Raw genomic sequence first — 55,442 nt, 5'->3', positions numbered from 1 at the left:
CCAGCGGCGCGCTGGCGGTGTGGATGGTGGTGGCCTTCGTCATGGGCTGGGGATTCCGCTTCCGGCTGGTGGGTGTCACGAGCTTCACAGCCCTGCTCTCGCTCTCCTGTCTGGCCTTCGCCATCAGCTACTCGCCACGTACCCAGGTGGAGGGGGCCGTGAGCGTGCCAGTGGTGTTCGACAACGGCACCAATCTGGTGATCGCCGCCGCCAGCGCTGAACTCCCGCCTGAGGCCTTTGCCCCCACGGTGGAGCAGCTGGCCCTCAACCTGCGCGGCAGCGGCCGCAGCAGCGCCGATGGCCTGGTGCATGTGCGCCTGCGGCGGGTGGAGACAGCCGGCGCTGGCGTCAGTCGGCCGGTGGTGCTGGGGGAGGCCACCCGCAGCCTCGACGACGGTGCGGTGCAGGTGCTGCGCTGAGCGATGCTGCGGCTTCCCTCCCACTTCAGCGCTGAGCAGAGCCAGCTCAGCCAGGCGGGTCTCAATGACTGGCCTGCCCTGGCTGCCCAGAGCGATCTGGAGCTGCGCCGCCTGGCCCGCTGCGGCGCTTCGGAGCAGCGCCTGATCAAACTGCGCGCTCAGGCTCGCCTGATCAGTGAACTGGGGCTGGCGCCCGAGCAGGCAGCACTGCTGTTGTATGCGGGCATCGCCAGCTCAGCGGGGTTGGCCGAGGCGTCACCCCAGCAGCTCCTGCGCCAGCTGGGCCGGCTGCAGCGCTCCCTCACCCGATCAGCGGTCGCCCCACCCGACTCCAGCCAGGTGCGCGCCTGGATCGCCGCGGCGCGGCGGGCCACCGGTCGCCCACCAAACTGACCAGGACTGCTCCAACCGGTCTCGCTGAGACCCTCAAATGGATGAATCCCCCCTGTGGTGGACGCTCCTTGCCTGTTCTCTCCTGTCCTGCTCAGCCGCGCCCGCGGCTGCCTTTGCTGAGCCGGTTCGTCCTGGCGGCCGTGGTAGCGCTCATGGGTGCAGGGTTGCCCATCACCTCCCTTCAGGCGGCTTCACCGCTGCTGGAGTCGGTCAAACAGAACCCGCAGCTGGCCAAGCGGATCTGCAACGACCTGCGCCAGCTCAACAGCCGCAGTGTCAGCTCCAATTCCCCTGAGGCGATCGCCATGGTCTCCCAGAGCCAGGGGCTGGCCCCCACCGACGCCGAGATTCTCACCACCTATGTGGTGGGGCTTCACTGTCCTGACGTGCGCTGAGTCGCCCCGCTGGATACCGAGGTCGTTGAGGAATGGATGCCCTGCCCCGATGGGGTACGGCTGGCTACCAGGGTCTGGAAACCCACTGGGCCGGGGCGCTGGCCGCTGCTGCTGATGCGCCAGCCCTACGGGCGGGCCATCGCCTCCACCGTCACCTATGCCCATCCGCGTTGGTACGCCAGTGCGGGCTATGCGGTGGCCGTGCAGGACGTCCGTGGCCGGGGCGACTCCACGGGGGAGTTCAGTGGCTTTGCCCAGGAGGCCGCCGATGGTGCCGTGGCGATGGCCTGGGCGCGCAGCCTGGCCTACGCCAACGGCCGGGTGGGCACCTATGGCTTCTCCTATCAGGGGCTCACTCAGCTGCTGCTGAGCCCGGGCAGCCCCTTGCCCGATGCCCTGGCGCCGGCTATGGCGGGCCTCGATGAGCGGCTGCATTGGGCCAGCGAAGGGGGCGCCCACTGGTGGGCCTTGGGCCTGGGCTGGGCGCTGCAGCTGGCGGCTGAAACGCGGCGCCGCGCCGGCGATGAGCGCGGCTGGCACAGCCTGCGCCAGAGCCTGGAGGGGGGCACCTTCCTGCGCGATGGCCTGGCGCTGCTGCAGCAGCACGATCCCGGCGGGATGGGGCTGGGCTGGTTGACGCTGGACCCCGCCAGCCCTGCTGGCTGGCGGCGCCATGAGCCTCCGGAGGGCCTGCTGCGCCAGCCGATGCTGCTGCTGGGCGGCTGGCACGACCCCCACCTGGGCGGAGTGCTGGATCTGCGCGCCCGCGCCCGGGCCGCCGGCACTGAGCCCTGGCTGCGCATCGAGGCCTGGAGCCACCTGAACTGGGCCGGCGGTCTTGATCGCCTGCAGCTGGCCTTCTTTGATCGGCACCTGCGCGACCGGGATGGCCTCGAAGCCCATCCCCGCGAAGCCCTGGCCGACCTGGGCTCTGGCATCTGGCGCGGGTGGCACGCTGAGCAGGCTGAACCGTGCCGCTGGGCCCTGCGCAGCAACGGACTGGCGGCGATCGATGCCGCCGAAGGCCGCCTGTTGCCCGATGGCGAGGGTGGCGGCGTGGTCTGGCTGGTGCACGACCCCTGGCGGCCCGCCCCTGGCCGCGGCGGCCATCTGGGCCTGGATGCAGGCCCGGTGGCCCGCACCGATCTCGATGCCCGCGCCGATGTGGCCTGCTTCACCAGCGCGCCCCTGAGCGAGCCGCTGCTGCTGGCGGGACGACCGGAACTGGAGCTGGAGCTCAGCTGTGACCAGGACGGCTTCGATCTCTGCGGTGCCCTCTCCGTGATCCGCCAGGGCAGGGCCTGGCAGCTGAGCACCGGGGTGATCCGTACCCTGGGCCCCCACTGCCGTCGCTCCCAGCGGCGGCAGCTGAGCCTGCAGCCCCTGGTGGCGACCCTGGCGGCCGGGGAGCAGCTGCGCCTGTCGCTGGCGGCCTCGGCCTGGCCCCAGGTGAGCGTCAACCCCGGAACCGGCGACTGTCCCCTGGGTCCCCTGGGCCCGGGCCACCGGGTGATCACGCTGGAGTTGCAGCTGAGCGAGGCCTGCCTGAGCCTGCTACCGCTTGATTCTCGGGCAGACTGACGCCAGCTCAACACCCGCACCTCCGTGAATCTGCGCGTTCCTTTGCTGGCGATGGCCCTGGCCTGTGGACTGCATGGAGGTCAGGCCCTGGCCACTTCCGCGCTGCAGCCAGCCGAGGCCAGAGCCGCCGGGCAGGTGTTGCTCGATGCCCTGAAGCGCCAGGACAGTCAGGCCGTGTTTGACCGTCTGGCCCCTGATCTGCAGAAACTGACCACGGTGGAGCGGGTGCGTCAACGCTTGCAGAAGCAGGGGCCCATCCTCAGCAGCCGCATCACCGACGTGTCGACCGGAGTGGATGACAGCACGGTGGAGGCGGTGCTGAGGGGCCCTGTCGGCAACCGGCCGCTGGTGCTGGTGCTCGATGGCCGCGGACGCGTGCTCGGCTGGGAGCTGGATCAGAAAGACACGCCGATCAAGCAGATCGCCACCGCCTTCATCACCGCCATCAGCGAGGGCCGGGTGTTGGATGCCCGCAGCCTGCTCTATCGAGATCTCCAGGCTGAGATCAGTCCCCAGGATCTGCTCAACCGCTGGAAGGATCTGGAGAAATACACCGGTTCCTTCCAGCGCCTGCGCGGCACCGTGGTGGCCAGTGAAGGTGGCCCCCAGCAGCTGGTGCTCGTCACCACCCAGTTCCAGAAGGTCACCGACAATCTGTTCGTGATCTTTGATCCCGAGGGTCACATCATCGGCGTTGATTTTCCCGAGGATCCGGCCCGGCCCGGCGCCCCCCTGCCCTGAGGGAACCGCAGGGGGGCGCAGGATCGGCGGGCCTAAGCTCCCGTTCCGCGCGCCGATGCTCGATGCCCTCCACCAGCCTCGAATGGATGGTCCAAGACGGCCAGAGGCTTCAGGACTGCCGGCATGATCATCCGTTCGCCGTGCTGGGCCCTCAGCCCCACGGTGATGGCTGGGTGGTGCGGGCCTGGATGCCCGAAGCGAGCCAGGTGGACCTGCTTCTCGATGGCCGTGCCCTGCCGATGGCCACACCCCACCATCCCTGGGTGTTTGAAGTCGAGCTGAGCGAGGATCCCGGCCGCCGCTACGAATACCGGGTGCAGCGGGGGGGGCTCGAGCACCAGCAGCACGACCCCTGGGCCTTCCGGGAGGAGTGGATGGGCGAGCTCGATCGCCATCTCTTCGCCGAGGGCAATCACCATCACATCTGGCGACGCCTGGGCGCCCACCCCTGCGAGCGCGACGGCATCGCCGGGGTGCAGTTCGCCCTCTGGGCCCCTAACGCCCGCAGCGTGGCTCTGCTGGGTGAATGCAACAACTGGGATGGCCGCCACCACCCGATGCAGCTGCGCATCGGTGGCATCTGGGAGCTGTTCGTGCCCGGCCTCAGGCCCGGAGCTCTCTACAAATACGAAGTGCGCTCCCCCGAGGGCCACTGCTATCAGAAGGCCGATCCCTACGGCTTCCAGCACGAGGTGCGCCCCCAGCAGGGCTCGGTGGTCTCCCAGCTGGGCCAGTACCGCTGGAGCGATCAGGGCTGGCTGGCCGAGCGTGACAGCCGTAATCCCCTCGATCAGCCGATTTCGGTGTACGAGTTGCACCTGGGCAGCTGGATGCATGGCCCGGCCGACCAGCCCTACATCGAGGCCGATGGCAGCCCACGCCCGCCGGTGGCGGCCGCCGATCTCAAGCCCGGCGCCCGTCTGCTCACCTACCCCGAGCTGGCCGATCGGCTGATCCCCTACGTGAAAGAGCGGGGCTTCACGCACCTGGAGCTGATGCCGATCGCGGAGCATCCCTTCGATGGCTCCTGGGGGTATCAGGTGACGGGCTTCTACGCCCCCACCAGTCGCTTCGGCCCGCCGGATGAATTCCGGGCCTTCGTGGATCGCTGCCACGCCGAAGGCCTGGGGGTGATCCTCGACTGGGTGCCTGGCCACTTCCCCAAGGACAGCCACGGCCTGGCCTTCTTCGATGGCTGCCACCTCTATGAGCACGCCGATCCGCGCATCGGTGAGCACAAGGAGTGGGGCACACTTATTTTCAATTACAGCCGCAATGAGGTGCGCAACTTCCTCGTGGCCAATCTGGTGTTCTGGTTCGAGGAGTTCCACATCGACGGCATCCGGGTGGATGCGGTGGCCTCGATGCTCTACCGCGACTACCTGCGCCCCACGGGCGAATGGCTGCCCAACGAGGAGGGCGGCCGCGAGAACCTTGAGGCGGTGCGCTTCCTGCAGCAGGCCAATTCGGTCCTGTTCCATCACTTCCCCGGTGCCCTCTCGATCGCTGAGGAATCCACCACCTGGCCGATGGTGACCAAGCCCACCGAGATGGGTGGCCTCGGCTTCAACCTCAAGTGGAACATGGGCTGGATGCACGACATGCTCGATTACTTCGAGCTGGATCCCTGGTTCCGCCAGTTCCATCAGAACAATGTCAGCTTCTCGATCATGTATCACTACACCGAGAACTTCATGCTGGCCCTCAGCCACGATGAGGTGGTGCATGGCAAGAGCCATCTGCTGCACAAGATGCCTGGCGACGACTGGCAGAAGTTCGCCAATGTGCGCGCTCTGCTGGCCTACATGTGGACCCACCCGGGCAAGAAGACCATCTTCATGGGCATGGAGTTCGGTCAGCGCAGCGAATGGAATGTCTGGGGTGATCTGCAGTGGGACCTGCTGGAGTTCGAGGCCCATCAGGGTCTGCTCAACCTGGTGGACGACCTCAACCGCTACTACCGCGAGGAGCCGGCCCTGTGGAGAGATGATTTCGACCACTACGGCTTCCAGTGGATCGACTGCAGTGACAACCGCCAGTCGGTGATCAGCTTCATGCGCCGCGAGAGCCAAGGCGGCTCCTGGGTGGTGGTGGTGGCCAACTTCACCCCCCAGAGCCACCCCCACTACCGGGTGGGGGTGCCGATGGAGGGCTTCTACGCCGAAACCTTCAATACCGACAGCAGCCGCTACGGCGGCAGCAACCTCGGCAACATGGGCGGCAAGTTCAGCGACGAGCAGGCGCTCCATGGCTACGGCCAGTCGCTCGACCTCTGCCTGCCTCCCTTGAGCGTGCTGGTGCTGCGGCGTGACCCGGAGCGCAGCCAGACCCTCTGTGACGAAGCCGCCGGATCAGGTGGTGCCGTCGGGTAGGTTCGCCCCTGGCATTCCCTAACCCCATGGCCGAACCGCTCCCCCTGCTGCTGCGCGCCGCCCGAGGTGAGCAGGTGGAGCGGCCACCGGTGTGGATGATGCGCCAGGCCGGGCGTTACATGAAGGTCTACCGCGACCTGCGCGATCGTCACCCCGGCTTCCGCGAGCGCTCCGAGCAGCCCGACCTCTCCTACGAGATTTCGATGCAGCCCTACCGGGCCTTCCAGCCCGATGGCGTGATTCTCTTCTCCGACATCCTCACGCCGCTGCCGGGCATGGGGATCGATTTCGACATCATCGAGAGCAAGGGTCCGATCATTGACCCGCCGATCCGCAGCCTGGCGCAGGTGGAGGCGCTGAGGCCCCTGGATCCGGCCGCCTCGCTGCCCTTCGTGGGTGAGGTGCTGGGCCGGCTGCGTCAGAGCGTGGGCAACGACGCGGCGGTGCTCGGTTTTGTGGGCGCCCCCTGGACCCTGGCCGCCTACGCGGTGGAGGGCAAGAGCAGCAAGAACTACGCCGTGATCAAGGCGATGGCCTTCCAGGAGCCGGCGCTGCTGCATCAGCTGCTGGGGCTGTTGGCGGATTCAATCGCCGCCTATGTCTGTTATCAGATCGAGAGCGGCGCCCAGGTGGTGCAGCTGTTTGATTCCTGGGCCGGTCAGCTCAGCCCGATCGATTACGACGTATTCGCGGCTCCGTATCAGAAACGGGTGGTGGATCAGGTCAAGGCAAAGCACCCCGACACCCCCCTGATTCTCTACATCTCCGGGAGCGCCGGTGTGCTTGAGCGGATGGCCACCACCGGAGTCGATTTCATCTCGCTCGACTGGACCGTGGACATGGCCGATGGCTGTGCCCGCCTGCCCGAGCACCTGGGGGTGCAGGGCAATGTGGATCCCGGTCTGCTGTTCGGCACGCCCGAGGCCATCCGCGCCCGCATCGTTGACACCGTGCGCAAGGCCCGCGGCCGCCGCCACATCCTCAACCTCGGCCACGGCATCCTGCCGGGCACGCCTGAGGAAAACGCCCGAGTGTTCTTCGAGGCCGGCAAGTCGGTGAATGAGCTGCTGGGGGCAGCCGTTTGAGCGGCGCCAACGGGCCCGCCCGAATTCTGATCACAGGGGCCAGTGGCTGTGTGGGCCAGGCCATTGCCGAGCAGCTGCTGGCCAACTCCGACGCCGAGCTGCTGCTCTGGCTGCGGGATCCCTCCAAGCTCACGGCTGTACCCAGGCAGCATCCGCGCATCACCCTGCTGGTGGGCGATCTGCGTGATCAGGCGCCCCACGCCGCCGAGATCGCCACGGCCACGCGGGTGATCCACACCGCCACCGCCTGGGGAGATCCCGAGCGGGCCCAGCAGGTGAATGTGGTGGCTGTGAAGGAGCTGCTGGGTCGACTCGACCCCGGGCAGCTGGAGCAGATCATCTACTTCTCCACCGCCAGCATTCTCGATCGCCAGCTGCAGCTGCTGCCGGAAGCGGAGGCCTACGGCACCGAGTACATCCAGACCAAGGCCCTCTGCCTGCAGCAGCTGGAGCGCCATGAGCTGGCCGGGCGCATCGTGGCCGTTTTCCCCACGCTGGTGTTCGGTGGCTCGGTGGGCCCAGGCGACCCCCACCCCACCAGCTACCTCACCGCCGGCCTCAAGGAGGGGGTGCGTTGGCTGTGGCTGGCGAAATGGTTGCGGGCCGAGGCCAGCTTCCACTTCATCCACGCTGCCGACATCGCCCTGGTCTGCGCCCACCTGGCCCTGAACCCCCACCAGCCCAATCCGGAGCCGAACCAGGGACCTCTGCGCCGGCTGGTGCTGGGGCAGCCCGCCGTCACCGTGGATGACACCGTGACCCGGCTCTGCCGCTGGCGCCGCAGCTGGCGGCCGCCGCTGGGCCTGGCCCTCAACGGCTGGTGGATCGAAGCCCTGATCCGGGTGCTGCCGATCGAGGTCAACGCCTGGGATCGCTTCAGCATCCGCCAGCGCCACTTCATCCACGACCCGGTGAGCCCGCCGGAGCGCTTCGATCTGGTCAGCCACGCGCCAACGCTGGAGGCGGTGTTCGAGCAGGCGGGGCTGCCCCACCGCGGAGTTATCTGAGAACGTCATACACTGCCGTCAGTGTTAGGAAAACCAGATGGTTCAAGCTCTGATTGCTTCCGCCGCGCGCCTGCTGCGGGTTGTGGCCGCCTCCGCCCTGCTGGGGGCGCTCCTGGTGCTGGTGAGCGTCAGCGCGGTGCAGCCTGCCGAGGCCGCCACCGTTGAGGTGAAGCTCGGCACCGACGCCGGCATGCTGGCCTTCGAGCCCAGCGTGATCACCATCAGCAAGGGCGATACCGTCCACTTCGTGAACAACAAGCTGGCCCCCCACAACGCCGTCTTTGATGGCCATGAGGAGCTCAGCCACACCAGCCTGGCCTTCGCTCCCGGCGAAAGCTGGGATGAAACCTTCGAGCAGGCTGGCAGCTACGACTTCTGGTGCGAGCCCCACCGTGGCGCAGGCATGGTCGGCAAGGTGATCGTCGAGTGACGCCCGCCTGGCCTCAGTAACGACATTGTTTCGATCCGCTCCTGCCGCCGGCTCCCTTCTGGCGGCGGGATTCTAGTTTTGGTGGGTTGCCTTTCCATTGCTCGCTTCCCTGATGCGTCGCTTGCTTTCGTTTTTTGCAGTTTGCCTGGCCCTGCTGCTGGGTGCCGCCCCCAGCTTTGCCGCCGACGCCGCCCATGGCGCGCAGATTTTCTCCGCCAACTGCGCGGCCTGCCACATGGGTGGTGGCAATGTGGTGAACGCAGACCGCACGCTCAAGGCTGAGGCCCTCGAGGCCTACCTGGCCAACTACAGCTCTGACCACGAGTCGGCCATCGCCTATCAGGTCAGCAATGGCAAGAACGCCATGCCAGCCTTCGCCGGCAAGCTCACCGAAGCTGATATTGCCGATGTGTCCGCCTACATCGAGGAAATGGCCTCCAAGGGCTGGGCCTGATCAGCCGAGACTGATCAGCATCTGATCAGATGCTGAGTTGTTCTTCACTCACCACCCCTGAGAGGGGTGGTTTTTTTGTGCTTTGTGTGCGGTCCCTGGCCAGGCCCGGGCGGCAACGCGATGGTGACCATGACCGACGAAGCAGTGGGATGTCCCTCGAACACCTGCGGCGGCTGGTGGCCGACGCCGAGCGACAACCGAGGCTCAGGGCCCTGTTGCGGCTGGGTGATCATGATCGGCCCTGGCAGTGGCTGATCGAGAGGGCCAGGGCTCTGGGCTACCCGATCGAGTGGGCCGATCTGGAACAGGCCAGTGCCGCGGAGGCTGCCTCCAGGTTTTTGGACCGGTCCCGAATCACCCCCGTGGCTGATCTGCTGAGCTCGGTGACCGGACGGAAGCCTCAGCTGAGCTCGCGGCGCCTGGCGAGCACCTCGAGGTAAAGGTCTTCGGGCACGTCGCGGATGTCGTATTCGCTGGGAAGCACCCCATGGGCATGGCGGTGCACCACCAGCCAGCAGTTGCGCTCCGGATCCTTGCTGGTGCCCTCGAAATCGCGGGACTCCTGCGCCAGGCGCAGCACCAGGGCTTCCCTCACCTCGTTGTTCATCCCTACCCTGAGCCCGTGGCCTGACGCGGCGTCATCATGGCAACTCCAGTCTTGAACGGTCCGCTCGCCGACTGTCTGACCCTGGCGAGCCTTCTGGCGGCGTTGCCCCTCATGCTCGGCGCCCCCGTTCCTGCCCTGGCTCACCAGCTTGGCGGCCGCAGCAACGGGGCCCAGCTCCGCTGACAGCAGGGAGAGGGCGGCCAGTGCGGCGAAGGGGCGGGCCCTGGGCAGCCGTTCGGTTGATTCGCCATTTGTTTCGGCCTGCCCATCCTGTGCGGCACCGGGGGGCGTTCATAGCCTTCGTTCAACGACGACCAGAGAGGAGACCTCCATGCACCCCACCGCTGAAGTGTTCACGGAGAAGGCCTGGGCCGCGATCGTGGCCGCCCAGCAACTGGCTCAGCAACGCCGGCAGCAGCAGCTGGAGAGCGAGCACCTGTTCGCCAGCCTGATCAGCCAGCCCGGGCTGGCCACCCGCATCCTCGAGAAGGCGGGCGTCGATGTGCCGGCCCTGATCCAGGCGGTGGAGGCCTTCCTCTCGCGCCAACCCAGCCTGGGTGCGGCTCCGGAGAACGTGTTCCTGGGCAAAGGTCTCAATGAGGTGCTCGATCAGGCCGAACAGCTCAAGGGCACCTACGGCGACAGCTTCATCTCGATCGAGCACCTGCTGCTGGCCCTGGCGATCGACGACCGCTGCGGCAAGCGGCTGCTGTCGGCGGCCGGCACCAGCGCTGACAAACTCAAAGATGCCGTCCAGGCCGTGCGCGGCAACCAGAGCGTGACTGACCAGAACCCCGAAGGCACCTACGAATCCCTGGAGAAGTACGGCCGCGATCTCACCCAGGCCGCCCGCGACGGCAAGCTGGATCCGGTGATCGGCCGTGATGAGGAAATCCGCCGCACGATCCAGATCCTGTCTCGCCGCACCAAGAACAACCCGGTGCTGATCGGTGAACCCGGTGTGGGCAAGACCGCAATCGTTGAAGGGTTGGCCCAGCGGATCGTGAACGGGGATGTGCCCCAGGCGCTGCAGAACCGCCAGCTGATCGCCCTCGACATGGGCGCCCTGATTGCCGGCGCGAAGTATCGCGGTGAGTTCGAGGAGCGGCTCAAGGCCGTGCTCAAGGAGGTGACCGAAAGCGAAGGTCAGATCGTGCTGTTCATCGATGAGATCCACACCGTTGTGGGGGCCGGCGCCGCCGGCGGCTCGATGGATGCCAGCAACCTGCTCAAGCCGATGCTGGCCCGCGGCGAACTGCGCTGCATCGGTGCCACCACCCTCGATGAGCATCGCCAGCACATTGAGAAGGATCCCGCCCTGGAGCGCCGCTTCCAGCAGGTGTTCGTGGATCAGCCCACGGTGGAAGACACGATCTCGATCCTGCGCGGCCTCAAGGAGCGCTACGAGGTGCACCACGGCGTGCGCATCGCCGACAACGCCCTGGTGGCGGCGGCGGTGCTCTCCAGCCGCTACATCGCCGATCGCTTCCTGCCGGATAAGGCGATCGACCTGATGGATGAATCAGCCGCGCGCCTGAAGATGGTGATCACCTCCAAGCCGGAGGCGATCGATGAACTCGACCGCCGCATCCTGCAGCTGGAGATGGAGAAACTCTCGCTGGGCCGCGAATCCGATCCCGCCAGCAAGGACCGCCTGGAGCGGCTCCAGAAGGAGTTGGCTGATCTGAGCGAGCAGCAGAGCGCCCTCAATGCCCAGTGGCAGCAGGAGAAGGGTGCGATCGATCAGCTCAGCGCCATCAAGGAGGAGATCGAGCAGGTGCAGCTGCAGGTGGAGCAGGCCAAACGCCTCTACGACCTCAACAAGGCCGCTGAGCTGGAATACGGCACCCTGGCCGACCTGCACAAGAAGCTGGCGGCCAAGGAGGCCGAGCTCAACGCCGGCGATGGCGAGAAAACGCTGCTGCGCGAGGAGGTCACCGAAGACGACATCGCCGAGGTGATCGCCAAATGGACGGGGATTCCCGTGTCACGGCTGGTGCAGAGCGAAATGGAGAAACTCCTGCATCTCGAGGATGAGCTGCATACCCGCGTGATCGGCCAGAGCCAGGCCGTCACGGCCGTGGCGGATGCGATCCAACGATCGAGGGCCGGCCTCTCTGATCCCAACCGCCCGATCGCCAGCTTCCTGTTCCTGGGCCCCACCGGTGTGGGCAAAACGGAGCTCTCCAAGGCCCTGGCCTCCCAGCTGTTCGACAGCGACAACGCCATGGTGCGCATCGACATGAGCGAATACATGGAGAAGCACGCCGTGAGCCGCCTGATCGGAGCGCCTCCGGGCTACGTGGGCTACGAGGAGGGCGGCCAGCTCACCGAATCTGTGCGGCGGCGTCCCTATGCCGTGATCCTGTTCGATGAGGTGGAGAAGGCCCACCCCGATGTGTTCAACGTGATGCTGCAGATCCTCGATGACGGCCGCGTCACCGATGGGCAGGGGCGCACGGTGGATTTCACCAACACGGTGCTGATTCTCACCAGCAACATCGGCAGCAGCTCGATCCTTGATCTGGCCGGTGACCCCGCCCGCCACGGCGAGATGGAGAAGCGGGTGAACGAGGCCCTGCGCGCCCACTTCCGCCCCGAGTTCCTCAACCGCCTCGATGAAACGATCATCTTCCACAGCCTGCGCGCTGAGGAGCTGCGTCAGATCGTCGACCTGCAGGTGCAGCGGCTGCGCCAGCGCCTGGAGGACCGCAAGCTCGGCCTTGAGCTTGACGGCGCCGCCCTAGACTGGCTGGCCGGCGAGGGCTACGACCCTGCGTACGGGGCCCGGCCGCTGAAGCGGGCGATCCAGAGGCAGCTGGAAACCCCGATCGCTAAGGCGATCCTGGCCGGTCAGTTCCCCGAGGGCAGCACGATCGCTGTTGATGTGGAGACCGGAGCGGAGCCGCCAAGGTTGCGCTTCCAGCTGGCACCCAGCCGGGAGTTGGCGCTGGTGTAACTCTGGGGCGGAGCCCGATCGGCCACAATCCTCCTGTCCGGTTCCTGTTGCCATGCCTCAAATTCCTGAGGGGTCACCCAATCGCCGCGGAATCATTCTCGCCGGTGGTTCAGGAACACGGCTTCACCCGATCACACAGGCAGTCAGCAAGCAATTGTTGCCTGTTTACGACAAGCCCATGATCTATTACCCGCTCAGCACACTGATGCTGGCGGGTATAAGGGAAATTCTTCTCATTTCGACGCCACGGGATCTTCCTCTATTTCGGGATCTACTTGGTGACGGCTCCGCTTGGGGACTGTCCCTGTCCTACGCCGAGCAGCCGCGTCCCGATGGTCTGGTCCAGGCGTTTCTAATCGGTGCCGACTTTCTCTGTGGCGATTCTGCCGCTCTGATACTTGGCGATAACTTGTTCTACGGCGGCGATCTGTCGCGCAATCTGCAAGCAGCCAATGCTCGAGTCAGCGGCGCTTCGGTGTTCGCTTACCGGGTGGTGGATCCCCAGCGCTATGGGGTAGTGGGCTTTGATCAAGAGCGGCGGGTGGTCTCGCTGGCAGAGAAACCGGAGAAACCTGCTTCCAACTATGCCGTCACTGGTTTGTACTTTTACGCCGCCGGGGTTGTGGAACTCGCCAGGAGGGTTAAGCCTTCAGCGCGCGGGGAATTGGAAATCACTACCCTCAATCAGCTCTATCTTGAGCGTGGTGAACTTTGCGTTGAAGTCCTGGGACGGGGAATGGCCTGGCTCGACACCGGCACCTGCGATTCCCTTCACGAGGCTGGCAGCTATATCCGTACGCTCGAACATCGCCAGGGTCTCAAGATTGGCTGCCCGGAAGAAGTAGCCTGGCGGCAGGGTTGGATCAGCTCATCCCAACTCGAAGCCCTGGCGGCCCCCCTGCGCAAATCCGGCTACGGCACCTACCTCGAAGGACTGCTGCAGGAGGGGTTCTGATGTCTTCTCACTCCCCCTTACTCGTGATCGGCCGCTCCGGCCAGGTGGCCTCTGCACTGCGCCGCTTGGCCCCACAGCTGCTGCCGGATCGGCCCCTGGTGGTGGTCACCAGGCCCGAACTGGATCTGGCGGCTTCCACAGGTGAGCTCAGCCTCACCCTCGAGCAGTTGTTGTGTCAGCACCAACCGGCCTTGGTGCTGAATGCAGCTGCTTATACGGCCGTCGACAAGGCCGAAATCGAACCGGAGCTGGCGTCTGCCATTAACGCTACCGCGGTGGGTGTCCTCGCCCATGCCTGCGCCGAGCGCTCCTTGCCCCTCTTTCATCTCTCTACCGACTACGTCTTCGCCGGCAGTGGCGAGCGCCCCTGGTGGGAAGACGATCCCACCGGCCCCCTGGGTGTCTATGGAGCCAGCAAGCTGGCCGGTGAGCAGGCCCTCCAGGCCGCCGGAGGACAACACCTTCTGCTGCGCGTGAGCTGGGTGTTCGGGCTGGAGGGCGCCAACTTCGTGCGCACCATGCTGCGGCTGGGCGCCGAGCGGCCCGCCCTCTCGGTGGTGGCCGATCAGGTCGGCGGCCCCACCAGCGCCGAGGCCATCGCCAGCACTTGGCTGAGCCTCGCCGATGCGGCCATGTCCAACAGCTCACCTCTGGATCCAGCCCAGCCATTCCCTTGGGGCATCTACCACTACGCCGGCCAGCCCGCCGTGAGCTGGCATGGCTTTGCCGAGGCGATCTTCAGCGAAGCCGTTGCACTGGGGCTGCTGCCGCATGCCCCCCAGCTCACGGCCATTCCCAGCAGCGCCTACCCCAACCCAGCGCGGCGGCCAGCCAATTCCCGCCTCGACACCAGCCGATTCCGTGCCGCCTTTGGCCTTCCCCTGCCCCAGTGGCGCGAGGATCTACGCCGTTGCCTCCACTCATGGGCCTGAACACTCCTCTTTTCTTGGCCAGATGACCCGCCATCTTCTGATCACCGGCGGTGCCGGTTTCATCGCCGGGAACCTCGTCCATCACTGGGCGGCCGCCCACCCCAACGACACCCTCTTGGTGCTCGATGCCCTCACCTATGCTGGCAACCTGGTCACGATCGAGCCGCTGATCGCCGCCGGACGTCTCAGCTTCGTGCACGGCGACATCAACGACCGCCCGCTGCTGGACCGGCTGCTGGCTGAGCACGCCATCACCCATGTGGCTCATCTGGCGGCCGAATCCCACGTGGATCGCTCGATCACAGGGCCTGGGGCGTTTCTGGCCACCAACGTCAACGGCACCTTCACCCTGCTGGAGGCCTTCCGCGCCCACTGGCAATCGGCTGATTCCCCCGGGCACTGGCGTTTCCTGCACGTGAGCACCGACGAGGTGTTCGGCAGCCTTGAGCCCAGTGATCCGCCCTTCAACGAAACCACCGCCTACAGCCCCCGCTCCCCCTACGCCGCCAGCAAGGCCGCCAGTGACCACCTCGCCCGCGCCTGGCAGCACACCTATGGCCTGCCGGTGCTGGTGAGTAACTGCTCCAACAACTACGGCCCCTATCACTTCCCCGAGAAGCTGATCCCGCTCACCTTGATCAACATCCTGCTGGGGAGGCCGATTCCCGTCTACGGCGACGGCTCCAATGTGCGCGACTGGCTCTACGTGGAAGACCACTGCCGCGCCCTGGAAACCGTGCTTCTGCGCGGTGAGCCCGGGCGCACCTACTGCATCGGCGGTTGCAATGAAGTGGCCAACCTTGATCTGGTGCGCATGCTCTGTGCCCTAATGGATGAACTGGCCCCCGAGCTGCCGATCCGCCCCAGCGAAGAACTGATCCGCTTCGTCGCCGATCGCCCCGGCCACGACCGCCGCTACGCCATCGATGCCTCCCGCATCCAGAACGAGCTGGGCTGGCAGCCCCAGGTGACGGTGGAGCAGGGTCTGCGCCGCACTGTGCAGTGGTACCTCGACCATCTCCCCTGGTGGCAGCCGTTGCTCTCCGACCAATACGCCAGCTACATGGAGCAGCAGTACGCCTCCAGGCTGGCCTGAACCCAGGCTCAGGCTGTCCTGAACCATCACCTCCCGAGTTCATTCATCAGTCATTCACCACTCATCTACCTCACACACCTCTGATGCAAGTCATTCCCCAGTGTATCCCTGAGGTGTTGCTGCTGCAGCCGAAGGTGTTCGGCGATGAGCGTGGCTTCTTTGTGGAAACCGCCCGCCAGAGCGTCCTCAATGACGCCGGTATTCCGCCCCTGCTACAACACAACCAGTCGCGCTCACGCTGTGGTGTGCTGCGCGGGCTGCACTATCAGCTGGTGCAACCCCAGGGGAAACTAGTGCGCTGCTCCCAGGGTTCCGTCTTCGATGTGGCGTTGGATGTGCGCCAGGGCTCTCCCAGCTTCGGCCAGTGGGTGGGCGCCATCCTCGACGACGTGAATCATCACCAACTCTGGGTGCCGCCGGGCTTCGCCCATGGCTTTATGGTGCTCTCCGCTGTAGCTGACTTCTGTTATCTCTGCTCCGATTACTACCATCCCCCCTCGGAGCAGGGTATCGCCTGGGATGATCCAGCCGTGGGTATCAGCTGGCCCCAGTTGCCGGCAGGGGTGACCGTGCAGCTCTCAACGAAGGACCGTTCAAATCCCTCCTTGCAGCTTCAGGATCCCTCCCTATTGCCCGCATCGTTTTGATTCGGATCAATCAGCCAACCCAGACGTTGGCTTACTCCAGCTCCTCCTCCTCTTCGTCGTCGTCAACCTCCGGCGGCCACTGCAGTTGCACCACCACCGGGGCGTGGTCGCTGGGTTTCTCGTTGCCGCGCACCGCCTTGTGGATCAGGCAGTCGGTGGCCCGCTCCTGCAGCTGCTCGGAGAGATAGATGTGGTCGATGCGCCAGCCGCTGTCGCGGTCCCAGGCGCCGCTGCGGTAGTCCCACCAGCTCCAGTGGCCAGTGTCGGGCTCGAACAGGCGGAATACATCGGCCAGCCGCTCATCCAGCGCCAGGCGCAGGGCGTCCCGCTCGTGGTCGCTGGCCATGATGCCGCCGCTGAGCCGCTGGGGATCGTGGATGTCGCGGTCGTCGAGGGCGATGTTGAAATCCCCCACCATGCAGAGGGGATCGCCGTCGGCGTCCTGCACGTCGAGGTAGCGGCGCAGGCACGCCAGCCACTCCAGCTTGTAGGCATATTTCTCCGATTGCAGCGACGAGCCGTTGGGCACGTAGAGGTTGAGCACGCGCACCCCCTCGATTCGGGCACTGATCACGCGCTTCTGCTCCGCCAGCGCCAGCGCCGGGCCGTCGCTCAGCAGGGCATCGAAGCCGATGCGCACATCCTCCAGCGGCAGCCGGCTGAGGATCGCCACGCCGTTGTAAGCCTTCTGGCCGCTGATCACCGCGCCGTAGCCCAGCGACGTGAACGGCTCCAGCGGAAAGGAACCGTCCTCCACCTTGGTTTCCTGCAGGCAGAGAACCTCCGGGCGTTCCCGCTCCAGCCAGGCCAGCACCTGCTCCAGGCGGCTGCGCACGGAATTCACGTTCCAGGTGGCGATCTGCATCTCGCGACAATCAGCCACCACGGGTGGCCCTTAGCATCAAGGCCACATCTTGTCCCGTCGCTCGACCGCCATGGCCCGCCCCCTGACCCTTGCGGCCCTGACGATCTTGTCCTTTCCCCTGGCCAGCCAAAGCGCCCTGGCCCAGATCGGCAACTACGGGCAGGGGGTGCAGGAGCAGCAGATCTATGACAACAGTCCCACTGGCCGCCCCAGTGGTGGGATCCTCGAATCGGGCAATCCCCTGGAGCTGATGAACAAGCTGCGGCGCAGCAGTGCCCTCGACAACGCCACCCAGCCCGGTGATGCCGTCGATCAGGCCATCAGGGCCCTGGAGGCCCAGGCTCCTTAGGGGCGTCCTGAGGAGTGGTCTGAGGAGCTTTGATTTCCTGGCTGCGCCGCAGCGGTTCAAGGCCCCAGGCCGCTGCCACGTCATCCAGGCGAGTATCGGGCTGGTTGGGCTTCAGCCGGCGGGCGCGATCCAGCAGGTCGAGGGCCTCGCGGGTCTTGCCCTGCTGCTGGCGCATCAGGGCCTGGGCGAGCAGGGGCCTGGGATCGTCCGGGTGATCGGCCGCGAGCCTTTTGTAGAGGGCATCGGCGGCTGTGGTCTGGCCCCGGCGCTGCTGTAGATCGGCCAGCAGCAGCCCGATCGCCAGGGCGTTGGCGCTTGCCTTCTCCCGGCTGGCCTGCTGGTAGGCCTTGGTGAGCAGCGCTTCGGCCTCCGCTCCCCGGCCCTGCTCCAGCTGCAGCAGGGCCATCAGCTGCAGCGCCTCGATCCGGTCGGGCTTGAGGTTGAGCAGTTGGCGCACCTCCCGCTCGGCGCCGCTGGGGTCCTTCTGGTCGCGGCGGAGCTCCGCCAGCATCAGGCGCAGGCTCCAGCGCCCGGGCTGCTGGTCGGCCATGCGCTCCAGCAGCGCCGTGGCCGCGGTTTTGTCATCCAGAGCGAGAAACAGTTGCAGCAGCCGTTGCTGCTGGCCCTCGCTGGCCTGGCCCCGGCTCACCTCCGCCCGCAGGTGGATGGTCTGTTTCTCCAGCTCCAGCTTGGAGGGGTCCAGAGGACGGTTGCCCAGGCTGCGTTGCCCCAGCCACCAGCCCGCCAGCAGCGACACAACCGTGAGCAGCGCCGCCCCCAGCACCAACACAACCCTTGGGCTGGAGCCCAAGACAGCGGAGGAGGGGCGCGGTGGCATCGAGCTGAATCCAGATCCAGCAAGTGTGGCCCCTAGGGCCTTGGCTAGATTGGCTTCCGGGCCTCTGGTTGCCCCCACCACGATGCGTCAACACCCCATTTCCCCGGTCACCGAACCGCTGCAGTACCGGGCCATCGGCGTGGTGCGTGGTCAGTACGTGCCCTCCGATTCCGAGCAGCTCACCCGCGGGCTGATCCGCACCGACGACGGCAGTGAGATCGACGCGGTTGTACTCGGCCGGGTGCTCAGCCTGGTGCGCCGCCACCTCGACCTCGAGCGCTCCCACCTCTGGGTGGTCTATCCCCGCTGCCGGGAACCCGGCGCCCTGCATCTGCAGATGGTGGGGGTGTGGGAACCGAGCACCCTCAGCGAGGCGGAACCTGAAGCCGATGGCGAAGCCGAACCCGAAGCCTTGGCGACAGTTGAAGCCTTGGCCACAGCTGAAGCCGAACCCAGCAGTGATGCTCTGCCCGAGGGCGACGACTACTTCTCCGTGCGGGGCGAATTGATCTACACCCGCCCCGACGCCAAGGAGCTGGTGGTGAAGGTGCGTCAGCGGCCCCGCCCCGATGGCAGCCGCCCGCAGCCGTTCAAGTTGCCCCTGCGCGGCGAGGTGCCCCTGGCCCACCTGCGCCATTTCGTTTCCCTGGATCTGCGCCGGCTGGGTCACCACCTGGAGCTGGAGCATTTCGAGGTGATCGGCCCGGTGGCCCAGCGCGGCAACCGCGGCGGCAAAGGGCGCCCTCAGCGGCCTGTCAGTGGCGGCCCCAGTGGCAGCCCCAGTGGCCCGAAGGCCGGCCACCGCAGCGCCGTCAGCCGGCCCGGCGGCTGAGATGGAGCCCCGCACCCAGCTCGGTGATGGGTCCTCCGCCGCCCTGCGGGTCGGAGCGGTGGTGGCCGGCGGCACCCTGCTGGCTGTGCTCGGCCCCGCTGTGGGCCTCTCCCCCTGGCTGGTGGCGTTGGCGGCCGGCGGTGGACTCGCCGGCCTCACCCTCGATTCCTTCCGTTATGGCGGCCGGGGCGGCCACCTGCTGGCGGAAACCCTCCCTGGTGGCCTCGCCCGCCTGCGCCGCATCGCCATCCACGAGGCCGGCCACGCCCTGGTGGCCGAGCAGGAGAACCTGCCGGTCAAGCAGGTGCTGGTGGGCAGCCTGGCCTGTCTGCGCGCCGGCATCGGCGCCAGCGGCAGTACGGAGTTTGAGCCGCCCCAGCACGCCAAGCTCCCCCCCGAAGACCTGCGCCGCTGGAGCCGAGTGCTGCAGGCCGGCATGCTCGCCGAACGTCTCCTCTATGAGCAGGCCCGCGGTGGCGCCGACGACCGCGCCCTGCTGGGTCGCCTCTGGGGCCTCTCCGGCTTCGACGTCGACACCGCCCAAAGGGAGCAGCGCCGCGCCCGCCGCGAGGTGGAGCAACTGCTGCGCCGCCGCCAGGGCGACCTGGAGGCCCGAGCCGAGCTGCTGCTGCTGGCCGCCCCCAGGCTGCTGCGCAGCGCCGCCTGAGCCCGATGCCCCAGGCCTTTCTGGATTGCCCCACCGGTCTGGCCGGCGACATGCTCCTGGCCGCCCTGCTCGACCTGGGGCTGCCCGAAGACGTGATCCATCAGCCCCTGGCCCAGCTGGGTCTGGAGGGCCGCTACCGCCTCCAGCATGGAGAGGCCCGTAGCGGCGGCCTGCGCGGGCGACGCCTCACGGTCGAAACCCTCGAGCCGGATCCCCCCCACCGCTCCTGGGGCAGCCTGCGGCAGCTGATCAGCGGCAGCGCCCTGGAGCCCCCCCTCCGCCAGCGGGTGCTGGCGGTGTTTGGCCTGCTGGCCGACGCCGAGGGGGCTGTGCACGGCCAGCCTCCGGAGCAGGTGCATTTCCATGAGGTGGGCGCCCTCGATGCCCTCGTCGATGTGGTGGGCGTCTGCGCCGGCCTGCTGCACCTTCAAGTGGAGCATCTGATCTGCGCCCCTCCTCCCGCCGGCCACGGCAGCGTTTCCACAGCCCACGGCCGCTTGCCCCTGCCGGCGCCGGCGGTGCTGGAGCTGGCCCGCCGCCGCGCCATCCCCCTGGCCAGCGCCGAGGGATTTCCCGCCGGTGAACTCACCACCCCCACGGGCCTGGCCCTGATGGCCTGCTGGGCGGAGCACTTCGCGGTGGCGCCAGCCCTGGTGCCCCAGCAGGTGGGGATCGGTCTCGGCCACCGGGTGCTGGATCGCCCCAACCTGCTGCGCCTCTGGCTTGGAGCAGCGGTTGCCGGCGGCAGCCCCGGCCCTGAGGCCCTAGCACCCCCCCTGGACTCGCCCCAGCTGGAAACGGTGCTGCAGCAGCAGGCCCAGATCGATGACGCCAGCCCCGAGGACCTGGCCTTTCTGATGGAGGAACTGCGCACCGCTGGGGCCCTGGAGGTGTTCAGCACGGCTATCGGCATGAAGAAAGGCCGCCCGGGGGTGCTGCTCACGGTGTTGGGCTGGCCGGATCAGGCCGCTGCCCTGCGCGAGATCTGGTGGCGCCACAGCAGCAGCCTCGGCCTGCGCGAGCAGCTGCAGCAGCGCTGGGCCCTGCCCCGCCGCAGCCACAGCCTGGTCACCCCCCTGGGGGAGGTGCGGGTGAAGTGGGTGGAACGAGCTGGCGCCCCGCCCCGCTACAAGAGCGAATTCGACGACCTCGCGGCACTGGCCCGAGGCCATGGCCTCAGCCTCGCCCAGGTGCGCCAGGTGGTAGCCGAGGCCATGGCTGGCGCCTGCGCCATGGCCACCGACAATGATCTCGCTCCGCCCGAAACCAGCTGATGCCCGCCCCCCAGCAGCTGTTGTCGTCGCTGATGGCCCAGATCCAGCGCCCTCTATCGCTCCTCAAGCAGTGGTTCAAGCCTCTGGCAGCTCTGCCGCCCTGGCTGCGCCTTCCTGGTGGGGCCCGCTTCTGGGTGACGCTGCTCAGCCTGGGCTTTCTGCTGGCCGCGCTCAAGGGCAACACCGAGCAGGTGCTGGCCCAGCGCCTGGATCCCCAGGGCTGGCTCTGGCTGGTGATCGGTGTGGGGCTGAGCCTGTTCAGCCTGGTGATCAATGGCCTGGGCTGGGCTGTGGGCCTGCGCTGGTTCCGCCTGCGGCCCCGCTGGGGACTGAGCGTGCGCGCGTATCTGAGCACCAACCTGCTCAAATACCTGCCCGGCGGCATCTGGCACCTGGCGGAGCGGGTGCGCCTGCTGGGCCAGGGCGATCGCCTGCTGAGGGCCCCCACTTCGGCGGTGGCCACACCCCTCGCCCTGGCGGCCACCCTGCTGGATCCGCTCCTCGCCGCCAGCGCCGCCCTGGCGATCGCGGCGGCGGCGGGCTGGAGGGCGGGCTGGCCCCTGCTGGGCCTGCTGCCCCTGCTGCTGCTGGTGCCGCGCTGGTTTCAGCCGCTGCTGCAACGCCTCGAGCGCTCCCGCGAGCGCCAACTGACCAGGGCTCAAGCGGCCAGAGGGTTGGAGTCCTCGGCCCTACCGCCCCAGGATCCCGCTGCAGGAGGTGTCCTGTTGCCCGGCTACCCGCTGGTGCCACTGCTGGTGCTGGGCCTGTTTGTGCTGCTGCGCTTCGGGGGTTTTGCGGCCTGTGTGCTGGCCTTTGATCAGCAGCTCTCGCTGCCCTGGGCCCCCTGGCTGCTGGGCTTTGCCCTGGCCTGGACGGCCGGCCTGGTGGTGCCCGGTGCCCCTGGCGGACTGGGGGTGTTCGAGGCGGTGCTGCTGGTGCAGCTGGGCGGTCAGGTGGCGGAGGCCCCGCTGCTGGCGGTGGCTCTGAGCTACCGGCTGGTGGTCACGGCAGCGGATCTGCTGGCAGCCCTCACGGCCCGGCTGGATGGGTCGCTGGAGCGACCGCGGCGGCCCGCTACTTCCGCTGATGCCTGAAGTCAAGATTCGCAATTACGGCAACAGTTGAGAAGAGCGGGTTAGAGTCATCTCCGCCGTACGGGGTGATCCACTGCCATCCCGATCGCCAGCCAGCGCGGGCCTCGCCCCAGCCACACCACCACTCACGGCACCGGCCACCGAGCTGCGCTCCAGCCTGCATGGGCGGGGCCAGCGGCTCACGCCCCAGCGCCAGAAGGTGCTCTCCCTGTTCGAGCGCATCGGTGAGGGCAGCCACCTCAGCGCCGAGGAGGTGCACCAGCGCCTGCTGCGGGCGGAGGAGCGGGTGTCCCTGGCCACGGTGTACCGCAGCCTGCGCCTGCTCAGTTCGATGGACCTGCTGCGGGAACTGGAGTTACCGGAAGGGGGCCGCCGCTTCGAGCTGGCCAGCGACGGCCACCGCGATCACCACCATCTGGTCTGTGTGGGCTGCGGCCGCACCGAGGAATTCGAGAGCAGTGTTGTGCTCGACGAGGGCCGTCAGGCCGCCGGCAGCCACGGCTTCCGCCTGATTGAGTGCGTGCTCAACGTGCGGGCCCTCTGTCCTCGCTGCGCAGCCGGCGAACCCGCCTGAGCGGCACCCCAGGTAGGCCAAGTTGCTGATCGGCCCAGTGAGCCGTGAGGGCGGCAAGAAGAGTGGCGCGATCGCCGTGGAGTCTGAGCATCGCAGTAATGCGGCAACGAGCCCAAGACTGGGCCCGGCGAAGGTGGGCCCATGGTTCCGGGGGCACCGGGGCAGGGGCCAAAAGGCACAGTCCAGGGTCCAGTCACGACCGGTGCCAGGGCGGCGGCGCCTTTCAACTGGGGCTGTTATTGAGAACTGATTGCAAAAGGGCGCCCCTGCTGTTTAGATTGCGAGTCATTCGCAATAGTGACGGTTCCGTGAGCTTCCGTTTCCTGCCCGATCAGCCCCTCTCCTGCGTGCGGATGCCGATCGGCCAGACCGTCCTGCTCGATCCAACCCTGCGCCCCGGCGGCAGTTCCATCGAGGTGCTCGAAGGCATCGCCCGCGTCTACTGCCCCTGCGAGGAAACCGAGGGCATGACCCTGGCCTTCCTCCAGCCTGGCGACCAGCTGCGCACCGACCGCCTCTGCAGTGAGGGCGTCTGCGTCGAAGCCCTCACCCCCCTCTGCTTCCGCTCCGAAACCGAAGCCGTCTCCGACAGTGGCTTCGATCCCGTCAACGAATGGACGCTGCAGCTGCTGCGCATCCGTCACCTCGGCTCGGCCGAGCAGCGGCTGCACGCTCTCTTCGGCCTGCTGGTGCGCCGCCTCGGCCGCCGCTGCGGCCCCTGGTGCGACCTGCCCTTCCGCCTCACCCACGAGCGCATCGGTGAGCTGATCGGCACCACCCGCGTCACCACCACCCGGCTGATCTCGCGCATCCGCCAGGCCCAGCTGCTGGAAGCCCCAGTCGGTGAACCCGGCCTGCGCCTGGCGCCCTCCCTGGTGGAGTCCGCTCCCCTGGCCGCCGCCTGATCCCCCTTCTCCCCTGCCCGCCCTCCGCCGGCTGGGAGCTGGTGGGCCAAGGCGTGCTGCCCTTCAGGGCCGCCGATGGCCGCAGCCTGGGGGGCTTCTCTGCCGCCGCCGTCGATCCAGGCGATGGCAGCCTCTGGCTGCTCAGCGACCGCGAAGAGCCCGAGTTGGTCCCCATCTGGGATCTTTCAGGGCTGGGCCAGCGGCCCCTGCGCCTGGGGGAACGCCTGCCCCTGCGCGACGCCAACGGCGATCCCTTTGCGGCCCCCCTCGATGGCGAAGGTCTGGTGCTGGATGGCGATGACCTCTGGATCGTGAGCGAGGAACGCCGCACTCCCCTCCGTCCGGGCCAGCTGCTGCGCTTCGATCGCCGCAGCGGCCGGCTGCGCGAGGCCCTGCTGCTGCCGCAGGCCTGGCGGGCCGCCCCCGGCCAGGGACTGGGCGCCAACCTCGGGCCCGAATCGCTCACCCGCCTGCCGGGCTTGCCCTTCACCCTTCTGTTGGCAGCCGAGCGCCCCTTGCTCCAGGACTCCCACGATCAGCTGCGCCTGCTGGAGCACGGCCCCGGTGGCTTCCGCCCCGTGGGCTCCCTGCGCCTGCCGTTGCCCGCCCCCCACTGGGGACTCACCGAGCTGCTCGCTGCCCCCGGCGGCGGCCTGCTGGGCCTGGTGCGGGGCTTTGAGCCGCCCGCCAGCTGGTGGGCCCAGCTGCTGCTGCTGCCCGCGCCGGGGCCAGCCGGAACCGCGCAAGAGCCCCTGGCCCGCTGGGATCTGCTGGCCATCGGTCTGCCCCCCGACAACTGGGAGGGCCTGGCCCTGGGGGCGCCCCTGGCCGATGGGCGCCCCACCCTGCTGCTGGTGAGCGACGACAACTTCAACCCCCTGCAGGCCAACCGCCTGGCCCGCCTGGCCCCGCGCCGGCTGGCCGGCTGCAGCGATGGTTCAGTCGCGGCTCTCGAGGGTGGGGATCAGGGCCAGTGAGGCCACCAGTCCCAGGGCCATGATCACCAGGGCCGGCGCCATCGCCGCCCCCACCCGCTCATCACTGGCGTACTGGAACACCCGCACGGCCAGTGTGTCGAAATCAAAGGGGCGCAGCGAGAGGGTGAGCGGCAGCTCCTTGACCACATCCACGAACACCATCAGTCCCCCCACCAGCACCGGACCGCGCAGGAGCGGCAGGTGCACCCGCCACAGCACCTCGGTCCAGCTGCAGCCCAGGCTGGTGGCCGATTCATCGATGCTGGGGGGGATCCGCTCCAGGCCGGCGTCGAGGCCCTGCTTCGACACGGCCATGAAGCGCACCCCGTAGCCCCAGATCAGCAGCAGCAAGGGACTGAGGGCCCACGGACCCCCCAGCAGCATCAGCCCCAGGGCCATCACGCTGCCGGGAACCGCGTAACCCATCCCCGCCACGAAACTGAGCTGGCGCACCGCCAGCCGGGGGCTCCAGCGGCGAATGATCGATAGCAGCAGCGCCGCCAGCGCCGTCAGCAGGGTGGCCACCAACGCCAGGCCGAGGCTGCGGCCCGCCAGCACCAGCTGCTCCATCAGCGGCTCCTCCAGCAGGTTGCGCCAGCCCTCGGCCACCCACACCAGCGGAATGGCCAGGGCCAGCAGCGGCGGCAGCGCCGAGATCAGCTGGGCCAGCAGGGCCCGCCAGCCGCTGAGCACGTAGGCCTGGGCCTCAGCATTGGCATGGCCGAGAGTCCAGCGGCGGCTGCGCCGGCGCAAGGAGCGCTCGGCCGCCACCAGCACCAGCACGATCGCCAGGGCCATCAGCGACAGCAGCGCCGCTCCGCGGGGATCCCCCTCCACCTGCCAGCGATCGAGGATGCCCGCCGAGAGGCTGGGCACCCCCAGCAGCCGCACCGCTCCCAGCTCATTGACCACCTCCATGGCGCTCAGGGCCACGCCGGCGCCGATGGCCGGCAGGGCGATCGGCAGCGCCACCCGCCGGAAGGCTTGCCAGGGGCCCACCCCCAGGCTGCAGCTGGCCTCCAGCAGCTGGCCGCCGGTGATCGAGAAGCTCTCGGTGCTCAGCAGGAACACATAGCTGTAGTTCGCCAGGCTCAGCAGCAGCACTGCCCAGCCCAGCCCGTGGATGCGCAGGCTGTGGCTGCTGCCCCAGTCGATCAGGCTGGCGGCTAGCAGATAAGCCGGAAAGGCCAGTGGCAGCAGCTGGGCGATGCGCAGCCAGCGGCGGCCGGGGAAGCGGCAGGCGGCCGTGAGCCAGCCGATGGTGGTGCCGACCACCGCCCCGCACACCCCTTCCCCCAGCACCAGCAGCAGGGTGCCGCGGATCTGCTCGGCGCCATCGACACCCAGCCCCAGGCCGCCCACCGCAGCTGGCTGGAGTGCGGCATCGCGCAGCAGTGCCGCTAGCGGCAGCAGCGCCAGCACGCCGATCACCACCACCACGGCGGTGAGGGCAGGCCGCTGAGACCTGCTGACGCGATTCAGCGGTGTGGAGGCCAGCAGGGTCACTTCCAGCCTGTTTCCACCATCAGGGCGTTGGCCTCACGGTTGCCGCGGGCCAGTTGATCGGCGCTCACCGGCGAGGGCTCGAAGGTCCCGAAGCCGTTGAGGATCGGGTTATCGCCAAATCCCTTCAGGGGATATTCGTTGTTGGCGGCGGCGTAACCCTTGCCGGAACTGGGGGACACCAGAAATTCGATCAAGCGGGTGGCTGCCTGTGGGTTTTTGGCATGGCGGGTGACACCGGCGGCGGTGATGTTCACGTGTGTGGGCTTGGGGAAGACCACCTTGATCTTCTGCGCCAGGGCCCGATCCTCCGCTTTGGCCTCAGTCGAGAGCATGCGGGCCAGATAATACTGATTGGCCACCGTCACGCCGCAGTCCCCCCGCCCGAGCGCCCGCAGCATCGGCGTGTCGCTGGTGAAGAAGGGGGGCAATACATTCGCCACCAGACCCTGCAGCCAGGTGGTGGTGGCGGCAGCACCCTTCTGAGCCAGGATGTCGGCCACCAACGACTGGTTGTAGACACTGGCGCGGTTGCGCAGGCAGAGCTTGCCCTTCAGCGCTGGATTGGCCAGATCGGCGTAGGTCCCCAGGCTGGCGGGGTCCACCAGCGCCGGATTCACCATGATCGGGCGGGCCCGGCGGGTGAGGGCGAACCAGCTGCCGCCTGGGTCCCGCAGGTTGGCGGGCACATCGCGCTGGAGGGCCTCGGAGTTGATCGGCTGGAACAGCTCCTCCTGCCGCGCCCGCTGGATGCGGGCGGCATCCACCAGCACCAGCACATCGGCGGGGCTGCCCTTGCCCTCGCTCTTGAGGCGCACGATCAACTCATCATCCTTGCCCTCCAGCAGGTTCACCTTGATGCCGGTCTTGGCGGTGAACTGCTTGTAGAGCTCTTTGTCGGTGTTGTAGTGGCGCCCCGAATAGACATTGACCTCCTGGCCTGAGCTGGAGTCACTGGCCCCCGTGCCACTCCCTTCAGCGCCGGGATTCGCGGCGTTCTGGGCGGTGCCGCAGCCCGTGAGCACCGCCAACCAGAGAGCCCCGCCAAGGGCGAAGGCCCGGGTGCGGAAACGGAGGGGGCGATGCTGGGTCATGGGCGAAGGCCGCTTGTGCAGGCAACGTACGGAGCCAGACAGGGCGCCCCGCGTTCAATTGCTTCCAGCTGGTGTGACATCCGCTACTCCCGACCCCCTGGCCGCGCTGATCAGCGCCCTCTCCCGCCCCGGGGCCTACCCGGAGGAGGCCTGGGGGGAGCAGCCCGCTGAGCAGCGACAGGTGGAGCTGATCCACACCCACATCAGCGTGGTCTTCCTCACCAAAGACCGCGCCTACAAGCTCAAGAAGCCCCTGCGCTTCTGGGGTCTGCTCGATTACGGCAGCGCTGAGCGCCGGCTGCACTGGTGCCGCGAGGAGGTGCGCCTCAACCGCCGCCTGGCCCCTGATCTCTATCTCGGCGTGGCGCCCGTGCTGCGGCTTGCCAGCGGCGAACTGGCCATCGGCGCCCTGGGCGAGGAGCGGGAGGGGGGAGAGCATGTGGTGGTGATGCGTCGCTTCGCCGCCACGGCCACCCTCGCGGCGCGCCTGGCGGGCGGCCGTGTCAGCGATGGGGAACTCCAGGAGCTGGGGGAGTGCATCGCCCGCTTCCACGATCAATTCCCCCTGGCGGCGGAGCTGGCCAAGGGCGCCGATCGACGCTTCGCGGCCGTGCTGCGCAACAACGTGCGCGCCACCCGCCGCTCGCTGCCGCAGCTGTTCCCTCTCGCGGTGCACGGGCTGCTGGTGAGCGCCCTGGCCCGGGCCCTGCGTCACAGCCGCCTGCGCCTGCGCCAGCGGCTGGCGGCGGGGCAGGCGGTGGAAGGCCACGGCGATCTGCGCCTGGAGCACGTGCTGCTGGAGCCGGTGCTGGCGGTGGTGGACGGGGTGGAGTTCAACGCCGATCTGCGCCAGGTGGACCGGGCCTCCGACCTGGCCTTTCTGCTGATGGATTTGCAGGCGGCGGGCCACGGCGACCGCGGCGGCGCCCTGCTGGCGGGCTATGGAGCGGTGATCGAGCCGGCCGTGCTTCAGCTCTTCTGCGCCTACCGCGCCCATGTGCGGGCCAAGGTGGAGGCCGCCACCAGCGACGAGAAGGAGATTCCCGGCCCCCAGCGCCAGGCCGCCGAGGCGATGGCGCGGCGCTATCTCAGCCTGGCCCTGGCCTACGCCAACCGCGGGCTGCAGCCGCCGGCGCTGGTGCTGCTCCATGGCGTCTCCGGCAGCGGCAAGAGCCACCTGGCCACCCGCCTGGCCCCCTGGCTGTTGGCCGACCACCAGCGCAGCGACCTGGTCCGCAAACGCCTCTACGGACTGAACCCCCTGCAGCGCCCCTCAGCTGAACAGCGCCAGAGCCTCTACAGCCCCGAGGCCCATCAGCGCACTGAGGAGGCCCTGCTCGCCGCCGCCGCCGCCAGCCTGGCCCGGGGCCAGTGGGTGCTGCTGGATGCCACCCACCTCAGGGCCGACAGCCGGGAGCGCGCCAGCCAGCTGGCCCACAGCCTGGGGGCGCTGCCCCTGCTGCTGGAACTGAAGGCCGATGAGGCCCTGCTGAAAGAGCGTCTGCAGCGGCGCGAACACCGCGATGACGACCCCAGCGACGCCGATCTGGCGGTGCTGCTGGATCAGCAGCGCACGGCCGAACCCCTCAGCGCCAGCGAGCAGCAGAGGGGCCTGGTGGTGCACTCCCACGCCAACCTGGACGACTCGGTGGTGCTGATGGAGCTGTGGCAGTGCTGGGGCCGATCGCTCCAGGACCAACCCTGAGTCCGGCATCTGCTGCCAGTGCTCGCTTCAGTTGCCGATCCAGTGGGCGCAGAGCTGGCGCCGGTGGGGGCGGCGTTCACATTCATGGTGAGGCTGCAGCTCGAATGCAACACGCTCAGGTGCAGCACCCCCTGCTGCAGACCGCTGGCCGTCAGGCAGGCCCTGAGCTGTTCGGTCAGATCGTGGAAGCCTTCGCCGCTTGCGCTGAGCTCAAGCCGGTCGAGGTGCTGACGCAGCATCGGGATCGATGGGTCAAGGATGGATCAGGGGTTGATCAAGACCTGATCGGGGAGTTGTCTGCGAGTCACCCCTGAGTCGTGTCTTGTTGCAGAGTCGGGCCCGACGCCAGCACCTCAGCAGGCCCGCCAAACCTAGGCTCATCTCACCTGACCCAGACCTTCGTCGATGCCCTCTGCTCCGTCATCCGCATCCCCACGCCGCTGGTTGCTGCTGCTGAGCCTGGCCATCCCGCTGACGATCGCGGCCTGGGCTGTGCCGGCCCAGGCCCAGAAGGTGGTGCCCAAGCTCAAGGACATGTGTCCCCTGGGCTACGTCGATCTGTTCAACGGCAAATGCAGCACCCTTGGGGTCACCACCTATTCGGTGGCCCCCAGCGACGGTGAGTCCTGCCCCTCCGGCTGGATGAATGTGGGCGGCGGCTACTGCCGGCGCAAGTGAACCGGCGCCAGTGATTCCCGGCCGCTCAGGGCAGCTCGTCGAGGTGCCAGCTCACCAGCCCCTGGCACACCGCCATCACGGCGGCCTGGGCCCGTCCTGTGGCCCCCAGCTTCTGGAAGGCTGATTTGAGGTGGCTGCGCACCGTTTCCACCGACAGGTGCAACCGGCTGGCGATCTGCGGGTTCTGATACCCCCGCACCACCAGCTCCAGTACTTCCAGTTCCCGCTCGCTCAGCCCCGGGCCCGTGGGCGCCAGGCTGCTGCGGCAGGCCCGGGCCAGCAGGTCTCTCAGCTGGGGCTCCATGTAGAAGCCGCCGCCGAGCACGGCACGGGTCGCCGCCACCAGATGGCCGAAGCCCACGCCTTGATCAGAGCAGATGCCGTCGCAGTGGGCCTCCAGGGCAGCGCGCACCAGGGGCGGAGATTCCTCCTCCAAAAACAGCAGACAGCGCAGCTTCGGGTGCAGGGCCTTGGCGCGTCGCACCAGCTCCAGACCGCTGCCCGAGCGCAGGGGGTGGGTCACGAACAGCAGCTGGGGCTGACGCCTGCTCAACAGCTCCAGCGCCTCACCCTCACCGGTGGCAGAGCCGAACCACTGGCAGCGATCGCCGATCACACCGGTGAGCAGCGAGATCACCAGCCGACGGCCGCTGACCACCATCAGGCTCCTGCTCTGCAGCAGGGTCATCACCTCCTGGCGAGACTGCGCCGCCTGATCCAGAAATCCAGCAGATCCATCCGCGTCGACGCTGCCCATGGGTTTGGCTTCCCTCTGCCTTCAGTAGTAACGACGGGGGTTCTGGCGGATGGCCAGCTGCACCTCCAGCAGGAACAGCACTAGACCGACGATCAGCGCGATCATCGCCAGCACGAACACCGGCACGACGATGGCGGCCAGGTCCAGCGCCGCCACGGCACTGATGAACATCACCGCCACAACTCCTGCCACCAGCAGGGCGGTGACGGTGGTGCAGAGGATGGCGCGGTTGATCAGAAAGGTGCGGCGGCGCTGCACCTCCAGGGCTTCGCGCAGGCGCTTGGCCTGGGCCAGATCACCGCGCTCCATCGCCTCTTGAATGAAGCGGGTGCGATCGATGATCCGTGCCAGCCGCGTGCTGAACGTCCCGATCAGACCGGAGATGCTCGTGAGCAGAAACACCGGCGCCACCGAGAGCTGGATCGACCTAGAGAGGCCGGCTACGGCCGACTCGCCTCCAAGAGTCCCCCTGGTGATGATCTCGGCCAGCAGCATGGACATGGAGCCGGCCCCTGAGGCCACCAGGACGGGCCTTCGAGCTGCAAGTTAGCGAAATCGCGCCATAAAACCACAGCTGAGAAAGGGCTCGGTCAGGATCAGCGAAGGCTGCAACTCCGGCTCAGCCGACCCTGAGGCCATGACCACGATTCTCTGCCAGTACGAGGGTGATCTGCGCTGCAGTGCCAGCCATGCTCCCTCCGGCTCCCAGCTCAGCACCGACGCCCCCACGGACAACCAGGGACTGGGGGAACGTTTCTCCCCCACCGACCTGGTGGCCACGGCCCTGGCCACCTGCATCCTGACGATCATGGGGATCGTGGCTGAACGCCACAGCCTCCCGCTGCAGGGCTGCACCGCCCGGGTGGAGAAAACCATGACCAGCGGCGGAGTCCGCCAGATCGAGCGGCTCGTGGTCTGGGTGATCCTGCCGGCTGAGCTCACGCCGGAGCAGATCCGGCTGCTGCAGCGCGCTGCCGAGGGCTGCCCGGTGAAGCGCAGCCTCGAGGGCTCGGTGGCCATGGAGCTGCACTGGCAAACGCTTGGGGCAGCGGCTGCCTGAGGTACCTCGCCAGCTTCCGCTGACCTGCGCGCCATGCTTGGGGCCACCACACCGCAGCTGTTTCCATGCCTCAGCCGGGTCAGGCCCTTGGGCGCCTGCGTGAGCACCTGCATCAGACCCGGCTTCTCGGTTCCATCAGCAGCTCCCTCTACTACGACCAGAACACGGTGATGCCGCCGGCCGGCGCCGACTGGCGGGGTCAGCAGCTGGCCCTGCTGGCGAGCCAGCTGCACGAGCGCCAGAGCAGCGACAGCTATGCCGACCTGGTGGCGGCGGCCGAAGCCGAAGCGGCAGCAGAACCCACCGCAGCGGGGGATCACAGCAACCACGGGAGCACACGGCGGAATCTGCAGCTGCTGCGCCAGGAGCTGGGGCGGCAGCGCAGCCTCGATCCCCAGCTGGTGGCCTCTCTGGCCAGGGCCCAGTCCCGGGGCAACGCCGTCTGGCAGGAGGCGCGGCGCCGCAATGAGTTCGCGATCTTCGCGCCAGCTCTTGGGGAGTTGCTGCAGCTACGGCGCGAGCAGGCCGCCCAGCTGGCGCCGATCGAGCCGGCCTCTCGCAGCCCGTGGGAAATCCTCGCCCAGCCCTTCGAGCCGGGCGTCAGCAAAGCCCGCCTGCAGGAGCTGTTTGGGCCCTTGTGCGCTGGGATTCCGCTGCTGCTGGAGCGGGTGCTAGCCGCCAGCGGATCCAGCACCAGCACACCCCCGGCCGCGGAACTTTCAGAGGCGCTCCAGGAGAGCCTCTGCGCTGAACTGCTGGAGAGCTGGGGCTACGACCCCAGCCGCTGCCAGCGCTCGCGCTCGGCCCATCCCTTCTCCTGCACCCTCGGCCCGGCCGACTACCGCATCACCACCCGGGTGGTGCCGGGTCAACCCTTCTCAGCCTTCCTGGCCACCGCCCATGAGTGGGGCCACTCCCTCTACGAGCAGGGGCTCCCCCGCGGAGACGACCACTATTTCCCCTGGCCCCTGGGGGAGGCCACCTCAATGGGGGTGCACGAATCGCAGTCGTTGTTCTGGGAGTGCCGGGTGGCGCGCAGTCAGGCCTTCGCGGCCCGTTGGCATCCGCGCTTCAGCGGGGCTCTGGGCGCTGATCCCTGGGGCGGCAGCCAGGCGTTCTGGCGAGGGTTCAATCCGATGCGGCCGGGCCTGATCCGGGTGGAGGCCGACGAGCTCACCTACGGCCTGCACATCGTGCTGCGCTTCGAGCTGGAGCTGGCCCTGGTGGAGCAGGGGCTGCCGGTGGAGGAGTTGCCCGAGCTCTGGAACCGGCGCATGGGCGAGCTTCTGGGCCTTAGCCCCCAGCGCGATGCCGAGGGTTGCCTGCAGGACATCCACTGGGCCGAAGGCCTGTTCGGCTACTTCCCCTCCTATGCACTCGGCCACCTGATCAGTGCCCAGCTGGCCGAAACGATGGAGCAGCAGCTCGGACCGATCGAGTCGGTGGTGGGCGCCGGCGAGGAGCTGCGCCTGCAGCACTGGCTGGGGGAGCAGGTCTGGCCCCTGGGCCGCAGCGTCGAGGGCGAGGAGCTGGTGGCCCAGGTGAGTGGGGCGCCCCTGAGCGCCGGCCCGTTTCTGCGCTACCTCGAGGGCAAGGTGGATCGGCTGCTGGAGGGCGCCTGAGCGGGCGGAGGCAGGTGGGGCAGGTGGCGGGCTGGAGCCGGCAACCAGCCTGCCCGGGGTCCGTAAGATGCCGCCGCAGCCGCTTTGCAACGCCCCATGGCGAACATCGACCATGCCCCCAGCCGCACCATGCTCAACCTTCTGCATGTGCTGCCGGCGTTTGCCGATGAAGCCGAACTGCGACTGAATGCGATCGTCGAGCTCAACTCGATGACCATCAACAAGTACGAGCTGATCACCGAAACCGGCCATCTCAAGCTCGATCGGGTCGGCTACTCCTCGCTCTCCTACCCCTTCGCCTACGGCTGCATCCCCCGCACCTGGGACGAGGACGGTGACCCGCTGGACATCGAGATCATCGGTGTCACCGAACCGCTGGTGCCCGGCAGCCTTGTCGAAGCGCGAATCATCGGCATCATGACCTTCGATGACGGCGGTGAGGTGGACGACAAGGTGATTGCTGTGCTCGCCGATGACAAGCGCATGGATCACATCACCAGCTACGAGCAGCTGGGAGCCCACTGGCTCAAGGAAACCCAGTACTACTGGGAGCACTACAAAGATCTGAAGAAGCCCGGCACCTGCAAGGTGAATGGCTATCTCAACACCCAGGACGCCGTGCGGATCGTCAAGGAGTGCGAGGCCCGCTATCTCGAGCAAATTGACGCCAAACTGGTGAACTGATCCGCTCACCGCGGTCGTCGGCCCCCCTCCACAGCTCTGATTCAACGCATGCGCTTCACCCATTCCCGTCCGTGGCTGGCCTCCTCCGGACTGGCCGCTGGCCTGTTCGCCGGCCTGGCCACCCTCTGCTCCGCCGGGTCCCTCTCGGCTCTGGCCAGTGGCAGCGGCATCATCACCCCCACCGCACCGATTCCCAGCGCCCCGGCCACGGCCCCTCCGGCCATCGGCAGCCCGGCGGCGGTCCTGCAGACGGCCCCGCCTGCGCCCGCTGGCCCACCTCCTGCGCTGGGAGATCCGGCCGCACCCCAGGCGGCTCCGGTGAGCAACTCCAGGATTCTGCTGGCCTTGGGCAAGCGCGAGATTCGTCTGGAGCGCGATGGCAAGGTCTACGGTCCCTGGCCCGTGGCGATCGGTGATCCCGCCACGCCCACACCGCTTGGCACCTTCAACGTCACCAACAAGGTGATCAACCCCCAGTACGTCAGCACCAAGTCGGGTCAGAAGAAAGGGGTGATCGGCCCGAATGGCCCCCTGGGCGATCGCTGGATCGGCTTCAACACCAAAGGGCTCAACCAATACGGTATCCACGGCACCCCCAGCGCCTGGGCCTGGACCGTCAGCTCCCGCGCCGCTGTGACCAACGGCTGCGTGCGTATGTACCACGAGCACGTGCGCGAGCTGTTTGAGAAGGTGCAAGTGGGCACCCCCCTGGTGGTGGTGAAATGAGCCGATCCTTGCCCAGCTGAGCTCAGCTGTTCAATTGGCGGGCGAGGGCCCTGGCCATGCCATCCCGGCTGGCCAGGCCCATCAGGGCGTGGGCCTGAAGCCCGTTGTTCGGCAAGCCGGCGGGTAACTGAGTCGGGCCAGGACCGATCAGGTCGAAGACCGGCACCTGCCTGAGGCCATTGGGCACCAGCTGGTCCTCCAGCTGGGCCAGATTCGCCTGCTTCGGCAGCCAGAGCAGATCGGAGCGGCGACAGTCCTCCAGCGCCACCTCCCCACCCCCGTGACCGGCGCTGATGGCTCGCTGCAGGTCGATCAAGGTCACCACGCCGATCACCCAGCCATCACGCTCCACCACCAGACAATGGCCGTGGGCTTTGATCAGCAATCGCAGGGCTTCCCGGGCCGTGGTGCCGGCTGAGAGCACCAGCGGAGCCTCCGCCTCCAGGGCCTCCAACACCGTGAGCCCAGCCAGCTCCTGCCGCCGCTCCTCTTCGGCGGGATCAGGCCCCAGCAGACCAGGATCCGCCAGCCCCTGCCAGCGCTCCACCAGCACGGCGCTGAGGCCGGTGGCCGCCATCAAGGGCAGCACAATGCGGATGTCGTGGGTGAGCTCGAACAGCAGCAGCAAGGCCGTCAGCGGCGCCCTGGCGCTCCCGGCCAGCACCGCCGCCATGCCCACCATCGCGTAGGCCGGTGGTTCCGCCACAGGCAGACCAAAGCCACCGGCTCCCAGCAGCTGGCCGTAGAGATTGCCGAGCACGGCACCGAGGAAGAGGGCCGGAGCAAAGCCGCCGCCCACGAACCCGGTGGCATTGCTAAGCCCCGTGGCCAGCAACTTCACTACCAGCAGGGCCGCCAGGGTGGTGAGCGCCACCCCCCCTTCACTGCCGAGCAGCGCCTCAATCGTGTCGTAGCCCACCCCCAGCACCTGGGGAAAGCCCAGGGCCAGCACGCCCACGGCCAGACCACCGAGGCCATTGACCAGCCACAGGGGCAGCCTGGCGAACCGGCGTTGCACAGGCTCACTGCGCCCGGCCGCCAGCAGGCTTACCAGGGCCCACGACATCAGGCTGGCCACCAGCCCCAGGCCCAGGTAAAGCGGCAGCTCCAGTGGAGAGCGCACCTCATAGGCCGGCAGGCGGAAGATCGGCTCATCTCCCAGACACAGCTGGGTCACCAGGGATGAGGCCACCGCCGCCACCAGCACCGCCCGCAGACTGGGCCGCCCCGGGATGGCGCTGTAGGCCCCTTCAAAGGCAAAGAAGACCCCAGCGATCGGGGCCTTGAAGCCGGCTGCCAGTCCGGCGGCCACCCCCGCAGCCACCAGGGCCTTCTGGGATTCGGGCGGCAGCCGTCCCTTCAGCCCCACCCACAGACCCAGGTTGCCGCCGCTCTCCACGCTCGGCCCCTCAGGGCCCAGGGAGGCACCACTGCCGAGGCTGAGGGAGGCCGCCAACAGCCGCAGAGCAGGCAGCCGCGGCAGGGCCGGTGCCGCTCCGTCGGCCATGGCCATCAAGCTGGGCAGGCTGGGGCCCAGATCGCGGCCCAGCTGGCGCAGCAGCCCCACCGCCACGCCCCCCAGCAGGGGAGCGATCACCACGGGCCAGGAGACCAGCCATCCGGCGGGGCCGATCGGGGGCAGGGGCGTGGGCTCTGGCAGGGGAGCCGGTGGAGGCGGCAGGAAGCCGATCCCCCCCAGGCCCAGCTGCAACAGCGCCTTGAGCGGTGTGCCGGAGTCGGGATCCGGGGCGCTGAACACCTCCACCGTGGCCGGGTCCAGCTGCTGGACGCTCACCAGATCCAGCACCCACTCCACCAGGGTGCCGAAGAGGAAATTGTTGATGAATCCCAGCAAGTAGTGGAAGCCCACCACCGCCCCACCGGTGAGGATGCCCACCAGTGCCGCCCAAGCCAGCAGGCTCCACTGAAAGGGCAGACCGCGGGTGTCGCCCTCCAGAGGTGCGGCTGAGCCTGCCTCAGGCTTCGGGCCTGACAGCTGCAAAGATCTCCTCCAGAATCTCGCCGGCACCCTGGCTGCGCAGCAGTTGGGCGAGGCTGAGGCCGATCGCTTCGGGATCCTGCAGGGGGCCGCGGACCTCATCGCGGATCAGGCGCAGGCCATCGAGGCTGGCCACCATGCCCGTGAGCACCAGCTCGTCCCCCTCGAAGCGGCTGTTCACGCCGATCGGCACCTGGCATCCGCCTTCGAGCTGACGCAGGAAGGCCCTTTCCGCCAGGCAACGGCGGGAGGTGGGCAGGTGCTCCAGCGACTTGATCTGCTCCAGCACCGCACGGTCGCCCTGGCGGCATTCGATGCCCAGGGCCCCCTGGCCCACCGCATGCAGGGAAATGGAGGGATCGATCAGGGCGTCGATGCGGTGACCCAGGCCCAGGCGTCCAAGGCCGGCAGCCGCCAGGATCAGGCAGTCGTAGGCGCCGGAATCCAGCTTCTCCAGGCGGGTGATCACATTGCCGCGCACGTCCTTGAACTGGAAGTGGGGGAAGTGGTGGCGCAGCTGGGCCAGGCGCCGCAGGGAGCTGGTGCCCACCACGCTGCCCTCCGGCAGGGTGTCCAGCTGGCAGCCCCTGTGGCGTTCGTGCAGCACCAGGGCATCGGCGGGATCCTCCCTCTCGGTGATGCAGCCGAGCATCAGCCCTTCGGGCAGGTTGGTGGGCAGGTCCTTGAGGCTGTGGACGGCGATGTCGGCCTGATCCACCAGCATCTGGGCCTCCAGTTCCTTGGTGAACAAGCCCTTGTCGCCGATCTTGGCCAGGGCCACATCCAGGATCTTGTCGCCCTGGGTGGCCATGGCCTCGATGCTGATCTCCAGGCCCGGATGGGCTCTGGTCAGTTCATCGCGCACCCAGTGGGTCTGCACCATCGCCAGCTGGCTGCGGCGGGAGGCGATGCGCAGAGTGGTGCCAGCCATCAATCGATTCCTCAGCCCGGCCGAGTGGCCGTTGAACAGCGGTCAAGCCTAAGGACTGACCGGCCGTGGCCCTGCCAGAACGGGCTACACCGTGATCAGCCGAAAAAGTCGAGGGGCAACGGTCCCCAGGTGCCGGTGACCTCGGGATGGCGCTCGCTCTGCCCGCCGACCAGCAGACCCTCGCCCAGACCGGTCTCGGAGCGCAGCAGAAAGCGGCCGGTGCGCTGGTTCCCTTTCAGGAATACCGGCCCCTCCACCAGCAGCTCGCTCTCGGCCTGCAGGGGCTCCCAGCCCTGGGCGGACTCACAGGCGCGCAGGGCAGCGATGGCCGCCTGGGCCGAAGGGGCCATCACACCCACGGTGAACCAGTCGCAGGCCGCCAGGCGACCCATCAGCTCCTGGGCCAGGGCCTGGCGCTGGGCCGCATCGAGGATGGGAGCAGTGCGCAGACCCAGCAGGCTGCTGAGAAGGGGCGAGGGGCTGGAGTCTGAGGGGCTGCTGACGGTCATGACGGCCTGCTGGGGCTCAGACACTCTGACGCTCGGCGCAGAAGCGCAGGCTCGTGAGGCAGATGCTCAGCCAGATGAAGCCCACCGCCGCCCCCGCGATGATGTCGGTGAGCCAGTGCACCCGGCAGTAGAGGGTGCTGATCCAGATCAGACCCACCCAGAGGGCGGAGCCCAGCACCAGCGGGCGGCGCAGCTGCGGATAGCGCTCTGCCAGGATCGTGCACATCAGGAAATAAAACACCACTGCACCGGCGGCATGGCCGCTGGGAAAGCTACGGCCGATCACCTCCACCAGGCGACCCAGGGGCCGGGCACGGTCGAACTGTGGTTTCAACCAGCGATCCACGATCAAGAGAATGCCGCTGGTACCGATGGCCAGCCAGATCAGCTGGTTCCACGAGCGTTTGATCAGCAGGAAGATCAGGGCCGCCAGCACCAGCATCGCCGTGAAGCGGGTGCCGCTCAGTTGATACACCAGCACCAGAAAGCGGCCCACACCCTCGGGAATGCGCTCCCCCAGCCAGGCCAGCACGGCCTCATCAAAGACCGGCTCCTGCTGGGAGAGCACCAGTTGCTCGATCAGGATCACCACCAGGGCGGCCAGGCCGCAGAGCAGGAGCCGCAACGGGTTGAACAACCGCAGCCAGCGGCGGATTGATCTGGGGGTGGGGGTTCGAAAAATCGGGGAATAGGTTTGGTTCAAGTGACCAGCCGATCGGATCGTTGGTGATCTGGGCGACTCATCGTGCCTGATCAGCGCTCGTTTCCCCACGCGGAACACGCCAGAGTTGATGACCGCTGCGGCTCTCCAGCAACCTGGCCCCCGGCAGGGTGCCGGGCAGATTCCTGAGGCGGTGTTCTTCCCCGAAGATCAGGACGCTGCTGGGGCTTGTGCCAGGCCCCCAGAGGTCTTTGAGGGCATCGCGGGCACCCTCAGGGCTGTCCAGGAAAACAGCCTGTCGGCCGCTGTAGAACACCACGCTGTAGCGCTTGTAGCCCACCACCCAGAGCGGTTCGCCGGGCGCTGCCAGCTCTCCGGCCCGCTCCGCCAGCTCCCGCACCGGCCGCTGGCGCTGGCTCTCCATCAGCGGTGCCAGCGGTGGCACCACCAGAGCCAGAAGCAGCAGCATGGCCGCCAGGTCCGGCAGCCACAGAGACCGGGGCTGGCCGGGTCGCAGCAGCAGAGCCACCAGCGCAATGGCAGCTGCCGCCAGGATCATGGCCAGGATCGAGGGCAGGCCGGAGCGGCTCAGGGCCGCCGCAAAACCGGGATAGGCCGGATCCGTGGCGGCCCAGCGGGGCGCCAGGGCGGCGGCGGGCGCCAGGGCGGCGAACACCAGGGCATTGACCCAGGCACTCCAGCGCTGGGGCCGGTCCGGCGGGTTGCCACCATCAGGGGCGACGGTGGCCAGGGGAAACCAGTAGAGGGCCAGCAGCAGGGCGGCCGCTGGCACCAGCGGCAGGATGTAGCCCGCCAGCTTGGTGGCGGCGGCGGAGAAGAACAGCAGCACCGCCAGGAACCAGACCAAGGCGAAGAATGCCAACTGAGCCTGGGGTGGTTGGCGGCGCCAGGCCTTCAGCTGCCAGAAGCGCAGGCGCACCAACGCCACGGGCAGGTGGAACGACCAGGGCAGCAGCAGCAGCAGCACCCAGGGCAGATAGAAGTGCCATGGCCCGGCATGGCGGTACAGCACCGAGGTGAAGCGCTGAATATTGCTGAAGCCGAAGAAGCCCCCGAGGAAGGCCATGCCATGGGCCTGGGCCGCCAGCACGTACCAGGGCAGCACCACCGCTAGAAAGATTGCGGCAACCGCCAACCACGGCAGGCGTCGCAGGTAGGGGATCAGCTGACCCTGGGCGATCAGGAACACCACGGCCACCAGCCCGGGCAGCACCAGGCCCACGGGGCCCTTGGCCAGCACGGCGATGGCACTGAACAGGGGCATTGCTGCAAAGCCCAGGCGACGGGGGCCGCTGCCGGCCGGCTGGCTGTAGCTGAGGAAAAACCCGAACAGGCTCAGGGCGATGGCACTGGCCAGGAACATGTCGGTGACGGAACTGCGGCCCCAGCCGATCCAGCCAGGGTTCAGGGCCAGCAGGGTCGCAGCGAAGGCGGAGCGCTGCCAGCGCTGGCGCAGGCCCTCCTCAGGGTTGCCGCTCACCCAGAGCAGGCCGAACCCCGCCAGCACCACCGCACTGGCCGCCAGGGCCACCGGCAGGCGGGCGGCCCACTCGCTCACACCGAAGAGGCGAAAGCTGAGGCCCACCATCCAGTACCCCCAGACGGGGTAATCGAAGAAGAGTTCGCCATTCCACATCGGGGTGATCCAGTCCCCCCTCTCGAGCATCTGGTGACCCACCTCCACGAAGAGGGCTTCGGTCTTGTCCATCAGCGAGAGGCTGCCCAGGTTCTGAAAGAACGCCAGCCAGCACAGCAGCAGATAACCCAGACCACTTGCCAGCCAGAGCCGACGCTGATCGCGCTCCAGCCACGCCATCCACCCCTGAGTGATCAACACACCATCCGGCAAGGAACAGAAAAAAAACCGGGCGGCAGCCCGGATGGATGATCTCGCTCACCAGGCTGGTGGCGGATTGTGGATTACTTGATGTACTCCTTCAGCACACCATTGCGATTGGGATGCCGCAACTTGCGCAGGGCCTTGGCCTCGATCTGGCGGATGCGCTCGCGGGTCACATCAAAGATCTGACCGATCTCTTCGAGGGTTTTCATGCGGCCGTCGTCGAGGCCGTAGCGCAGACGCAGCACGTCCCGCTCTCGGGGGCTGAGGGTGGCCAGCACGCCTTCGAGGTCTTCGCGCAGCAGGTTCTTGGCCACGTCCTGCTCGGGATTCTCAATGTCGGCTTCGATGAAGTCGCCCAGGCGGGAGTCTTCCTCCTTGCCGATCGGAGTTTCCAGGGAGATGGGCAGCTGGGCTGACTTGGCGATGAAGCGCAGCTTCTCGATCGTCATCTCCATGCTCTCCGCGATCTCCTCCTCGGTAGGCTTGCGGCCAAACTCCTGGGAGAGCACCTTGGTGGTTTTCTTGATGCGGGAGATTGTTTCGTAAAGGTGGACCGGCAGACGGATCGTGCGGCTCTGGTCGGCGATGGCGCGGGTGATCGCCTGGCGGATCCACCAGGTGGCATAGGTGGAGAATTTGTAGCCCTTCTCGTGGTCGAACTTTTCAGCGGCGCGAATCAGGCCGAGGCTGCCTTCCTGAATCAGGTCCTGGAAGGAGAGGCCCCGGTTCATGTACTTCTTGGCGATCGAGACCACCAGGCGCAAGTTCGACTGCACCATCTTTTCCTTGGCACGGCGGCCCAGCATCAGGCGCCGACGGAATTTCACCGGGGGCATGTCCACCAGGACGGCCCATTCCTTGTTGTCGGGATAGTGGCCGTTGTCCTGCTCGAACTGGTTGGCCAGCTCCTCCAGCAGCAGCAGATCAGCGATCTTGCGCGCCAGCTCGATTTCCTCATCGGGACGCAGCAGGCGGATGCGGCCGATCTCCTGCAGGTAAACCCGGATCGAATCTTCGGTGTACACGCCCTTGGGGCCCACCTTGATGCTGGCCAGGGACTTGGCGTTCGCGGCGGGCTTCTTGTCCTTGGCCCCATCAGCGGCCTCCAGCAGGTGGTCGGCCGCCGCGCTGAGATCACTGCCACCGGCGGCGGCGAGGGCGTCAGCCTTGGACTTGGCCGCTGCTTTGGCGGTGGTGGCCTTGGCTTTGGTGCTGCTGGTTTTGGCCGCTGCTTTGCTGCTGACAGCCTTGGTGGCCTTGGCAGCGGGTTTGCGGGTGCGGGTGACGGTGTTGGCCGCCGCCAGGGTCTCGCCTTTGCCACCGGCAGCCGCCGCGGGGTCGGCCTTGGGTTTGGTGGAGGGCTTGGCGTTGCTGGTGGTGGCCTTCGGCTTCAGCTTCACCGCCACTTCCTCTCCCGATGGAGCAGCCACCATCAGAATCTGAGGAACGCCTGGCTTGGGGTTGGCGGCGGACACTGGGCTCATAGCGGAACTGCGACGGGGTGACGGAATGGTCGGGTGAAAACAATTGGGCCGAAAGGATCAGGCCGGCAAAACAGCCAGGCCAATTGCGCGCAATGACACCATCACGACACAAAACGTTGCTTCAATATCCAGGTGCAGCCGATGGCCGACCAGGATCAAGAACAGGCGCCATCAAGGGCCGGGTGGAAGCGGTGGAACCAAAGACCTGACGACGGGGAACGGCCCGGGGGACCGGCAGTGCTGTCAGGGGTGTTCGCAGACCGGGAGGCGCGCAGGGGAGGGGTCCCCAATCGGCCTGCACATCATGTCTTCCCACTGGACGGAACTCTGCCTGGTTCCGACAGCAGCTGGTGGAGCTGCTCAACACCACTATCTTAAGAAACCCCTATGGGGTTTGCAAGGCGAATCTCGACACTGTTGGAGAAGTCCTTGCTCCCGCACTGGGTTCAGGTCTGGGTGGAGGCCGGTCGCGAGGGGCGGATCTTCACCTATTCCGCCCCAGCTGGATTGGTGGTAGCCGCCGGGGATCTGGTGACGCTGCGACTGCGGGGACGCCCCCAGATCGGGCTGGTGGTCGAACTTCTCACGGCGCCCCCAGCCGATCTCGATCCAGCGGTGATCCAGCCCGTGACAGGCCTGCACCAGGCTGCCGCCGTCGATCCCCACTGGCAGGCGCTGCTGCAGGAGGTGGCCCGTCACTGCCACACCAGCCTGTTTCGAACCCTCAAAACAGCCCTGCCTCCCGGCTGGCTGGGCCAGCGGTCGGGGCGGCCCCAGGCCCAGCCGCGCAGCCAGCTCTGGCTGGAGTTGCTGGAGAGCCCCCAGCCGCTCAGCGATCGCCAGCAGCAACTCAGCGAACGCCTGCGGGCCTGCCCCGGCTGGGCGGCCCCCCAGAGCACGATCACGGCCTGGGGCTTCAGCCGCTCCCTCCTCAAGGTCATGGCGGCCAAGGGCTGGTTGCGCAGCAGCCAGCGGCTGGCGGTTGGCAGCGCCGCGGCGGCGGCCGGAGCCGCACAGCTTCCGCCCGATCCAGCCAGCGCAGCACTCGAATCCCCCCGGCCCCTCCTGCCTGAGCAAGAGGAGTCTCTGAAGCGGATTCTCTCGGCCTCCGGGTACCAGGAGTTCCTGCTCTGGGGGGTGACAGGGGCCGGCAAGACGGAGGTTTATCTGCAGGCGGCGGCGGCCTGCCTGGCCTCTGGCCGCAGCGCCCTGCTGCTCACCCCCGAGATCGGGCTAATCCCTCAGCTGCTCGATCGCTGCCGCGCCCGCTTCGGCGGGCGCATCCTCGAATTCCACAGCGGGCTCTCGGAGCGGGCGCGCATCGCCGCCTGGCGCCGCTGCCTGCAGGCGGACAGCGACACAGCGCTGATCGCCGTGGGCACCCGCTCGGCGGTGTTCCTGCCCCTGGCCCGCCTCGGCCTGGTGGTGCTCGATGAAGAGCACGACAGCTCCTACAAACAGGACAGCCCGATGCCCTGCTATCACGCCAGGGACGTGGCCCGCCTGCGCTGCCGCGCTGCTGGAGCCGCCCTGGTGCTGGGCAGCGCCACCCCCTCCCTGGAAACCTGGCTGGCCTGCCGGCGCCGAGATCAGCCGGCCAGCCTGCTGCGTCTCAGCCTCCGCATCAGTGGTCAGGAGGCGGCGCCGGTGCGGGTGGTGGACCTGCGCCAGGAACTGGCGGAAGGCCATCGCCGCCTGATCAGCCGCGCCCTGATGGAGCGGATGGAGCGGCTGCAGGAGCGGGGGGAGCAGGCGGTGGTGCTGGTGCCCCGGCGCGGCTACAGCAGTTTCCTGAGCTGCCGCAGCTGCGGCGAGGTGGTCGAGTGTCCCCATTGTGATGTGGCCCTCACCGTTCACCGGCTGCGAGATGGCAGCCAGACCCTGCGCTGCCACTGGTGCGGCCACCGCCAGGCCCTGACCTCCCGCTGCGGGTCCTGCGGCTCCAGCGCCTTCAAGCCCTTCGGTGCCGGCACCCAGCGGGTGATGGAGCAGCTGGAGCAGGAACTCTCCGGCCTGCGCCTGCTGCGCTTCGATCGCGACAGCACCCGCGGCCGCGACGGCCACAGGCGCCTTTTGGCCCGCTTCGAGGCCGGGGAGGCGGATGTGCTGGTGGGCACCCAGATGCTGGCCAAAGGCATGGATTTGCCCAGGGTCACCCTGGCGGCGGTGCTGGCGGCCGATGGTCTGCTGCACCGGCCGGATCTGCGCGCTTCTGAGCACTGCCTGCAGCTGCTGCTGCAGCTGGCCGGGCGGGCCGGCCGGGGGGAGCGCCCCGGGGAAGTGATCGTGCAGACCTACCTGCCGGAGCACCCCGTGATCCAGCACCTGATCGATGGCCGCTACGACGCCTTTCTCGAGGCGGAACTGCAGCTGCGCCGCCAGGCGGGACTGGTGCCCTTCAGCCGGGCTTGCCTGCTGCGCCTGGCGGGCCCATCTGGAGCCGCTACCGCCACTGCCGCCGCCGCCCTCGCCGAACAGTTGCGCCCCCGGGTGGAGCTGGCCGGCTGGCAGCTGATCGGACCCGCCCCTGCCGTTGTGGCACGGGTGGCCGGCCGCTACCGCTGGCAGTTGCTGCTGCACGGTCCCGCCGGCGCCGACCTGCCCCTGCCGCCAGAAGCCGAGCTGCGCGCTGGCCTGACTCGCCATGTCAGCCTCTCGATTGATCCCGATCCGATCGAGCTCTGATGGCCGCTCTCTGATGGCCCCCTAAGGAGAGGGCAACTCCGGCCAGCCGAATCCCACCTGCCGCCGCAGCCGCTGCAGCACCAGGCTGAGCAGCAGCAGCAGAACGATCAGCAGGCTGCCCAGCCCGAGGCGACTCCAGCGCCAACTGCGCAGCTCCAGCCGGTTGCTGGCCCCCAGCTGCAGGGGCCAGCTGAGCCCCCCGGGCCGCGGCTGCACCGCCAGCGGTTCGGCCGTGCTCACCGCCCCAGCGCCCACTGAGTGCAGGTGTACCTGGAAGCTCAGACCCGGCAGGGGCTGCACCTGGCGCAGGTCGAGCTCGAAGCCCAGTTGCTGCTGAACCCCCAGCAGCCAGTTGCGTTCCTGCAGGCTCAGGACTGGCTTGGGCAGGGCTAACCCGGTGAGCTCGCCGGCATCGAGGCTCAAGCGCTGCAGCAGGGTGCTGGCCTCGGCCGCTGAGACCATGCCACTGCTGATCAGGAGGCGGCCCTGATCCGGTTCCTGGGAGAGCCTGAAGCGGCTCAGCTCAGGGTCGGCGGAGAGGGTGGCGCTGAACTGACGCTGCCAGGGCATCCAGCGCCCACTGGTGCTGGTGAGAATCTGGATGAGCTCGAGGCGGCCCGGCGCCGGCAGGCTCAGGTCGGTTTCGACGCGCAGGCATCCCCCCAGCATCCCGGTGAGCAGCAGCAGCAGCACCGCCAGCACCACAAACGCAAAGCCCAGCGGTGCCCGTGTCGGACCCACCGGCGGCGGCGACGTTTCCGGCTTGGCGCGGCCCGGGCGGTCCTGAGCCAGGGAGACCACCCGCTGCTGCAGCGACTCCACGGCCCCGATCGGCGGCAGGGTGAGCGACCAGTTCTCCGGTCGCTGCAGGTTGGGGGCCTCCAGGATCAAGCTGAGGTCGCGGGCCTGGCGGCGCAGCTCCGGATCGGCGCAAGCCTTGAGACCGCGCACACAGCTGGCCGCCTGCTCCGTCTCCCCCTGGCCGATCAAGGCCGTGGCCATCAACATCCTCGCGCTGCCCCCCAGGGGCACCGTGACCCCATGGGCCGCCACGATCGGCTCGAGCAGGCGCAGGCAACGGCCATACTCCCCCCGATCGATCGCCGCCCGGGCCGGCGCCAGCGGATCCTCAGCCACCCCGCAGCGCACCTGATCGCTCGGCCGCGCGACTGCTGCCGACCACCATCGTGCCGACACCGGCATCGGAGAACACCTCCAGCAGCAGGGCATGGGGCACACGGCCATCGAGGATATGGGCGGCGCCCACCCCCTGGGCCAGGGCCCGGATGCAGCACTGGGTCTTGGGGGTCATCCCCGCGTTGACCACGCCGCTGCGGATCAGCTCCCGGGCCTCAGGAAGGGTGATCTGCCTCAGCAGGGTGGAGGGATCCTCTCGGTCCCGCAGGATGCCCGGGGTGTCCGTGAGCAGAATCAGCTTCTCGGCCTGAAGGGCCGCTGCCAGCTCCCCAGCCACCGTGTCGGCATTGATGTTGTGCGCCTGGCCACTGGGATCGGCGGCCACACTCGAGATCACCGGGATGTAACCGTTCTCCAGCAGGGGGGCGAGCACATCGGGGTTGACCGCCGCCACCTCCCCCACCCAACCGTGGGAGCCCTCCCCCCAGGTGCGGGCCTCCACCAGGCCCCCGTCACTGCCGGAGAGGCCCACCGCTCGCCCGCCCACCCGGTTGAGACCATTGACGATCTGCTTGTTGACCCGGCCCACCAGCACCATTTCCACCACATCCATGGTGTCGAGGTCGGTGACCCTCAGGCCATCGCGGAATTCGGCGGGGATCTCCAGCTTCTTCAGCCACTGGTTGATCTCCGGTCCACCGCCGTGGACCACCACCGGCTGCACTCCCACGCAGGCCAGCAGGGCCAGATCACGGAAGACCGCATCACGCAGGTCTTCGCGTACCATCGCCGCGCCGCCGTACTTGACCACCACGCGGCGGCCGGCGAAGCGCTGGATGTAAGGGAGGGCCTCACTGAGGACAGACACCCGCAGGGTGTCTTCTGCGCTGATGACGGGGTCCTGGCTCAAGGGAGACACGAAGAGAGTGGGTGAGGGGGCCGGGGTTCAGGCTGCGGTAGCGGACTCGGCCACATCCGCGCCGGGCATCAGGCTGAGCTCCAGCTCTCCAGGGGAGATCAGCCGCAGTTCGGCGTGGAGGTCGGGCCCGAAGAAACGACCCAGCCGCTCCTGCCTGGCCTGCCAGCGCTCCGCCGGCACCCCCTGGCAGAGGAAGTGGAGCACCAGGCCATAACCGCCATCCACATCCCGCTCGGCCACGCTCAGCAGCTGCGGAGGTGCGTCGTCGTTCCAGAGCTTGAGGGCTTCGAGGGAGCTCTCCAGATGGGCCTTCTGGCCGTAGCGCCAGCGGGTCACATCCTTGAGCAACACCCTCAGGGGCTCGTTTTCGGGGCGTTCCCGCAGCTCCCGCAGCTCAGCAACCGGCGTCAGCCGCTGGGCTGGAGGAAGCTCGGACGACTTCAGGGCCAGGCCCCCCAGCAGCACCGGAATCCCGTAGAAGACCCCCGCCAGGCTGATGTTGGGGCTGTCGGTGGCGTAGGCGATCGTGCCGATCACCGTGAGCGCCGCGCCCAGGATGGTCAGCAGGCTGCCCGGCGATGTGAGTGCTTCCATCCCGCCATCTTCCTGCAACGCGGTCCAGGATGGCGAGCATTCCCGAGGAGCCGCACAGGCCATGGATCAGCCCAGCCCCGATGCCGATCCGCTTATCTCGTCTGCCGTTGCGTCGTCATCCCCGTCGGAGATTCCATTCAGCGACCCCAGCACGCTGACGCTGCTGGATCAGCTCACCGAAGACCGCCTCTGGCTGTTACAGCAGATCGATGCTGGCCGCTGGCCTGATCTGAGGTTGGATCTCGCGGCCCTGGAGCGGGAACTCGGTCAGCTGCTCGACCAGGCCCGCCAGCGGCTCGAACCCGGCTGATCCAGGCCTCAGAAGGGGATCTCGTCGTCGTCGTCGGCGAGATCTGGCACCAGCGGTGAGGTGTTCCAGGTGGGCGGCGCTGGTTCCGCGGCCACTGCCGGGCGCGGCGCTGGAGTGGCTGGCCTTGGCGCCGAAGGCACCGGACGGGGAATCGTGCGCGCCGGCGCAGCCGTGGCGGCCTCGGATCCCCCGCCCGTCAGGGGATGCAGGCGGGCCAGGGTGAACTCGGCGCGCTTCTCCTTGATGCCATCGGGGCGGGCGAAGGTGCTCATGCGCAGGCGCCCCTCGATCATCAGCCGCTGACCCACCTGCACACGGTTCTGCAGATCCTGGGCGAGATTGCCCCAGCCCACCACCTTCAACTGGCCCGGGGGATCATCGGGGCGGAGCCCGTCGAGCTCGACGGACATCTCCGCCACCGGCGTCTGGTTGTCCTGGGTGTAGCGCACCTGGGGTGCCTCCAGCACCACCACCTCGAGCAAACACTGGTTCACGACCCATTCGGCGACAGCGGGCCCCATCTTGATGCACGGACCCAACTCCACGATCTGGCTGCTGGGCGGCACCGGTGAGGGCCCCTTGATCGCCGCCCGGCTGCTGGCCGCCGGCTGGAGCGTGCAGGTGTCGCTGGTGAGCGAAGACGCCCTGCGGGCCTATGCCCCCCACCCGCGCCTGGGCAGTCGCCTGGGGGCACTGGCGGGGCCCAGGGCGATCGCAGCCGAGCTGCAGGAGGCTCCCCTGGCTCCCTTCCGCTGGGTGATCGACGCCAGCCACCCCTTTGCCTGCCGCATCAGCGCTGATCTGGCGGCGGTCTGCGCCCAGCACCGCCAGCCGCTGTTGCGCCTACGGCGCCCGCCGGCCCGCTGGCGGTCCGGATCCAGGCTGATCCTGCTGGAGCAGCTGGAGGATCTGGCCGGCCTTGACCTGGGCGACGAGCGGCTGCTGCTGGCCATCGGTGCCCGCCACCTGCCCAGAGCGGTGGAGCTGGCGGGCGCCGGGGCCTGTTTTGCCCGCATCCTGCCCAGCCCCACCAGCCTGCGGCTGGCCCTGGCGGCGGGCCTAGGCGCCGAGGCCCTCGCCTGTCACCGGCCCGGTACGGGTCTGCCGGCCTCAGCCCCAGGCGCCATCGAGAGGGCGCTGCTGCTGCAGTGGGCCATCACGGCTGTGCTCTGCCGTCAGTCGGGTGGGCCCACGGAGCAGCTCTGGCAGCAGCTCTGCGCTGAGCTGGGGTTGACCCTGCTGCTGCTGAAGCGACCGGAGGAACCAATCAGTGGGGCTGAGCTGTGGCCCCTGGAGCCGTTGCTGCAGCGGGTGGGGCTCCCAGCTGCTCAGCCACCAGCTGGGGAAGGGACACCCGCGGCCGCGGACCAAGCTGGGTGATCACCTGGCCGGCGCAGAGGGATCCCAGCTGGCCGCAGCGCTGCAGGGGTTCCCCTCGGCTGAGGCCGTAGAGGAAGCCGGAGGCGTACAGGTCGCCGGCCCCGGTTGTGTCCACCAGCGGGCCGATCACCCGGGGCTCGATGCGATGGACCTCGCCGCCGCCCAGCACCACCGAACCGAGGGCCCCGCGGGTGAGCACGGCGATGGAGCAGCGGCCGCGCACCTGCTCCATCGCCTCCTCAAAGTCGTCGCATAGATAGAGGGCGGTGATCTCGGCTTCGTTGGCGAAGAGCACATCGACATGGCCATCCACCAGCTCCAGGAAGCTGTCGCGGTGCCGCTCGACGCAGAAGGCATCGGAGAGGGAGAGGGCGACCTGGCCGCCTGCGGCGCGCATCACCTCAGCCGCGGCGAGGAAGGCCCGCTTGGCCGCCTCCCCATCCCAGAGGTAGCCCTCCAGGTAGAGCATCCCGGCCTGACGCACCAGATCCAGGTCGAGGTCGGCGGGCTCCAGGTCCACGGAGGCCCCCAGGAAGGTGCACATCGTGCGCTGGGCATCGGGGGTCACCAGGATCAGGCAGCGGGCGGTGGCCGCTCCGCTGCTGGCGGCCGGGGTCTCGAAACGGGCCCCCACCGAGCGGATGTCGTGGCTGAAGATCGCCCCCAGTTGGTCATCGCGCACCCGGCCGATGAAGCCGGCCCGAGCCCCCAGCATCGCCAGGCCCGCCAAGGTGTTGGCGGCCGAGCCGCCTGAGGTTTCCAGGCCCGGCCCGGCGGCGGCATAGAGACGCTGGGCCTGCTCGGCGTCCACCAGGGCCATGCCGCCCTTGCTCAGGCCGTGCGCTTCAAGGAAGGCGTCGTCGGAGCTGACCAGCACATCGACGATGGCGTTGCCGATGCCCACCACATCGAGGGTTCGGTCGGTGGCATGGGTTGTCATACGTTCAGCAGGGCGCGCTTGGGTCCGTGGATCGGATCCTCCACCACGATTGTCTGGTCACGCTGGGCACCGAGGGAGACGATCGCGATCGGCACTTCCATCAGCTCCGCCAGGAAGCGCAGGTAGGCCATGGCTGGTTCGGGCAGATCCTCCAGGGCGCGGCACTCGGCGGTGGAGCACTGCCAGCCCGGCAGGGTCTGGTAGATCGGACGGCAGCGGGCGAAAGTCTCGGCGCTGTTGGGGAAATGCTCGATGCGCTCACCATCGAGCTCATAGGCCACGCCCACCTGGATCTCATCGAGCTCATCGAGCACATCCAGCTTGGTGATGGCCAGGCAGTCGAGGCCATTCACCTCCACGGCGTAGCGGCCGATCACCCCATCGAACCAGCCGCAGCGGCGGCGGCGGCCGGTGGTGGTGCCGTACTCGCCGCCTCGGTCGCAGAGGTGGTCGTTGAGGCTGCCCTGCAGCTCCGTGGGGAAGGGTCCTTCGCCCACCCGGGTGGTGTAGGCCTTGGCGACTCCTATCACCCGATCGATCAGCGTCGGGCCGACACCGGCGCCGATGCAGGCGCCTCCCGAGACGGGATTCGAGGAGGTGACGTAGGGGTAGGTGCCGTGGTCGAGGTCCAGCAGGGTTCCCTGGGCGCCCTCAAAGAGGATGTTCTGACGGGCTCGGGCGGCCTTGTGGATCGTGCGGGTGCAATCGACCACGTGGGGGGCCAGCCGCTCGCCATAGGCCAGGTACTCCCTCAGCACCTCTTCGGGGTCGAGCGGTTCGAGGCCGTAGATCCGCTCAAGGATCAGATTTTTTTCGGCCAGCGGCCCCATCAGACGCTGGCGCAGGCGTTCGGGATCGAGCAGGTCGATCACGCGGATGCCGTTGCGATCCGATTTGTCGGCGTAGGTGGGACCGATGCCCCGGCCGGTGGTGCCGATGCGGCGTTCCCCGCGTCGCTGCTCCATCGCCTGATCGAGCAGGCGGTGGTAGGGCATGGTGACATGGGCTGTGGAAGCCAGCTTCAACCCCGAGATATCGATCCCGTAGTCGCCGAGCATGTCGAGTTCTTCGAGCATGATCCGCGGATCCACCACCGTTCCGGAACCGATCAGGCAGATGGTGTCGGGGTAGAGAATTCCAGAGGGAATCAGGTGCAGCTTGAGCACCTTGTCGTCGACCACGATGGTGTGACCGGCGTTGACACCGCCCTGATAACGAACCACCACATCGGCGGATCGGCTCAGCAGGTCAGTGATTTTTCCTTTTCCCTCGTCGCCCCACTGTGCACCGATGACGACAACATTGGCCAAGGACACAGCGGCCCGCAGCCGCTTCTAAGCACAAGGGCCAAGACTCTCAGATGACCAGCCCCTTCGTCAAAGGCCGGTGGCCTGCAGGCAAGCTGGCTGAGGGTTGGGACCCAGCCGTCAGGTTCCGCGGACCACGCTGGTTTCGGCCTTCCTCAATTCCTTCTCCAGGCGGGCCTTGAGCGTGTCGGGCAGTGGACGGTTGGCGTAATTCGTGTAGTGCGCGGCCAGGGAGTTGAGCGCTGTCTGCATGGTGGTGAAGGAGGGCAGTCCGTTCACCCGTCCCTTCGGCCTGTAGAGGGCCATGTAATCGTTGATCAAGACGCGCGCCTCGCTTTCTGCTTCGGAGCGAGCCGGGTCATCTTGGCTGATGGCGATGGTTCCCAGCAGCGATTCAGCCACCGTCATGGTGTCTTCGACATAGGAGCCACTGAGGCTGTTGCTGACGCTGCCGCAGCTGCTGAGGGTGAGACTGAGGCCCAGAACGAACGTCAGCAGGGGGGTGACTCTGCGGCTCCAGTTGGGGGGAGCGAACAGGCTGCTGAGTGCTGCCAGGACAGCTGCACAGGCCTGGCGGGCGGTCCCCAGGGTGGTTTCAGCGGCACGGGAAAGAACCCCCCAGACAACAGTCATCACCATCTCCACATGTCGTTGGGGGATCTTACGAGCTCTGTGTCGCCGTCAGTCCGAGGCGGGCGGCGGTGATGAGCTCCCGCAGCAGCGTCACCACCTCCTCCGCGCCCAGGTCGCGCTTGGCTCCGCTGGCTCGCTCCACCAGCTCCACCTGGGCGGCGGCGGCCCCGCGGCCCACCACCAGCCGCCAGGGAATGCCGATCAGATCGGCGTCCTTGAATTTCACCCCGGCCCGTTCACTGCGGTCATCGAGCAGCACCTCCAGACCCGCCTGCTCAAGCTCGTCATGGAGGCGCTCGCCGAGGGCCACCTGAACGGGGTCCTGGGCGCTGGCCACAACCACGATCACTTCGAAGGGGGCGATTGCCACCGGCCAGCAGATGCCGTGCTGATCGTGGTGCTGCTCAACGGCGGCCTGGGCCAGCCTGGACACGCCGATGCCATAGCAGCCCATCCACAGAGGCTCGTCGAGACCCTGTTCATTGGTGAAGGTGGCCTCAAGGGCCTGGGAGTATTTGCGCCCCAACTGGAAAATGTGTCCCACCTCGATGCCGCGGCTGGACTCCAGCCTCTGGCCGGGGTCCTGAAGACAGCGCTCCCCCGGCTGGGCTGAGCGCAGGTCGGCCACGATCGGCCGGGGGTCGCCGAGGGCCGACCAGCGGGCTCCCACCAGGTGGGTGTCGGGTCGGTTGGCGCCGCAGACAAAGACCTCCAGCTCCGCCGCGGTGGCATCCGCCAGGCGCAGAACAGTGGGCTGCCAGCTGTGGGCGCCGGCCAGCCACTCATCGCCCAGATGCGGGCCAAGGCAGCCCAGGGGCCAGCCAGGCAGGCCTTCTAAGCGGATCTGCTCCGGGGTGATCGGCTCCAGGTCCAGCAGGGCTCCGGCGCTCTCAGCCAGGGCCCCGCTGACGGCATTGGCGAGCTTGGTGGGGTTGAGCTGCTGATCGCCGCGCAGGCTCACCAGCACCACCCGCGCCTGGCCCAAGGCGCAGCGGGCCAGCAGCAGCAGCACCTTCACGGTCTGGCTCGGCTCGAAGCCATGGGCGGCGCAGAGGGCCTCGATGCTGTGCTGTCTGGGCGTGTGCAGCTCCACCGCCTCAGCCGTGGCGCAGACCAGGGGAACGGCTGGCTCCGGCAGGGAGCAGGCCCGCTCCTGGTTGGCGGCGTAGCGCCCATCGGCACTGCTGAGGATCAGATCCTCACCGGCATCGGCGGTGACCATGAACTCCTGGCTGGCCGAGCCACCGATGGCGCCGCTGTCGGCCTCCACCGCCACGGTGCGCAGCCCGCAGCGGTTGAAGATGCGGCGGTAGGCCTGGTCCATCCGCTCATAGGTGAGCCGAAGGTCGGCCTCGTCGGCGTGGAAGGAATAGGCGTCCTTCATGATGAATTCGCGCCCGCGCATCAAGCCGAAGCGGGGCCGGATCTCGTCCCTGAATTTGGTCTGGATCTGGTAGAGGCTCACCGGCAGCTGCCGGTAGGAGCGCAGCAGGTCGGCGGCCAGAGAGGTGATCACCTCTTCATGGGTGGGACCCAGCCCAAGGGAGCGCTCCTGGCGATCCACCAGGTGGAACATGATCCCCTCCCCGGCGGTGTAGCCCTGCCAACGGCCGCTGCGCTCCCAGAGGCTGGCGGGTTGTAGGGCGGGCAACAGGGTCTCCAGGGCGCCTGTGGCGTCCATCTCCTGGCGCACGATCGCCGAGATCTTGCTGAGCACCCGCCAGAGCAGGGGCAGGTAGGCGTAGACGCCCGAGGCGACCCGGCGCATGTAGCCGCCGCGCAGCAACAGCTTGTGGGACGGGATTTCGGCTTCGGCAGGGTCATCCCGCAACGTCACCAGCATCAGGCGGGAGACGCGCATGGAATGGGTAGCCTCAGCGGGCTGGGACCCTATCACCGGGCCTTGCCGAACTCCTGATGGGCCGGTTTAATCACCCCACCGGCTGGGGCGCTGCAGTGGCCTGGCTGACCAGGCCTCCTCTGCTAGCGTCGGCATGAATTCCCAGCCGTCCAAAATAAGTCTTATGGTTGCACCCACGGCCGGCTCCGGCGGAGAGCTTCCACCGACCGTGGCGTCCTCCTGGCCTGCCGGCCTGCCCGACCCCGCGCCCACCGAGCCGAGCGAAGGGCTCATCGGCATCGATGACGTGCAGAAGGCCCTCAACCGGTCCAGGGCCTCGGTGTACCGATACACCAACACCGATCCGCGCAACCTCAACCCACCCTTCAATTCGCGCAAGCTCAACCCCGAATACCGCACTGATCAGAAGGAGGCGCTGCTGTTTCACCCCAACGAGGTGGCTCGCTTCGCTCGCGATGTGCTGCGCATCAAGGAAGTGACCGTGGAGGTGCTCAATTCACCCTCCACCGCCACCCAGCAACTGCTCAGCTCGATCCTGCAGGAACTGCAGGCCATCCGTCACAGTCTCCAGGGACTGGACCAGGGCCCGGCCGTGCTCAGCAGCAAGCGCGATCAGCTGGAGCAGTCGCGCCCCGCAGCCTGAGCTCTTCAACATCAAACGGGCCAATGGCTGCCGGAAGTGGCATATTGAGGTTGGTTCTTGCTTGCTCGCGGGACGATCTGCTTCCCAAGGCCCAGCCGGCACTGCTTCCTTGTTCAGCTCCAGGAGCGGCCTGAGTGCCGCCCCAACGCTGCCCCCGGAAGCTGCTCCCTCCTCCCTCTCCATGGATTCCGAACCTCCGCGAACCGGCACTCCTGTAGCCCCAGCCGTTCTCGCCCATACGTTTTCAGCCACGTCTTCAGTCACTGCTTCACCCACTGCCGCCCAGTCAGGACCGGGTGTCAGTCAAGCCAACGGGGATTCCAGTCCAGATCCCTACAACCCTGACGGGTTTCTTGATCCAGGATCGCCGCTGCTGGGAGCCACCATCGCCCTGCTGGCTCTGATGGTTCCAATCGGTGCCGTTCTGCTGGAGCGCAGCACCTTGCGCTCTGATCCCAGCTCTTCCATCCCCATCAGCCGTGGACATCAGCAGCCTGGCCGCCTCGCCATCCCAGGGATTGGTGAATCTGGTGGTGGAAATCCCCGCCGGTAGCCGTAACAAGTACGAATACAACAGTGCCGCCGGATTGATGGCCCTCGATCGGGTGCTCCTTTCTTCGGTCCGCTATCCGTTCGACTACGGCTTCATTCCCAACACCCTCGCGGAGGACGGCGCTCCCCTCGATGCCATGGTGATCATGGAGGAGCCCACCTTCGCCGGCTGCCTGATCAGCGCCCGACCGATCGGCTTCCTCGAGATGATCGACTGTGGGGCTTATGACGGCAAGCTGCTGTGCGTGCCCGAGGCCGATGGCCGTCAGAGCGGACTGCGCAGCATTCGCCAGATTGCTGCCAATCAGCTGGAAGATGTGGCTGAGTTCTTTCGCACCTACAAAAATCTGGAGGGGCGAGCGGTGGAGATCATCGGTTGGCAGGACGCCGCTGCGGTGCCAGCCCTGCTGGAGAGCTGCATCCAGGCGGCCCGAGCCGATCAGGAGGCGCGCTGCAGCAGAAAGCCCTCGTAATCCAGGGCCTGGAATACCCGCGCCGGATCGCCGAAGCCCGCTGCGTTCACCAGCGCAGTGAGCCGCGCAAGACCCACGGGATGGGTGCCGTGGGTGAGGGGCTCCAGCAGCTCAAGCGGTGCTTCCAGCCGCGAGGCCCTCTGGAACCCGACCCAGGCCTCCGCCATCTGCTCCTCCAGGAGAGGCAGTGCCGGGCGCATCAGATCCACCAGCACTAGTTGGCCCCCAGGCCGGAGGCAGCGGGCCAGGGCGGAAAGAAACGCCAGTTTGCTGCCGTCATCGG

At 67.8% G+C, this 55,442-nt stretch carries 56 protein-coding genes (2 of these 56 cut by a window edge); 34 read left to right on the top strand and 22 right to left on the bottom strand.

Going from position 1 to position 55,442, the window contains the following annotated elements:
* The 10 genes from KBY67_RS01450 to KBY67_RS01405 all read left to right on the top strand — a co-directional run.
* Positions 1–419, top strand: the 3' portion of a protein-coding gene (locus KBY67_RS01450) for a Ycf51 family protein (protein ID WP_255107852.1). The gene continues 49 nt to the left of window position 1, outside the view; only the last 419 of its 468 coding nucleotides appear in the window; its start codon lies beyond the left edge, outside the window; it ends in the stop codon at positions 417–419.
* 3 nt (positions 420–422) lie between these two features.
* Positions 423–812: a DUF4332 domain-containing protein gene (locus tag KBY67_RS01445; protein ID WP_255107850.1), complete on the top strand. Its 390-nt coding sequence runs from the start codon at positions 423–425 to the stop codon at positions 810–812.
* A gap of 164 nt (positions 813–976) precedes the next feature.
* Positions 977–1,207: a DUF732 domain-containing protein gene (locus tag KBY67_RS01440; protein ID WP_255107848.1), complete on the top strand. Its 231-nt coding sequence runs from the start codon at positions 977–979 to the stop codon at positions 1,205–1,207.
* A gap of 36 nt (positions 1,208–1,243) precedes the next feature.
* Complete coding sequence (locus KBY67_RS01435; RefSeq protein WP_255107844.1) at positions 1,244–2,788, top strand: CocE/NonD family hydrolase; 1,545 nt, start codon at positions 1,244–1,246, stop codon at positions 2,786–2,788.
* A 24-nt stretch (positions 2,789–2,812) separates the two neighbouring features.
* Positions 2,813–3,529 (top strand): DUF3887 domain-containing protein, encoded by a 717-nt coding sequence (locus KBY67_RS01430; protein ID WP_255107842.1) that lies wholly within the window; start codon positions 2,813–2,815, stop codon positions 3,527–3,529.
* A 62-nt stretch (positions 3,530–3,591) separates the two neighbouring features.
* Positions 3,592–5,901: a 1,4-alpha-glucan branching protein GlgB gene (gene glgB, locus KBY67_RS01425; RefSeq protein WP_255107839.1), complete on the top strand. Its 2,310-nt coding sequence runs from the start codon at positions 3,592–3,594 to the stop codon at positions 5,899–5,901.
* Between the two features lie 26 nt (positions 5,902–5,927).
* Entirely contained in the window at positions 5,928–6,986 is a 1,059-nt protein-coding gene (gene hemE, locus KBY67_RS01420) for a uroporphyrinogen decarboxylase (protein WP_255107838.1), read from the top strand.
* A complete protein-coding gene (locus KBY67_RS01415; RefSeq protein ID WP_255107837.1) occupies positions 6,983–7,993 on the top strand; it encodes an NAD(P)-dependent oxidoreductase in 1,011 nt (336 codons plus the stop codon). Before hemE ends, KBY67_RS01415 begins: the two co-directional genes overlap by 4 nt.
* 37 nt (positions 7,994–8,030) lie before the next feature.
* Positions 8,031–8,423, top strand: coding sequence for a plastocyanin (gene petE / locus KBY67_RS01410; RefSeq protein WP_255107836.1), 393 nt, complete (start codon positions 8,031–8,033; stop codon positions 8,421–8,423).
* 112 nt (positions 8,424–8,535) lie between these two features.
* The gene (locus tag KBY67_RS01405; RefSeq protein WP_255107835.1) at positions 8,536–8,877 is read left to right on the top strand and encodes a c-type cytochrome; all 342 of its coding nucleotides are present in this window, start codon (positions 8,536–8,538) and stop codon (positions 8,875–8,877) included.
* A 400-nt stretch (positions 8,878–9,277) separates the two neighbouring features.
* On the opposite strand, the gene KBY67_RS01400 is transcribed toward KBY67_RS01405, so the two are convergent.
* Complete coding sequence (locus KBY67_RS01400) at positions 9,278–9,484, bottom strand: hypothetical protein (RefSeq protein ID WP_255107833.1); 207 nt, start codon at positions 9,482–9,484, stop codon at positions 9,278–9,280.
* A 331-nt stretch (positions 9,485–9,815) separates the two neighbouring features.
* On the opposite strand from KBY67_RS01400, the gene clpB reads away from it, so the two are divergent.
* The 5 genes from clpB to rfbC all read left to right on the top strand — a co-directional run bounded on the left by clpB (position 9,816) and on the right by rfbC (position 16,073).
* Positions 9,816–12,443 carry an ATP-dependent chaperone ClpB gene (gene clpB / locus KBY67_RS01395; protein WP_255107832.1) on the top strand — a complete coding sequence of 876 codons (2,628 nt, stop codon included), beginning with the start codon at positions 9,816–9,818 and terminating at the stop codon, positions 12,441–12,443.
* A 52-nt stretch (positions 12,444–12,495) separates the two neighbouring features.
* Positions 12,496–13,398: a glucose-1-phosphate thymidylyltransferase RfbA gene (rfbA, locus tag KBY67_RS01390; protein WP_255107831.1), complete on the top strand. Its 903-nt coding sequence runs from the start codon at positions 12,496–12,498 to the stop codon at positions 13,396–13,398.
* Positions 13,398–14,330 carry a dTDP-4-dehydrorhamnose reductase gene (gene rfbD / locus KBY67_RS01385; RefSeq protein WP_255107830.1) on the top strand — a complete coding sequence of 311 codons (933 nt, stop codon included), beginning with the start codon at positions 13,398–13,400 and terminating at the stop codon, positions 14,328–14,330. The genes rfbA and rfbD overlap by 1 nt, the downstream gene beginning before the upstream one ends.
* A gap of 22 nt (positions 14,331–14,352) precedes the next feature.
* A complete protein-coding gene (gene rfbB, locus KBY67_RS01380; protein WP_255107829.1) occupies positions 14,353–15,426 on the top strand; it encodes a dTDP-glucose 4,6-dehydratase in 1,074 nt (357 codons plus the stop codon).
* Between the two features lie 83 nt (positions 15,427–15,509).
* Positions 15,510–16,073 carry a dTDP-4-dehydrorhamnose 3,5-epimerase gene (gene rfbC, locus KBY67_RS01375; RefSeq protein ID WP_255107827.1) on the top strand — a complete coding sequence of 188 codons (564 nt, stop codon included), beginning with the start codon at positions 15,510–15,512 and terminating at the stop codon, positions 16,071–16,073.
* Positions 16,074–16,104: 31 nt separating this feature from the next.
* On the opposite strand, the gene xth is transcribed toward rfbC, so the two are convergent.
* Entirely contained in the window at positions 16,105–16,938 is an 834-nt protein-coding gene (xth, locus tag KBY67_RS01370; protein ID WP_255107825.1) for an exodeoxyribonuclease III, read from the bottom strand.
* 70 nt (positions 16,939–17,008) lie between these two features.
* Between xth and KBY67_RS01365 the strand changes: the two genes are divergently transcribed.
* Positions 17,009–17,287 carry a hypothetical protein gene (locus KBY67_RS01365; protein ID WP_255107823.1) on the top strand — a complete coding sequence of 93 codons (279 nt, stop codon included), beginning with the start codon at positions 17,009–17,011 and terminating at the stop codon, positions 17,285–17,287.
* On the opposite strand, the gene KBY67_RS01360 is transcribed toward KBY67_RS01365, so the two are convergent.
* Entirely contained in the window at positions 17,259–18,098 is an 840-nt protein-coding gene (locus KBY67_RS01360; protein ID WP_255107821.1) for a lipopolysaccharide assembly protein LapB, read from the bottom strand. The two genes, KBY67_RS01365 and KBY67_RS01360, sit on opposite strands and share 29 nt — an antisense overlap.
* 109 nt (positions 18,099–18,207) lie before the next feature.
* Here KBY67_RS01360 and KBY67_RS01355 point away from each other — a divergent pair, with 109 nt between their 5' ends.
* From KBY67_RS01355 to KBY67_RS01325, 7 genes are all read left to right on the top strand, one after another.
* Complete coding sequence (locus tag KBY67_RS01355) at positions 18,208–18,957, top strand: hypothetical protein (RefSeq protein WP_255107819.1); 750 nt, start codon at positions 18,208–18,210, stop codon at positions 18,955–18,957.
* A 1-nt stretch (position 18,958) separates the two neighbouring features.
* Positions 18,959–19,624 (top strand): hypothetical protein, encoded by a 666-nt coding sequence (locus KBY67_RS01350; RefSeq protein ID WP_255107817.1) that lies wholly within the window; start codon positions 18,959–18,961, stop codon positions 19,622–19,624.
* A 5-nt stretch (positions 19,625–19,629) separates the two neighbouring features.
* The gene (gene larC / locus KBY67_RS01345) at positions 19,630–20,898 is read left to right on the top strand and encodes a nickel pincer cofactor biosynthesis protein LarC (RefSeq protein ID WP_255107814.1); all 1,269 of its coding nucleotides are present in this window, start codon (positions 19,630–19,632) and stop codon (positions 20,896–20,898) included.
* Entirely contained in the window at positions 20,898–21,992 is a 1,095-nt protein-coding gene (locus tag KBY67_RS01340; RefSeq protein ID WP_255107812.1) for a lysylphosphatidylglycerol synthase domain-containing protein, read from the top strand. The genes larC and KBY67_RS01340 overlap by 1 nt, the downstream gene beginning before the upstream one ends.
* Before the next feature lie 73 nt (positions 21,993–22,065).
* Complete coding sequence (locus tag KBY67_RS01335) at positions 22,066–22,566, top strand: Fur family transcriptional regulator (protein WP_399213687.1); 501 nt, start codon at positions 22,066–22,068, stop codon at positions 22,564–22,566.
* 308 nt (positions 22,567–22,874) lie between these two features.
* Positions 22,875–23,471 carry a helix-turn-helix domain-containing protein gene (locus tag KBY67_RS01330; protein ID WP_255107810.1) on the top strand — a complete coding sequence of 199 codons (597 nt, stop codon included), beginning with the start codon at positions 22,875–22,877 and terminating at the stop codon, positions 23,469–23,471.
* Between the two features lie 41 nt (positions 23,472–23,512).
* Positions 23,513–24,448 (top strand): esterase-like activity of phytase family protein, encoded by a 936-nt coding sequence (locus tag KBY67_RS01325; protein WP_255107808.1) that lies wholly within the window; start codon positions 23,513–23,515, stop codon positions 24,446–24,448.
* Here KBY67_RS01325 and KBY67_RS01320 read toward each other — a convergent pair.
* Positions 24,410–25,954, bottom strand: a complete 1,545-nt coding sequence (locus KBY67_RS01320) for an iron ABC transporter permease (protein WP_255107806.1) — start codon at positions 25,952–25,954, stop codon at positions 24,410–24,412. The two genes, KBY67_RS01325 and KBY67_RS01320, sit on opposite strands and share 39 nt — an antisense overlap.
* Positions 25,951–27,045, bottom strand: coding sequence for an extracellular solute-binding protein (locus KBY67_RS01315; RefSeq protein WP_255107805.1), 1,095 nt, complete (start codon positions 27,043–27,045; stop codon positions 25,951–25,953). Before KBY67_RS01315 ends, KBY67_RS01320 begins: the two co-directional genes overlap by 4 nt.
* A 73-nt stretch (positions 27,046–27,118) precedes the next feature.
* On the opposite strand from KBY67_RS01315, the gene KBY67_RS14725 reads away from it, so the two are divergent.
* Positions 27,119–28,750, top strand: a complete 1,632-nt coding sequence (locus KBY67_RS14725; protein WP_255107803.1) for a bifunctional aminoglycoside phosphotransferase/ATP-binding protein — start codon at positions 27,119–27,121, stop codon at positions 28,748–28,750.
* 405 nt (positions 28,751–29,155) lie between these two features.
* Positions 29,156–29,428 carry a hypothetical protein gene (locus KBY67_RS01305; RefSeq protein ID WP_255107801.1) on the top strand — a complete coding sequence of 91 codons (273 nt, stop codon included), beginning with the start codon at positions 29,156–29,158 and terminating at the stop codon, positions 29,426–29,428.
* A gap of 25 nt (positions 29,429–29,453) precedes the next feature.
* On the opposite strand, the gene KBY67_RS01300 is transcribed toward KBY67_RS01305, so the two are convergent.
* Entirely contained in the window at positions 29,454–30,185 is a 732-nt protein-coding gene (locus KBY67_RS01300; RefSeq protein WP_255107799.1) for a response regulator transcription factor, read from the bottom strand.
* Between the two features lie 21 nt (positions 30,186–30,206).
* Positions 30,207–30,686, bottom strand: coding sequence for a DUF2721 domain-containing protein (locus tag KBY67_RS01295; protein WP_315855536.1), 480 nt, complete (start codon positions 30,684–30,686; stop codon positions 30,207–30,209).
* 136 nt (positions 30,687–30,822) lie between these two features.
* On the opposite strand from KBY67_RS01295, the gene KBY67_RS01290 reads away from it, so the two are divergent.
* The 4 genes from KBY67_RS01290 (at position 30,823) to KBY67_RS01275 (ending at position 34,277) form a co-directional block, all read left to right on the top strand.
* Entirely contained in the window at positions 30,823–31,245 is a 423-nt protein-coding gene (locus KBY67_RS01290; protein WP_255107797.1) for an OsmC family protein, read from the top strand.
* Between the two features lie 65 nt (positions 31,246–31,310).
* Positions 31,311–32,867 carry a carboxypeptidase M32 gene (locus KBY67_RS01285; RefSeq protein WP_255107794.1) on the top strand — a complete coding sequence of 519 codons (1,557 nt, stop codon included), beginning with the start codon at positions 31,311–31,313 and terminating at the stop codon, positions 32,865–32,867.
* Positions 32,868–32,963: 96 nt separating this feature from the next.
* Positions 32,964–33,551, top strand: a complete 588-nt coding sequence (locus tag KBY67_RS01280; protein ID WP_255107792.1) for an inorganic diphosphatase — start codon at positions 32,964–32,966, stop codon at positions 33,549–33,551.
* Positions 33,552–33,599: 48 nt separating this feature from the next.
* Positions 33,600–34,277 carry a L,D-transpeptidase gene (locus tag KBY67_RS01275; RefSeq protein ID WP_255107790.1) on the top strand — a complete coding sequence of 226 codons (678 nt, stop codon included), beginning with the start codon at positions 33,600–33,602 and terminating at the stop codon, positions 34,275–34,277.
* A gap of 22 nt (positions 34,278–34,299) precedes the next feature.
* On the opposite strand, the gene KBY67_RS01270 is transcribed toward KBY67_RS01275, so the two are convergent.
* The 6 genes from KBY67_RS01270 to rpoD all read right to left on the bottom strand — a co-directional run bounded on the left by KBY67_RS01270 (position 34,300) and on the right by rpoD (position 41,725).
* A complete protein-coding gene (locus KBY67_RS01270; protein WP_255107788.1) occupies positions 34,300–36,279 on the bottom strand; it encodes a chloride channel protein in 1,980 nt (659 codons plus the stop codon).
* Positions 36,254–37,207 carry a hydroxymethylbilane synthase gene (hemC, locus tag KBY67_RS01265; RefSeq protein ID WP_255107786.1) on the bottom strand — a complete coding sequence of 318 codons (954 nt, stop codon included), beginning with the start codon at positions 37,205–37,207 and terminating at the stop codon, positions 36,254–36,256. Before hemC ends, KBY67_RS01270 begins: the two co-directional genes overlap by 26 nt.
* A gap of 95 nt (positions 37,208–37,302) precedes the next feature.
* Complete coding sequence (locus tag KBY67_RS01260; RefSeq protein WP_255107784.1) at positions 37,303–37,716, bottom strand: DUF1824 family protein; 414 nt, start codon at positions 37,714–37,716, stop codon at positions 37,303–37,305.
* Positions 37,717–37,732: 16 nt separating this feature from the next.
* Positions 37,733–38,341 carry a phosphatase PAP2 family protein gene (locus KBY67_RS01255; RefSeq protein WP_255107781.1) on the bottom strand — a complete coding sequence of 203 codons (609 nt, stop codon included), beginning with the start codon at positions 38,339–38,341 and terminating at the stop codon, positions 37,733–37,735.
* Positions 38,342–38,456: 115 nt separating this feature from the next.
* On the bottom strand, positions 38,457–40,214 hold the full coding sequence (locus KBY67_RS01250; RefSeq protein ID WP_255107779.1) for a glycosyltransferase family 39 protein: 1,758 nt from the start codon (positions 40,212–40,214) through the stop codon (positions 38,457–38,459).
* A gap of 104 nt (positions 40,215–40,318) precedes the next feature.
* A complete protein-coding gene (gene rpoD, locus KBY67_RS01245) occupies positions 40,319–41,725 on the bottom strand; it encodes an RNA polymerase sigma factor RpoD (protein ID WP_255107776.1) in 1,407 nt (468 codons plus the stop codon).
* Positions 41,726–42,112: 387 nt separating this feature from the next.
* On the opposite strand from rpoD, the gene priA reads away from it, so the two are divergent.
* On the top strand, positions 42,113–44,410 hold the full coding sequence (priA, locus tag KBY67_RS01240; protein WP_255107773.1) for a primosomal protein N': 2,298 nt from the start codon (positions 42,113–42,115) through the stop codon (positions 44,408–44,410).
* 21 nt (positions 44,411–44,431) lie between these two features.
* Here the strand turns inward: priA and KBY67_RS01235 are convergent, their stop codons facing one another.
* Genes KBY67_RS01235 through KBY67_RS01225 form a run of 3 tightly spaced genes read right to left on the bottom strand, consistent with a single transcriptional unit; the run spans position 44,432 to position 47,060 of the window.
* Complete coding sequence (locus KBY67_RS01235; RefSeq protein WP_255107771.1) at positions 44,432–45,547, bottom strand: DUF3153 domain-containing protein; 1,116 nt, start codon at positions 45,545–45,547, stop codon at positions 44,432–44,434.
* Positions 45,540–46,457 (bottom strand): acetylglutamate kinase, encoded by a 918-nt coding sequence (argB, locus tag KBY67_RS01230; protein WP_255107770.1) that lies wholly within the window; start codon positions 46,455–46,457, stop codon positions 45,540–45,542. The genes KBY67_RS01235 and argB overlap by 8 nt, the downstream gene beginning before the upstream one ends.
* 36 nt (positions 46,458–46,493) lie before the next feature.
* Positions 46,494–47,060 (bottom strand): DUF2854 domain-containing protein, encoded by a 567-nt coding sequence (locus KBY67_RS01225; protein WP_255107768.1) that lies wholly within the window; start codon positions 47,058–47,060, stop codon positions 46,494–46,496.
* A gap of 61 nt (positions 47,061–47,121) precedes the next feature.
* On the opposite strand from KBY67_RS01225, the gene KBY67_RS01220 reads away from it, so the two are divergent.
* Positions 47,122–47,370: a hypothetical protein gene (locus KBY67_RS01220; RefSeq protein WP_255107765.1), complete on the top strand. Its 249-nt coding sequence runs from the start codon at positions 47,122–47,124 to the stop codon at positions 47,368–47,370.
* An 8-nt stretch (positions 47,371–47,378) separates the two neighbouring features.
* Here KBY67_RS01220 and KBY67_RS01215 read toward each other — a convergent pair whose 3' ends face one another.
* A complete protein-coding gene (locus KBY67_RS01215; RefSeq protein ID WP_255107764.1) occupies positions 47,379–47,864 on the bottom strand; it encodes a single-stranded DNA-binding protein in 486 nt (161 codons plus the stop codon).
* Positions 47,865–47,895: 31 nt separating this feature from the next.
* Here KBY67_RS01215 and KBY67_RS01210 point away from each other — a divergent pair, with 31 nt between their 5' ends.
* The gene (locus KBY67_RS01210) at positions 47,896–48,750 is read left to right on the top strand and encodes a precorrin-6A/cobalt-precorrin-6A reductase (protein WP_255107753.1); all 855 of its coding nucleotides are present in this window, start codon (positions 47,896–47,898) and stop codon (positions 48,748–48,750) included.
* On the opposite strand, the gene KBY67_RS01205 is transcribed toward KBY67_RS01210, so the two are convergent.
* From KBY67_RS01205 to KBY67_RS01190, 4 genes are all read right to left on the bottom strand, one after another.
* Positions 48,638–49,690, bottom strand: a complete 1,053-nt coding sequence (locus tag KBY67_RS01205) for an adenosine kinase (protein ID WP_255107751.1) — start codon at positions 49,688–49,690, stop codon at positions 48,638–48,640. The two genes, KBY67_RS01210 and KBY67_RS01205, sit on opposite strands and share 113 nt — an antisense overlap.
* On the bottom strand, positions 49,687–51,006 hold the full coding sequence (locus KBY67_RS01200; RefSeq protein WP_255107750.1) for an adenylosuccinate synthase: 1,320 nt from the start codon (positions 51,004–51,006) through the stop codon (positions 49,687–49,689). Before KBY67_RS01200 ends, KBY67_RS01205 begins: the two co-directional genes overlap by 4 nt.
* A 111-nt stretch (positions 51,007–51,117) precedes the next feature.
* Positions 51,118–51,630: a photosystem II protein Psb27 gene (psb27, locus tag KBY67_RS01195; RefSeq protein WP_255107748.1), complete on the bottom strand. Its 513-nt coding sequence runs from the start codon at positions 51,628–51,630 to the stop codon at positions 51,118–51,120.
* 28 nt (positions 51,631–51,658) lie between these two features.
* Positions 51,659–53,491: a proline--tRNA ligase gene (locus KBY67_RS01190; protein WP_255107747.1), complete on the bottom strand. Its 1,833-nt coding sequence runs from the start codon at positions 53,489–53,491 to the stop codon at positions 51,659–51,661.
* Between the two features lie 163 nt (positions 53,492–53,654).
* Here KBY67_RS01190 and KBY67_RS01185 point away from each other — a divergent pair, with 163 nt between their 5' ends.
* Positions 53,655–54,134: a hypothetical protein gene (locus tag KBY67_RS01185; RefSeq protein ID WP_255107745.1), complete on the top strand. Its 480-nt coding sequence runs from the start codon at positions 53,655–53,657 to the stop codon at positions 54,132–54,134.
* Positions 54,135–54,613: 479 nt separating this feature from the next.
* Positions 54,614–55,159 (top strand): inorganic diphosphatase, encoded by a 546-nt coding sequence (locus KBY67_RS01180; RefSeq protein ID WP_255107742.1) that lies wholly within the window; start codon positions 54,614–54,616, stop codon positions 55,157–55,159.
* Here KBY67_RS01180 and KBY67_RS01175 read toward each other — a convergent pair.
* A protein-coding gene (locus tag KBY67_RS01175) for a class I SAM-dependent methyltransferase (protein ID WP_255107740.1) crosses the window boundary here: on the bottom strand, positions 55,126–55,442 show its 3' end. Its footprint extends 367 nt past the window's final position; the window shows 317 of its 684 coding nt (coding positions 368–684); its start codon lies beyond the right edge, outside the window — the gene reads right to left on this strand; its stop codon occupies positions 55,126–55,128. The two genes, KBY67_RS01180 and KBY67_RS01175, sit on opposite strands and share 34 nt — an antisense overlap.

Origin of the sequence: Synechococcus sp. RedBA-s (assembly GCF_024345495.1) — a bacterium.
GTDB lineage: Bacteria > Cyanobacteriota > Cyanobacteriia > PCC-6307 > Cyanobiaceae > Regnicoccus_A.
Note: the sequence above shows the minus strand (reverse complement) of the source record. Positions and strands in the feature narration are given on the sequence as shown.

Coding starts and splice junctions, on each gene's coding strand:
- priA (WP_255107773.1), top strand. CDS start 42,113: ATGGGGTTTGCAAGGCGAATCTCGACACTGTTGGAGAAGTCCTTGCTC.
- KBY67_RS01210 (WP_255107753.1), top strand. CDS start 47,896: ATGCACGGACCCAACTCCACGATCTGGCTGCTGGGCGGCACCGGTGAG.
- hemE (WP_255107838.1), top strand. CDS start 5,928: ATGGCCGAACCGCTCCCCCTGCTGCTGCGCGCCGCCCGAGGTGAGCAG.
- KBY67_RS01350 (WP_255107817.1), top strand. CDS start 18,959: ATGGAGCCCCGCACCCAGCTCGGTGATGGGTCCTCCGCCGCCCTGCGG.
- KBY67_RS01355 (WP_255107819.1), top strand. CDS start 18,208: ATGCGTCAACACCCCATTTCCCCGGTCACCGAACCGCTGCAGTACCGG.
- KBY67_RS01340 (WP_255107812.1), top strand. CDS start 20,898: ATGCCCGCCCCCCAGCAGCTGTTGTCGTCGCTGATGGCCCAGATCCAG.
- KBY67_RS01275 (WP_255107790.1), top strand. CDS start 33,600: ATGCGCTTCACCCATTCCCGTCCGTGGCTGGCCTCCTCCGGACTGGCC.
- KBY67_RS01285 (WP_255107794.1), top strand. CDS start 31,311: ATGCCTCAGCCGGGTCAGGCCCTTGGGCGCCTGCGTGAGCACCTGCAT.
- KBY67_RS01220 (WP_255107765.1), top strand. CDS start 47,122: ATGGATCAGCCCAGCCCCGATGCCGATCCGCTTATCTCGTCTGCCGTT.
- KBY67_RS01405 (WP_255107835.1), top strand. CDS start 8,536: ATGCGTCGCTTGCTTTCGTTTTTTGCAGTTTGCCTGGCCCTGCTGCTG.
- KBY67_RS01250 (WP_255107779.1), bottom strand. CDS start 40,214: ATGGCGTGGCTGGAGCGCGATCAGCGTCGGCTCTGGCTGGCAAGTGGT.
- clpB (WP_255107832.1), top strand. CDS start 9,816: ATGCACCCCACCGCTGAAGTGTTCACGGAGAAGGCCTGGGCCGCGATC.
- KBY67_RS01190 (WP_255107747.1), bottom strand. CDS start 53,491: ATGCGCGTCTCCCGCCTGATGCTGGTGACGTTGCGGGATGACCCTGCC.
- KBY67_RS01205 (WP_255107751.1), bottom strand. CDS start 49,690: ATGACAACCCATGCCACCGACCGAACCCTCGATGTGGTGGGCATCGGC.
- xth (WP_255107825.1), bottom strand. CDS start 16,938: ATGCAGATCGCCACCTGGAACGTGAATTCCGTGCGCAGCCGCCTGGAG.
- rfbD (WP_255107830.1), top strand. CDS start 13,398: ATGTCTTCTCACTCCCCCTTACTCGTGATCGGCCGCTCCGGCCAGGTG.
- KBY67_RS01280 (WP_255107792.1), top strand. CDS start 32,964: ATGGCGAACATCGACCATGCCCCCAGCCGCACCATGCTCAACCTTCTG.
- rfbA (WP_255107831.1), top strand. CDS start 12,496: ATGCCTCAAATTCCTGAGGGGTCACCCAATCGCCGCGGAATCATTCTC.
- KBY67_RS01185 (WP_255107745.1), top strand. CDS start 53,655: ATGGTTGCACCCACGGCCGGCTCCGGCGGAGAGCTTCCACCGACCGTG.
- KBY67_RS01365 (WP_255107823.1), top strand. CDS start 17,009: ATGGCCCGCCCCCTGACCCTTGCGGCCCTGACGATCTTGTCCTTTCCC.
- KBY67_RS01290 (WP_255107797.1), top strand. CDS start 30,823: ATGACCACGATTCTCTGCCAGTACGAGGGTGATCTGCGCTGCAGTGCC.
- glgB (WP_255107839.1), top strand. CDS start 3,592: ATGCCCTCCACCAGCCTCGAATGGATGGTCCAAGACGGCCAGAGGCTT.
- KBY67_RS01225 (WP_255107768.1), bottom strand. CDS start 47,060: ATGGAAGCACTCACATCGCCGGGCAGCCTGCTGACCATCCTGGGCGCG.
- KBY67_RS01260 (WP_255107784.1), bottom strand. CDS start 37,716: ATGACCGTCAGCAGCCCCTCAGACTCCAGCCCCTCGCCCCTTCTCAGC.
- petE (WP_255107836.1), top strand. CDS start 8,031: ATGGTTCAAGCTCTGATTGCTTCCGCCGCGCGCCTGCTGCGGGTTGTG.
- KBY67_RS01400 (WP_255107833.1), bottom strand. CDS start 9,484: ATGAACAACGAGGTGAGGGAAGCCCTGGTGCTGCGCCTGGCGCAGGAG.
- KBY67_RS01305 (WP_255107801.1), top strand. CDS start 29,156: ATGCCCTCTGCTCCGTCATCCGCATCCCCACGCCGCTGGTTGCTGCTG.
- psb27 (WP_255107748.1), bottom strand. CDS start 51,630: ATGACTGTTGTCTGGGGGGTTCTTTCCCGTGCCGCTGAAACCACCCTG.
- KBY67_RS01300 (WP_255107799.1), bottom strand. CDS start 30,185: ATGGGCAGCGTCGACGCGGATGGATCTGCTGGATTTCTGGATCAGGCG.
- KBY67_RS01435 (WP_255107844.1), top strand. CDS start 1,244: ATGCCCTGCCCCGATGGGGTACGGCTGGCTACCAGGGTCTGGAAACCC.
- KBY67_RS01315 (WP_255107805.1), bottom strand. CDS start 27,045: ATGACCCAGCATCGCCCCCTCCGTTTCCGCACCCGGGCCTTCGCCCTT.
- rfbC (WP_255107827.1), top strand. CDS start 15,510: ATGCAAGTCATTCCCCAGTGTATCCCTGAGGTGTTGCTGCTGCAGCCG.
- KBY67_RS01295 (WP_315855536.1), bottom strand. CDS start 30,686: ATGTCCATGCTGCTGGCCGAGATCATCACCAGGGGGACTCTTGGAGGC.
- hemC (WP_255107786.1), bottom strand. CDS start 37,207: ATGGCTGGCACCACTCTGCGCATCGCCTCCCGCCGCAGCCAGCTGGCG.
- rfbB (WP_255107829.1), top strand. CDS start 14,353: ATGACCCGCCATCTTCTGATCACCGGCGGTGCCGGTTTCATCGCCGGG.
- larC (WP_255107814.1), top strand. CDS start 19,630: ATGCCCCAGGCCTTTCTGGATTGCCCCACCGGTCTGGCCGGCGACATG.
- rpoD (WP_255107776.1), bottom strand. CDS start 41,725: ATGAGCCCAGTGTCCGCCGCCAACCCCAAGCCAGGCGTTCCTCAGATT.
- KBY67_RS01445 (WP_255107850.1), top strand. CDS start 423: ATGCTGCGGCTTCCCTCCCACTTCAGCGCTGAGCAGAGCCAGCTCAGC.